This window comes from Staphylococcus americanisciuri (genome assembly GCF_024814435.1).
Lineage (GTDB): Bacteria > Bacillota > Bacilli > Staphylococcales > Staphylococcaceae > Staphylococcus > Staphylococcus americanisciuri.
Window position 1 is genome coordinate 1 of record NZ_JANUXY010000007.1, and the last position, 57,671, is coordinate 57,671.

48 protein-coding genes and 2 pseudogenes (1 of these 50 running past the window's edge) are annotated in these 57,671 nt (G+C 37.5%); 19 read left to right on the plus strand and 31 right to left on the minus strand.

Annotated elements, in window-relative coordinates:
* Nucleotides 1-68: 68 nt before the first annotated feature.
* The 3 genes and pseudogenes from NXS11_RS11095 to trpS all read left to right on the plus strand — a co-directional run.
* Nucleotides 69-197, plus strand: a pseudogene (locus tag NXS11_RS11095) (YSIRK-type signal peptide-containing protein); the annotation flags it as partial.
* 1,578 nt (nucleotides 198-1,775) lie between these two features.
* Nucleotides 1,776-1,904 (plus strand): annotated as a pseudogene (locus NXS11_RS11100) (LPXTG cell wall anchor domain-containing protein); the annotation flags it as partial.
* Nucleotides 1,905-2,391: 487 nt separating this feature from the next.
* Nucleotides 2,392-3,384 carry a tryptophan--tRNA ligase gene (trpS, locus tag NXS11_RS07665; protein WP_259200321.1) on the plus strand — a complete coding sequence of 331 codons (993 nt, stop codon included), beginning with the start codon at nucleotides 2,392-2,394 and terminating at the stop codon, nucleotides 3,382-3,384.
* A gap of 60 nt (nucleotides 3,385-3,444) precedes the next feature.
* On the opposite strand, the gene NXS11_RS07670 is transcribed toward trpS, so the two are convergent.
* From NXS11_RS07670 to opp3b, 6 genes are all read right to left on the minus strand, one after another.
* Nucleotides 3,445-3,993 carry a DUF4256 domain-containing protein gene (locus tag NXS11_RS07670; RefSeq protein WP_259200322.1) on the minus strand — a complete coding sequence of 183 codons (549 nt, stop codon included), beginning with the start codon at nucleotides 3,991-3,993 and terminating at the stop codon, nucleotides 3,445-3,447.
* Nucleotides 3,994-4,101: 108 nt separating this feature from the next.
* On the minus strand, nucleotides 4,102-5,766 hold the full coding sequence (locus NXS11_RS07675) for a peptide ABC transporter substrate-binding protein (RefSeq protein WP_259200323.1): 1,665 nt from the start codon (nucleotides 5,764-5,766) through the stop codon (nucleotides 4,102-4,104).
* 20 nt (nucleotides 5,767-5,786) lie between these two features.
* A complete protein-coding gene (locus tag NXS11_RS07680; RefSeq protein WP_259200324.1) occupies nucleotides 5,787-6,725 on the minus strand; it encodes an ABC transporter ATP-binding protein in 939 nt (312 codons plus the stop codon).
* Nucleotides 6,726-7,799, minus strand: a complete 1,074-nt coding sequence (locus NXS11_RS07685) for an ABC transporter ATP-binding protein (protein ID WP_259200325.1) — start codon at nucleotides 7,797-7,799, stop codon at nucleotides 6,726-6,728.
* 33 nt (nucleotides 7,800-7,832) lie between these two features.
* Nucleotides 7,833-8,894: an oligopeptide ABC transporter permease gene (gene opp3C / locus NXS11_RS07690; RefSeq protein WP_259200326.1), complete on the minus strand. Its 1,062-nt coding sequence runs from the start codon at nucleotides 8,892-8,894 to the stop codon at nucleotides 7,833-7,835.
* Nucleotides 8,894-9,820 carry an oligopeptide ABC transporter permease gene (gene opp3b, locus NXS11_RS07695; RefSeq protein ID WP_259200328.1) on the minus strand — a complete coding sequence of 309 codons (927 nt, stop codon included), beginning with the start codon at nucleotides 9,818-9,820 and terminating at the stop codon, nucleotides 8,894-8,896. Before opp3b ends, opp3C begins: the two co-directional genes overlap by 1 nt.
* Before the next feature lie 250 nt (nucleotides 9,821-10,070).
* Between opp3b and NXS11_RS07700 the strand changes: the two genes are divergently transcribed.
* Nucleotides 10,071-10,448: a DUF3899 domain-containing protein gene (locus tag NXS11_RS07700; protein ID WP_259200329.1), complete on the plus strand. Its 378-nt coding sequence runs from the start codon at nucleotides 10,071-10,073 to the stop codon at nucleotides 10,446-10,448.
* 43 nt (nucleotides 10,449-10,491) lie between these two features.
* On the opposite strand, the gene fabF is transcribed toward NXS11_RS07700, so the two are convergent.
* Both fabF and NXS11_RS07710 read right to left on the minus strand, forming a co-directional pair.
* On the minus strand, nucleotides 10,492-11,739 hold the full coding sequence (gene fabF / locus NXS11_RS07705; protein ID WP_259200330.1) for a beta-ketoacyl-ACP synthase II: 1,248 nt from the start codon (nucleotides 11,737-11,739) through the stop codon (nucleotides 10,492-10,494).
* Between the two features lie 17 nt (nucleotides 11,740-11,756).
* Nucleotides 11,757-12,698, minus strand: coding sequence for a beta-ketoacyl-ACP synthase III (locus tag NXS11_RS07710; RefSeq protein ID WP_259200331.1), 942 nt, complete (start codon nucleotides 12,696-12,698; stop codon nucleotides 11,757-11,759).
* A gap of 148 nt (nucleotides 12,699-12,846) precedes the next feature.
* On the opposite strand from NXS11_RS07710, the gene NXS11_RS07715 reads away from it, so the two are divergent.
* On the plus strand, nucleotides 12,847-13,041 hold the full coding sequence (locus tag NXS11_RS07715) for a DUF2929 family protein (RefSeq protein ID WP_259200332.1): 195 nt from the start codon (nucleotides 12,847-12,849) through the stop codon (nucleotides 13,039-13,041).
* Between the two features lie 49 nt (nucleotides 13,042-13,090).
* Here the strand turns inward: NXS11_RS07715 and NXS11_RS07720 are convergent, their stop codons facing one another.
* The 7 genes from NXS11_RS07720 to NXS11_RS07750 all read right to left on the minus strand — a co-directional run bounded on the left by NXS11_RS07720 (nucleotide 13,091) and on the right by NXS11_RS07750 (nucleotide 22,688).
* Nucleotides 13,091-13,987 (minus strand): 5'-nucleotidase, lipoprotein e(P4) family, encoded by an 897-nt coding sequence (locus tag NXS11_RS07720; RefSeq protein ID WP_259200333.1) that lies wholly within the window; start codon nucleotides 13,985-13,987, stop codon nucleotides 13,091-13,093.
* Nucleotides 13,988-14,174: 187 nt separating this feature from the next.
* Nucleotides 14,175-14,798, minus strand: coding sequence for an ABC transporter ATP-binding protein (locus NXS11_RS07725; RefSeq protein ID WP_259200334.1), 624 nt, complete (start codon nucleotides 14,796-14,798; stop codon nucleotides 14,175-14,177).
* Nucleotides 14,791-16,842 (minus strand): DUF1430 domain-containing protein, encoded by a 2,052-nt coding sequence (locus NXS11_RS10975; protein WP_259200335.1) that lies wholly within the window; start codon nucleotides 16,840-16,842, stop codon nucleotides 14,791-14,793. Before NXS11_RS10975 ends, NXS11_RS07725 begins: the two co-directional genes overlap by 8 nt.
* Nucleotides 16,843-17,035: 193 nt before the next feature.
* Nucleotides 17,036-17,167, minus strand: coding sequence for a hypothetical protein (locus NXS11_RS07735; protein ID WP_259200336.1), 132 nt, complete (start codon nucleotides 17,165-17,167; stop codon nucleotides 17,036-17,038).
* Nucleotides 17,168-17,404: 237 nt separating this feature from the next.
* Nucleotides 17,405-20,017 carry an ATP-dependent chaperone ClpB gene (clpB, locus tag NXS11_RS07740; protein WP_259200337.1) on the minus strand — a complete coding sequence of 871 codons (2,613 nt, stop codon included), beginning with the start codon at nucleotides 20,015-20,017 and terminating at the stop codon, nucleotides 17,405-17,407.
* A gap of 389 nt (nucleotides 20,018-20,406) precedes the next feature.
* Nucleotides 20,407-22,224: an acyltransferase family protein gene (locus tag NXS11_RS07745; RefSeq protein ID WP_259200338.1), complete on the minus strand. Its 1,818-nt coding sequence runs from the start codon at nucleotides 22,222-22,224 to the stop codon at nucleotides 20,407-20,409.
* Between the two features lie 155 nt (nucleotides 22,225-22,379).
* Complete coding sequence (locus tag NXS11_RS07750) at nucleotides 22,380-22,688, minus strand: metal-sulfur cluster assembly factor (protein WP_103357877.1); 309 nt, start codon at nucleotides 22,686-22,688, stop codon at nucleotides 22,380-22,382.
* A 111-nt stretch (nucleotides 22,689-22,799) separates the two neighbouring features.
* Here NXS11_RS07750 and NXS11_RS07755 point away from each other — a divergent pair, with 111 nt between their 5' ends.
* Nucleotides 22,800-23,618, plus strand: coding sequence for a Cof-type HAD-IIB family hydrolase (locus tag NXS11_RS07755; RefSeq protein ID WP_259200339.1), 819 nt, complete (start codon nucleotides 22,800-22,802; stop codon nucleotides 23,616-23,618).
* Between the two features lie 24 nt (nucleotides 23,619-23,642).
* Nucleotides 23,643-24,968 (plus strand): CoA-disulfide reductase, encoded by a 1,326-nt coding sequence (locus NXS11_RS07760; protein WP_259200340.1) that lies wholly within the window; start codon nucleotides 23,643-23,645, stop codon nucleotides 24,966-24,968.
* A gap of 56 nt (nucleotides 24,969-25,024) precedes the next feature.
* Here NXS11_RS07760 and NXS11_RS07765 read toward each other — a convergent pair whose 3' ends face one another.
* From NXS11_RS07765 to NXS11_RS07790, 6 genes are all read right to left on the minus strand, one after another.
* Entirely contained in the window at nucleotides 25,025-25,408 is a 384-nt protein-coding gene (locus NXS11_RS07765; RefSeq protein WP_259200448.1) for a YisL family protein, read from the minus strand.
* A 156-nt stretch (nucleotides 25,409-25,564) separates the two neighbouring features.
* Nucleotides 25,565-26,467: a fumarylacetoacetate hydrolase family protein gene (locus NXS11_RS07770; protein ID WP_259200342.1), complete on the minus strand. Its 903-nt coding sequence runs from the start codon at nucleotides 26,465-26,467 to the stop codon at nucleotides 25,565-25,567.
* A gap of 82 nt (nucleotides 26,468-26,549) precedes the next feature.
* On the minus strand, nucleotides 26,550-30,188 hold the full coding sequence (addA, locus tag NXS11_RS07775) for a helicase-exonuclease AddAB subunit AddA (RefSeq protein ID WP_259200343.1): 3,639 nt from the start codon (nucleotides 30,186-30,188) through the stop codon (nucleotides 26,550-26,552).
* Nucleotides 30,185-33,652, minus strand: coding sequence for a helicase-exonuclease AddAB subunit AddB (gene addB, locus NXS11_RS07780; protein ID WP_259200344.1), 3,468 nt, complete (start codon nucleotides 33,650-33,652; stop codon nucleotides 30,185-30,187). Before addB ends, addA begins: the two co-directional genes overlap by 4 nt.
* A 246-nt stretch (nucleotides 33,653-33,898) precedes the next feature.
* Nucleotides 33,899-34,477: a signal peptidase I gene (lepB, locus tag NXS11_RS07785; RefSeq protein WP_259200345.1), complete on the minus strand. Its 579-nt coding sequence runs from the start codon at nucleotides 34,475-34,477 to the stop codon at nucleotides 33,899-33,901.
* Nucleotides 34,478-34,939: 462 nt separating this feature from the next.
* On the minus strand, nucleotides 34,940-36,271 hold the full coding sequence (locus NXS11_RS07790) for a glucose-6-phosphate isomerase (protein ID WP_259200346.1): 1,332 nt from the start codon (nucleotides 36,269-36,271) through the stop codon (nucleotides 34,940-34,942).
* 192 nt (nucleotides 36,272-36,463) lie between these two features.
* Between NXS11_RS07790 and NXS11_RS07795 the strand changes: the two genes are divergently transcribed.
* Together NXS11_RS07795 and argH are read left to right on the plus strand one after the other, a co-directional pair.
* Entirely contained in the window at nucleotides 36,464-37,666 is a 1,203-nt protein-coding gene (locus NXS11_RS07795; RefSeq protein ID WP_259200347.1) for an argininosuccinate synthase, read from the plus strand.
* Entirely contained in the window at nucleotides 37,659-39,032 is a 1,374-nt protein-coding gene (argH, locus tag NXS11_RS07800; protein WP_259200349.1) for an argininosuccinate lyase, read from the plus strand. The genes NXS11_RS07795 and argH overlap by 8 nt, the downstream gene beginning before the upstream one ends.
* Nucleotides 39,033-39,116: 84 nt before the next feature.
* Here the strand turns inward: argH and NXS11_RS07805 are convergent, their stop codons facing one another.
* Nucleotides 39,117-39,278 (minus strand): DUF8582 domain-containing membrane protein, encoded by a 162-nt coding sequence (locus NXS11_RS07805; RefSeq protein WP_259200350.1) that lies wholly within the window; start codon nucleotides 39,276-39,278, stop codon nucleotides 39,117-39,119.
* Nucleotides 39,279-39,527: 249 nt separating this feature from the next.
* Here NXS11_RS07805 and NXS11_RS07810 point away from each other — a divergent pair, with 249 nt between their 5' ends.
* The gene (locus NXS11_RS07810; RefSeq protein ID WP_259200351.1) at nucleotides 39,528-40,466 is read left to right on the plus strand and encodes a glycerophosphodiester phosphodiesterase; all 939 of its coding nucleotides are present in this window, start codon (nucleotides 39,528-39,530) and stop codon (nucleotides 40,464-40,466) included.
* A gap of 52 nt (nucleotides 40,467-40,518) precedes the next feature.
* Here the strand turns inward: NXS11_RS07810 and NXS11_RS07815 are convergent, their stop codons facing one another.
* The 3 genes from NXS11_RS07815 to pruA all read right to left on the minus strand — a co-directional run bounded on the left by NXS11_RS07815 (nucleotide 40,519) and on the right by pruA (nucleotide 44,775).
* A complete protein-coding gene (locus NXS11_RS07815; RefSeq protein ID WP_259200352.1) occupies nucleotides 40,519-41,763 on the minus strand; it encodes a Glu/Leu/Phe/Val family dehydrogenase in 1,245 nt (414 codons plus the stop codon).
* A gap of 104 nt (nucleotides 41,764-41,867) precedes the next feature.
* Nucleotides 41,868-43,070 carry an ornithine--oxo-acid transaminase gene (locus NXS11_RS07820; protein ID WP_308445704.1) on the minus strand — a complete coding sequence of 401 codons (1,203 nt, stop codon included), beginning with the start codon at nucleotides 43,068-43,070 and terminating at the stop codon, nucleotides 41,868-41,870.
* A 160-nt stretch (nucleotides 43,071-43,230) separates the two neighbouring features.
* Complete coding sequence (gene pruA, locus NXS11_RS07825; RefSeq protein ID WP_259200353.1) at nucleotides 43,231-44,775, minus strand: L-glutamate gamma-semialdehyde dehydrogenase; 1,545 nt, start codon at nucleotides 44,773-44,775, stop codon at nucleotides 43,231-43,233.
* A gap of 472 nt (nucleotides 44,776-45,247) precedes the next feature.
* Between pruA and ygs the strand changes: the two genes are divergently transcribed.
* Nucleotides 45,248-45,637 (plus strand): S1 domain-containing post-transcriptional regulator Ygs, encoded by a 390-nt coding sequence (ygs, locus tag NXS11_RS07830; RefSeq protein WP_373319393.1) that lies wholly within the window; start codon nucleotides 45,248-45,250, stop codon nucleotides 45,635-45,637.
* Nucleotides 45,638-45,806: 169 nt separating this feature from the next.
* On the opposite strand, the gene NXS11_RS07835 is transcribed toward ygs, so the two are convergent.
* Together NXS11_RS07835 and NXS11_RS07840 are read right to left on the minus strand one after the other, a co-directional pair.
* Nucleotides 45,807-46,067, minus strand: a complete 261-nt coding sequence (locus tag NXS11_RS07835) for a DUF1871 family protein (protein ID WP_259200354.1) — start codon at nucleotides 46,065-46,067, stop codon at nucleotides 45,807-45,809.
* A gap of 22 nt (nucleotides 46,068-46,089) precedes the next feature.
* Nucleotides 46,090-46,686, minus strand: coding sequence for a peptidylprolyl isomerase (locus NXS11_RS07840; protein WP_259200355.1), 597 nt, complete (start codon nucleotides 46,684-46,686; stop codon nucleotides 46,090-46,092).
* A 72-nt stretch (nucleotides 46,687-46,758) separates the two neighbouring features.
* On the opposite strand from NXS11_RS07840, the gene kapB reads away from it, so the two are divergent.
* The 8 genes from kapB (at nucleotide 46,759) to NXS11_RS07880 (ending at nucleotide 53,039) form a co-directional block, all read left to right on the plus strand.
* Nucleotides 46,759-47,139, plus strand: a complete 381-nt coding sequence (kapB, locus tag NXS11_RS07845; RefSeq protein ID WP_259200357.1) for a sporulation phosphorelay system protein KapB — start codon at nucleotides 46,759-46,761, stop codon at nucleotides 47,137-47,139.
* A 130-nt stretch (nucleotides 47,140-47,269) separates the two neighbouring features.
* A complete protein-coding gene (locus NXS11_RS07850; protein ID WP_259200358.1) occupies nucleotides 47,270-49,687 on the plus strand; it encodes a Na+/H+ antiporter subunit A in 2,418 nt (805 codons plus the stop codon).
* Complete coding sequence (locus tag NXS11_RS07855) at nucleotides 49,650-50,096, plus strand: Na(+)/H(+) antiporter subunit B (protein WP_306345065.1); 447 nt, start codon at nucleotides 49,650-49,652, stop codon at nucleotides 50,094-50,096. Before NXS11_RS07850 ends, NXS11_RS07855 begins: the two co-directional genes overlap by 38 nt.
* Nucleotides 50,096-50,443, plus strand: coding sequence for a Na+/H+ antiporter Mnh1 subunit C (gene mnhC1, locus NXS11_RS07860; protein ID WP_259200361.1), 348 nt, complete (start codon nucleotides 50,096-50,098; stop codon nucleotides 50,441-50,443). Before NXS11_RS07855 ends, mnhC1 begins: the two co-directional genes overlap by 1 nt.
* Nucleotides 50,433-51,932, plus strand: coding sequence for a Na+/H+ antiporter subunit D (locus NXS11_RS07865; protein WP_259200363.1), 1,500 nt, complete (start codon nucleotides 50,433-50,435; stop codon nucleotides 51,930-51,932). The genes mnhC1 and NXS11_RS07865 overlap by 11 nt, the downstream gene beginning before the upstream one ends.
* A 1-nt stretch (nucleotide 51,933) precedes the next feature.
* Nucleotides 51,934-52,422 (plus strand): Na+/H+ antiporter subunit E, encoded by a 489-nt coding sequence (locus NXS11_RS07870; RefSeq protein WP_259200365.1) that lies wholly within the window; start codon nucleotides 51,934-51,936, stop codon nucleotides 52,420-52,422.
* Entirely contained in the window at nucleotides 52,412-52,705 is a 294-nt protein-coding gene (locus NXS11_RS07875; protein ID WP_259200366.1) for a Na(+)/H(+) antiporter subunit F1, read from the plus strand. The genes NXS11_RS07870 and NXS11_RS07875 overlap by 11 nt, the downstream gene beginning before the upstream one ends.
* Nucleotides 52,683-53,039 (plus strand): Na+/H+ antiporter subunit G1, encoded by a 357-nt coding sequence (locus NXS11_RS07880; protein ID WP_259200367.1) that lies wholly within the window; start codon nucleotides 52,683-52,685, stop codon nucleotides 53,037-53,039. Before NXS11_RS07875 ends, NXS11_RS07880 begins: the two co-directional genes overlap by 23 nt.
* Before the next feature lie 282 nt (nucleotides 53,040-53,321).
* Here the strand turns inward: NXS11_RS07880 and NXS11_RS07885 are convergent, their stop codons facing one another.
* The 4 genes from NXS11_RS07885 to NXS11_RS07900 form a co-directional block, all read right to left on the minus strand.
* Nucleotides 53,322-53,696 (minus strand): PaaI family thioesterase, encoded by a 375-nt coding sequence (locus NXS11_RS07885; protein WP_259200368.1) that lies wholly within the window; start codon nucleotides 53,694-53,696, stop codon nucleotides 53,322-53,324.
* 24 nt (nucleotides 53,697-53,720) lie between these two features.
* Nucleotides 53,721-55,034, minus strand: a complete 1,314-nt coding sequence (locus tag NXS11_RS07890) for a Na+/H+ antiporter family protein (RefSeq protein WP_259200369.1) — start codon at nucleotides 55,032-55,034, stop codon at nucleotides 53,721-53,723.
* Nucleotides 55,035-55,374: 340 nt separating this feature from the next.
* Complete coding sequence (locus tag NXS11_RS07895; RefSeq protein ID WP_259200370.1) at nucleotides 55,375-56,847, minus strand: M17 family metallopeptidase; 1,473 nt, start codon at nucleotides 56,845-56,847, stop codon at nucleotides 55,375-55,377.
* Between the two features lie 185 nt (nucleotides 56,848-57,032).
* Nucleotides 57,033-57,671 carry the 3' portion of an NAD(P)/FAD-dependent oxidoreductase gene (locus NXS11_RS07900; RefSeq protein WP_259200371.1) on the minus strand. Its footprint extends 564 nt past the window's final position, so the window shows 639 of its 1,203 coding nt (coding positions 565-1,203); its start codon lies beyond the right edge, outside the window; it ends in the stop codon at nucleotides 57,033-57,035.

The following is a 57,671-nucleotide window of genomic DNA, read 5'->3' on the forward strand; positions in this document are numbered from 1 at the left end:
ATATTTTATTTATAGTTAAATGAAATTAGCAAATCAATACTTAATAACTAAGGGAAAGGAAAGAAATTATGAAAAACTTCCAACAATACAAAAAGTATGACCACAGAAAACAAATTTTTGGTATTCGCAAATTTTCTTATGGCGCTGGATCGGCAGTGTTGACAACTTTGTTGTTTTTAGGCGCCGCACATAGTGCACAAGCTGCTGAAACTACTGAACCTGAAGCAACTTCTACATCTACAGAAGAAACATCAGCACAAGCACAAGAAACTTCAACACAAGAATCTTCAACTTCAGAACCAGATACACAAGCTGAAACTCCAAAAAGTGAAGAAGAAACAACTGAGGCAGATGCCCCTACAACAGCAAGTACAGAAAGCACGGAATCGGTACAAAACACTGAAGAAGCCTCTGAACCAGAAGAGAAAATAACATATGTACCAGCAGAACCAGGAGAAGATAGAGAAATATTGTCTAATAACGTACATCAAGTTGGTGGTGGTGGCGTCAACGTAACACCAGGATGTGCTAAAATTCAAAAAGATGGACGTGTGAAATATGACTATGAAGTATCATTAAACCCTATATTATCAAGTAATCATATTCAAACAGGTAGTACGTTTAACATTACGATTCCTAAATTTGCTGAAAATGTAAAATTTACATTAATTGGAACACGTGAAGAAAAAACAAGTAAACCACATGATGTTGAGATGGAATTAGGTCAAATGACATATGAACAATATGAAGATGGTTATGATGAAACAAAAGGTGAAAACCCAAATTTTCATAATATCCCAACATACGAAGAGTATTTAAAATTAAAAGAACAAGGCAAAACACCCCTTTCAGTTGTAAGACATAATATTTACAAAAATGAAGAGAGCAACTATATCGATTCAACAAGCGGACAAAATCTGGCTGATTTAGTTCGTTCATTTACGGTCAATACATTAGTTCTAGGACCTATTGGCTTGAAAGTAGAGTTTGATATTTCAAAAGAACAATATGAAAAAACACCTTATTTACCATTAGATGCGCGCTTAGGATGGAGATCATTTTCTGAAATAAATGGAATCAATAATTATGATACAGGCTCACAATCTCTTGATGATTACAGACCTGAGCCACGGGATGAAATTGTCTTTGATGATGAAGTGAAATATATCGATTCTGGTAGTACATACTACTATATTGAACATCCAGAAAAAATTAAATTAGGGACATTCGATGAACACGGTTTTTATGGTCAACCAGGGGTAGCAGTAACACGTAATATGGGACACTGGAGTATAATAGGGCCAGATATCTCTAGCGCACTCCTTAACTATCCAGAAAAGTTCCAGCTCCATGCCAGCCCGGCTGTTACTTTTTGGGCACCGGTAGACGAAGACTTAGCTGATATCGCTGTTGTAACACTTTGTGAATTAGAACCAGGTGATGAGGGTGACGGTGATGCTGATTCCGATGCAGATAGCGACTCGGATTCTGATAGTGACTCGGACTCTGATAGTGATTCGGACTCTGACAGCGACTCGGATTCTGATAGTGATTCGGATTCTGATAGCGATTCCGACTCTGATAGTGATTCCGACTCTGATAGCGACTCGGATTCTGATAGTGATTCCGACTCTGATAGTGACTCGGATAGCGATTCTGACTCGGATTCTGACAGCGATTCCGACTCTGATAGCGACTCGGATTCTGACGCAGATGATAATAAAAAAGGGCATACAGATAAAGATTCAGAAGGCAAAGATAATAAGGGTAATGGCAAAGAAAAATTACCTGACACAGGTAACGAACAAGATATAAATGGTACGTTGCTTGGCTCATTATTTGCTGGTATAGGTGCAATCTTCTTAGGAAGCAGACGTCGTCAAAAACATGACAATCGTCCATAATAGGTATTTATATATAGTAGAAAGCCGTGCATATTTCGCATGGCTTTCTAATTTTTAGGGGAAATACGTTAAATTGTTTGTTATAGATAAAGGGCAAAGAACGAGACAAACGCTCTTTCTCAAAAAATACGCTTTATTTACTTATTAGTAGAAGCTCATATTTGCGTTTCACTAAAAATAAGGAAAATGAGTGAAGTATTTTGTAAAGAATCGGTAAAGTCTGTCTTGAGTAATGAGATAGCAGTATACTGAGGCAAATGGATATGGGGATGTATGTCGTGACGTCATATTAATGTTTAAATCAGTACCTTGCTTTAGTTGTATATTATGTATATCTCACACATACAGAATTAAATACGTTCATTATTAAATGGTGATGACAAACCCTGTAATGATCAAGCATTGTGAATTAATGTAAAGCACAGTTATAATAATACTGTTATAATAGTAAAAGAATATTCATGAACAGAAAGTAGGCAATTTATTTATGAAAACATTATTTTCCGGTATCCAACCAAGCGGTATCCCAACAATAGGAAACTATATCGGTGCACTCAAACAATTTGCCGATATCCAAGATGACTATCATTGCTATTTCTGCATTGTTGACCAACATGCAATTACTGTGCCACAAGATCGCTTAAAATTACGCGAACAGACACGCAAATTAGCAGCTATTTACCTTGCTTCTGGTCTTAATCCTGATAAGATTACTCTTTTTATTCAATCTGAAGTGCCCGCACACGTTCAGGCTGGTTGGATGTTAACAACCATTTCATCAGTCGGTGAACTTGAACGCATGACACAATTCAAAGACAAAGCACAAAAGCAAAATGACGGTATTCCAGCTGGACTGTTGACATACCCACCATTAATGGCAGCTGACATCGTCTTATATAATACTGATATCGTACCAGTCGGCGATGATCAAAAACAACATATCGAGTTAACACGTAACCTAGTAGATCGTTTCAATAGTCGTTATAACGATGTACTTGTAAAGCCAGACATTCATATGCCTAAAGTCGGTGGTCGCGTGATGAGTTTACAAGATCCTACTAAGAAGATGAGTAAGAGCGATGATAACCAAAAAAACTTTATTTCGTTATTAGATGAGCCTCGTCTCGCTGCGAAAAAGATTAAAAGTGCAGTGACAGACTCAGACGGTATCATTAAATACGATAAAGAAAACAAACCAGGTATTTCTAACTTATTAACTATTTACTCCAGCTTAACAGATACATCGATTGAATCACTAGAATCACAATATGAAGGTCAAGGCTATGGCGCTTTCAAAGGTGATTTGGCAGAAGTCGTAGAAAACTTCCTCATCGACTTTCAAGAAAAATTCAATACATTCTATCAATCTGATCGTTTAGACGCCATTTTAGATGAAGGTCGTGACAAAGCACAGCGCGCATCATATAAAACATTGAAAAAAATGGAAAAAGCGATGGGCTTAGGACGCAAAACAAAATAATATCACGATAAAAGAGCAGACATCTGTCAATACAACAGGCGCCTGCTCTTTTGATTGATTTTAAATTTTTAACATACCACGAAAACCTCTAGAAGCGTAATAAGATTCTGCACCATTGTGATACGTAAATACCGTATTATAACGATAGTCACAGAATAATGCGCCCCCTAGGTCTCGAATTTTATCTGGTGTTGCAATCCAACTTGAACTTTTCTTATCAAATGTACCAAGTGTTTGTAAATGACGATACTGTGCTTCTGTCAACATCTCAATTCCCATTGCTACAGCCATTTCCATTGCACTCGTTTTAGGCTTATGCTTCTTACGTGCTTCCCATGCAGCTTGATCATAGCACACACTTCTACGCCCTTTTGGACTTTCCACTGAACAGTCTATAAATGCATACTGTCCATCTTCCATACCAATAACATCGGGTTCCCCGTCTGTGCGTTCCATTTCATAAAGTGACCACAACTTATCATCCGTTGTACGTAACTGCTGTTCAACCTCTTCCCATTCAATACCTTCATGACGTTCTGGATATTTCTCAAAACGTTCCTTTAATACGGTAAGCAATGTCTCTCTTTCTTCTGGCGTTAATGTGTTCATCAATGTACTCCTTTTATATTAATATCTCTATCATAACAAGAGATATCATCCTTTGCGAGAACAAAAAACAGAACACGCTTATCATATGAGTGTCCTGTTTCTTGTAACTTATTTTTCTTTCTTTTTACCTGTTTCACGATCAATACTTTTATCAATATACGCATATTTCAATGTTGTATCGCCACCAATATTATGGTATTGCAAATTTTTCACTTGTGGATTCGTCAAATGCGCTTCCCCTTTCTGGTAAATTGGGGCAATTGGGGCATCGCTCAACAAGCGCTCTTCAGCATCAACTAATGTCTGATTGCGTTCTTGCAATTTTTGAAGTAATGGACCGTTCGCATCTTTCAACATTTGATCGTATGTCTTATCACTCCAACCCGTGTTGTTCGCTGAATTACCCGTTGTCATAATTTCCAAGAATGTCAAAGCATCTGGATAGTCAGGTCCCCAACCAGAAAATGAGATATCATAGTTTTCACTATGTTCACGTGCGATACGTTGCTTAAATGGCAACTGCTTAATTTTAACCGTCACGCCAGGTAGATTTTGCTCAATTTGTGCTTTCACAAACTCTGCTGACACTTTATTCGCCGGTGTATCATCAGTATTCAACGTAAAAGTAAATGAATTTTTACCCAATGCTTTTTTCGCCTTTTCATAGTGTTCTTTCGCTTTTTTAGGATTATACACGAGTGGCGAATCAATTTGATTTGTGTAGTCAGATCCATCCGGTGCTTTCGCTGTACCTTTTCCAGTAAAATCATCACTTGGAGCAGAACCATTGTTCAAAACAGAGTTAACATATGCCTGTTTATCGACTGATTGTGCCAAAGCTAAACGCATATCTTTGTTTTTGAAAGCGCTCACTTTCCCTTGATTTAACTTTAAGAAAAATGTTGCAGCTAATAAACGTTTTTGCAAAGCAGGATTGTTTTTGTATTTTTCTACTTGCTCCGCTGAAATCAAGGTATCATCTACTGAATTTGTATCATAGAGTGATGCACCTGCTTGTTGATCTTTTAGAACTTTGTAATTAACCTTTTCTAACTTCACAACATCTTTATCCCAATACTTGTCGTTCTTTTCTAACATAATTTTATCTTCTACTGCCCATTCTTTCACAGTAAATGGACCGTTATAAACCGCTTTATCTGCCTTCGTACCATATTGTTCACCATATTTTTTAACAACTTTTTCATTTTGTGGCATAAATGTACCAAATGCTAACATTTCTTTATAGTACGGTACTGGCTTGGTTAATTCGAATTGTAACGTATAATCATCTAACGCTTTCACACCGAGTTCTGTTGGTTTCTTCTTACCTGCATTGATTTCTTCGGCATTTTTTAAGTCGTACATAATATACGCATATTCAGACGCTGTATCTGGGTTTAACACACGTTGCCATGAGAAGACAAAGTCATGTGCAGTTACTGGGTCGCCATTCGACCATTTAGCATCCTTTCGTAAATTGATCGTCCATGTCTTACCATCTGCTGATATTTTCGGTTCTCCTTTAGCAACGCCAGGCTGTGCTCGATCCTTGCCGTCCAATACATACAAGCCTTCATACACTTGATTGAACTTATCGAAACTGACCGAATCCGTTACTTTTGCCGTATCTAGTGATGACATATCTTGTGGAATCACTTTACGAAAGACTTGCCCTTTATCATCATAAACCCCTTCGCCACTGCCACACGCTGACAAAATAAGTGCAGCTGCCAAGATTGGCGTGAATAATTTCAATGTTTTCCGAGTCTTCACTTGACATTCCCCTTTCAAAGTTATACTTGAGTCTGATACGCTGCTTGAAATTGTGCCAGTTCTTCATCTGTCGCAAAAACAAAATGTTCCGGTGCGACTTCTTTTAGTGAACGTTGATCGTTTTTGCTGGCATCATGTACATATGTAATCCGCTTTCTCGTACGCTCAGTCTCAGGGTCTGGCTGCGGAACAGCTGAAATTAACGACCGTGTATATGGATGAACAGAGTGGTTGTAAATATGGTCAGCCGTACCAATCTCCACAATGCGTCCTAAATGCATTACCGCAATGCGATCGGATATGTACTTAACCATCGATAAATCATGCGCAATAAATAAAAATGTAATATCGCGCTCTCGCTTCAACTTCTGCATCAAGTTCACAACTTGTGCTTGAATAGAAACATCTAGCGCTGAAATAGGTTCATCCGCAATAATAAATTCTGGTTCGACTGCCAATGCACGCGCAATACCGATACGTTGTCGTTGTCCTCCTGAGAATTCATGGGGATAACGATTGGCATGGCTTTTACGTAATCCCACTGTCTCTAATAAATCATACACACGTTTTTTACGATCGCGTGAGTCTTTCGCAAGTCCATGAATGTCAATCCCTTCTGCAACGATATCCATCACCTTTAAACGAGGATTGAGCGACGCATATGGATCTTGAAAAATCATTTGAATCTTCTTATTAAACTTCAATAATTCTTTACGCTTCTTAATTTCTTGTATATTAACCCCTTCGTAAAGCACCTTGCCATCTGTCACATCATTTAACTTGATAATCGCTTTCCCAGTCGTTGATTTGCCTGAACCCGACTCACCAACCAGACCAAACGTTTCTCCTTTATAAATGTCAAATGAAATATCATCGATGGCACGAACTTCATTCGCCTTTCCAGCATTGAAGTATTGTTTTAAGTGTTGTACTTCTACTAGTTTCTCCCTATTTTCCATTTAAAACGACACCCTTTCTACACGTTCTGGTTTGTCGAAGTTATTTGGCATGTGGCGCTGTTTGCGTTTTACAATCTCTGGTGGTTCAACGCTCGGCGCACGTTCATCTAACAACCAAGAACGCACATAATGCGTCGGTGATACACCAAACCATGGTGGTGCTTCTTTAAAATCGATTGCCAATGCATAATGACTCCGCGGCGCAAAGGCATCTCCCTTTGGTGGGTGTACCAGATCAGGTGGTGTCCCTGGAATTGCCAATAACTCTGTGTCGTCTTGTGTTTCTAAGTCTGGCATTGACGATAACAAACCCCATGTATATGGATGACGTGGATCATAAAATATTTCATCTACATTCCCCGTCTCAATCATTTGTCCACCGTACATCACTGCCACACGATCTGCCACATTGGCAACGACGCCTAAATCATGTGTGATAAAAATAATCGCCGTATCAATCTTTTGTTGAAGCTCTTTCATCAAATCTAAAATCTGCGCTTGCATCGTCACATCTAATGCCGTCGTAGGTTCGTCCGCAATCAATATTTTCGGTTCGCATGCCAGTGCTAACGCAATCACTATACGCTGGCGTTGTCCTCCTGAAAATTGATGCGGATAAGCATTGAAACGTGATTCAACGTTTTTCAACCCCACAAGCTCTAGCAATTCGATGGCACGCTTTTTCGCATCGGCCTTGTTTAATCCAATATGTTTAATAATCGGTTCCATCACCTGCTTACCCACTTTCATTGTCGGGTTGAGCGATGTCATTGGATCCTGAAATATCATAGAGATCTCTTTACCACGCAACTTCATCAACTCTTTTTCTGTCTTTTGCGTTAAATCTTCTCCATCAAATATAATTTTACCTTGTTTGATTCGTCCAGTTGGTCCTTGAAACAGCTTCGTTATTGCTTTTGTCGTCACAGACTTTCCAGAACCAGATTCTCCCACAATCGCTAGTGTTTCCCCTTTGTTCAAATAAAAATCTACTCCGCGAACCGCTTGCACTTCCCCTGCTGTAATATCAAAGGACACATGCAAGTCTTTTACTTCTAATAAATGTTCAGACATGGTACCTTTCCTCCTTTTTCACAATCTCATTTTCTATTTACGCATTTTAGGGTCGAATGCATCTCGCAAGCCATCACTAAACAAATAGAAGAATAAGATTAATAAACTCAATACAACAGCCGGAATGAATAGCTCGTGCGGATGAATTAATAACATTGCACGTCCTTCATTCACCAATGAGCCAAGTGATGTTTGTGGTGCTGGTACACCAATCCCAATAAAGCTTAAAAATGCCTCGAAAAAGATGGCGTTTGGTACAGTGAACATTGATGTTACGATAATAGCACCTAGTGTGTTAGGTAAGATATGCTTGAAAATCAATTTCAAATCAGATGTCCCCAATGTGCGTGATGCAAGTACAAATTCCTGATTTTTTAACTTCAAGAATTCTCCACGTACTACACGGCTCATGCCAATCCATCCAGTAATCGTCATCGCCAAAATAATTGTCCAAATAGATGGCTCAAAAATCAAAACGAATAAGATTACAATAATCAGTGTTGGAATAGACGAAATAATCTCAATCAGACGTTGCATGAAGTCATCGACACGGCCACCAAAATAGCCTGAGATAGCACCATAGATAACACCGATAAAAATATCAAGTACGGCTGCGACAAAACCAATAAACAATGATACTTGTGCGCCTTGCCAAGTGCGTGTCCATAAATCACGTCCTAGTTGATCAGTTCCAAACCAGAAATTTTCTTTCACATTGGCTTTTTCATAAGCATTTCCCTCGGTACTAGAACCATCAAATGGTAGAAATGGAATTTTGTCTAATACTGCAACTTTGGGTGGAAGGTTTCGACGCTGAACATCTTGTTCTGCATAATCATGACTGTTCATTATCGGACCGATTAATGCTAAAAATAAAATCAGCAATAGACCAATCATGCCAACAACTGCAAGCTTGTTATGTGTCAGTTGCGTCCAAGCATCTTGCCAAAATGTACGTCCTTCACGCTGTAACGCTTGTTGACTAAGATCAGGCTCACCCGTTCGAACGAAATCTTCGTGTATGACACCTGTTGTTTGCGCCATTGTTGCACTTGATGAATCGTCTTGTGGTAAATCATGTAAGTCTTTCGTCATTATTTTTTACCCCCTTGCACACGAATACGTGGGTCAATAAAGCCATATAGCACATCGACAATAAAAATTGACACAATGAATAATGTACTAAATAACAATGTAATCGCCATAATCACGGAAAAATCATTCGTTGTAATTGAGCGTACGAACTGATCACCTAGACCAGGTACACCAAAAATATTTTCAATCGTCAAAGTTCCTGTCAATATACTTGCTAACATTGGTACAAGAATTGTTACAACTGGAATTAATGCATTTCGTAAAGCATGATTGAATAACACCGTATATGTTGAATTCCCCTTTGCTCGCGCCAATAAAATATAATCTGAACTCAACACTTCAATCATCTCAGCTCGAATATAGCGTGCAACTGTTGCCAAGACGACGGCTGATAAGGCCAACGATGGCAAGATAGCTGTCGAGACACCTTCCCAACCAGCAACTGGAAACCATTGTAACTTCACGGCAAATACATATTGTAATAATACTGCTAATACGAATGATGGTACTGATATCGCAATAACAGAAATTAGCGTGGCTAAATAATCAACCCATGTATTTTGCTTTGTTGCCGCAAGCACGCCCAAAATCACACCGAAGACAACACCTATTGCCATTGCGATAAGACCCATTTGCAATGATGGAATCAATCGCGGTTGAATTAATTCCCATACAGTCTGTCCATTGTATTGGAATGAATTACCGAAATCTCCAGTTACCACATTTTTCAAATAATTCACATATTGTTCCGGTAATGGATCATTAAGCCCATACTTCTCACTCAACATAATCCGTTGTTCTTCACTCAACTTCTCATCATTGAATGGTGAACCAGGCATTAACTTCATCAAGAAAAATGTGATTGTAATGATGATGAATAGCGAAATCACCATATACAATAAACGCTTAAGCGTATATTTAAGCATGTATTCTTCCCCCTTTGCATAATTAACATTCCTTTCTAAATTTTCAGAAATATTAATGCTATTATAGACTTTTGCTATTTTATAATCAATATGTTTTTAACTATAAATTTTTTGGGGAATAAAAAATGCTATAATAACACTATTCAATAGCATCAAAGATTGTTATAACATTTTCGAATTAATAACAATTACTAAAAAATAATATCTTATATTTTACAAAATAAATGACATTTTTCGGAGGGAACAGCGCATGAGAAGCATTAATATCAATACAATTATTTACATATTTATTACACCTATTATTACTTTATTACTTTGGTTGTTAGGCGATCACAGTTGGTTACATTTTCTTAACACATTCTTTTCGTTATCATTGATTATAAGCATCTTTTTATTTACTTTATTACTTGTACAAGAGGGTATTTTTGACGTAACTAGCTATGGATTTCGTAAGTTTCGCTATCAAATGATGCGCAAAAAAAGTCGACGCATGTATGAAGAAGATACGTTTCACAATCCTAAATCTCCTAAACGTGAACATTATGATGTACAGCCATGGATTAAGCCAGTATTAATCGTTAATACATGCTATTTTATCCTATCCATTCTTTTATCTTTTATGATTTGAGATATAAAAGATGCTTACCCTTCATCGAGTAAGCATCTTTTGATTAAGCTTGATCATATTTTTTAAATAACAGTACTGCGTTATGGCCACCAAAACCTAAACTATTGCTCATCGCATATGTGATATCATGAGCAACCGCTTCATTAGGTGTAATATCTAAATCAATTTCTGGATCTTGTGCATGCGCATGAATTGTTGGCGCAATTTTACCATCACGAATAGCTAACACTGAGAAGATTGCCTCAATACCACCTGTGGCACCTAACAAGTGACCCGTCATTGATTTTGTTGAACTAATTTTTAATGATTGTGCTGCATCACCAAATGTGCGCTTAATCGCTTGAATTTCAAATAGGTCTCCTACCGGTGTACTTGTACCATGTGCATTCAAGTATTGTACCTCATCTGGCGTGATACCTGCATCATCTAATGCTGCTTGCATCGCACGTGCACCACCTTCTCCTTCTGGTGCTGGTGCTGTGATATGGTGTGCATCACCAGTTGAAGCATAACCTACTACTTCTGCATAAATATGTGCACCACGTGCTTGTGCAGATTCTAAAGATTCCAACACAATGACACCTGCACCTTCACCCATTACAAAGCCATCACGACCTTCTTGGAATGGGCGACATGCTGTTTCAACGTCATTATTTGTTGATAATGCACGGCTCGCACTGAATCCAGCAATTGACATATGTGTAATTGGGGCTTCTGTCCCACCTGCAATCATTGCATCTGCATCACCACGTTGAATAAACTTGAATGCTTCACCAATTGAGTTCGTTGCTGTTGCACATGCAGTTACTGTTGAACCGTTCGGCCCTTTTGCACCTAAATCAATAGATACTTGCCCTGAGGCCATGTCTGGAATCAACATCGGTACGAAGAATGGACTAACACGTCGAGGTCCGCGTTTTTTCAATTGTTCAAACGCATCTTCAAATGTCTCCATACCACCGATACCTGAACCAATCCATACTCCGACACGATTCGCATTGGATTCATCAATCGTCAACTTAGCATCTTCAACAGCCTGACGTGCCGCAACAACCGCATATTGTGTAAAGCGTGCCATCTTACGTGCTTCTTTTTTAGGAATATAGTCTTCTATATCAAAATCTTTTAATTCTCCAGCAATATGAACCTGATAGGGTTCTGTATCAATGCGTGTGATTTTATCAATTCCATTGACACCATTTAATGCATTGCGCCACATTGTAGGAACGTCGTTACCAATCGGTGACAATGCACCTAACCCCGTTACTACAACACGTTGTTTCTTTGTCATTGGATTTCCTCCTCTTTCTATTTACCCCAGCGAATCACGACTGAGCCCCAAGTAAGCCCACCGCCAAATCCTACGAGTACTAAAATATCATCATCTTTAATACGACCATTTTCAAGTTCCTGTCCAATACTTAAAGGAATCGATGCAGCCGATGTATTACCATATTTATCTACGGACACACTCATTTTTTCTTGAGGTATCCCGAGACGTTGCCGTGCTGACTCCATAATACGAATGTTTGCTTGATGTGGTATAAACATATCGATGTCATCAGCTGTCAATCCAGCCTTCTCAACAACACGTGTCGATGAATCTCCCATTACACGAACAGCGAATTTGAATACTTCACGTCCGTTCATTCGGATTAAGTCTGTTTCTTGTTCTTGATATAAATACTTGCCACCAATACCATCAGAACCGACTTCATAACTTAGAATACCACGGTTACCTGACACTTCGCCAATAATAGCTGCACCTGCGCCATCACCAAATAAAATCGCTGTACCACGATCATTTAAATCTGTAATTTTTGAAAGTTTATCTGCACCTACGACTAGAATATTTTTGTAATCCCCTGATAGTATAAACGCTCTCGCAGTCACAATGCCATACATAAAACCTGTACATGCTGCTAACTGATCCATTGAAGCGACTTTCGTCAAACCTAAGCGTTCTTGTAACATATTTGCCACTGTTGGGAAACGATGGTCTCCTGTCGAAGTAGCGACAATAACCATATCAACATCTTCCGGTTGAATCCCTGCATCTTCAATTGCTCTCACACTTGCTTCATACGCAAGATGTGATGTGTCCTGTTCTTCATCTGCCCAGCGACGTTCTTTAATTCCAGTCATTTGTGAAATCCATTCGTCTGACGTATCAAGATATGCTTCAAAATAGCTATTATCAACGACACGCTCTGGGACATAAGCGCCAAATCCTTTAATTCCCACATTCATGGTTTGAACACCTTCTTTATTTTTTTAATACCAGGTATTAATTTAACACAAGGTACTAAAAAATGACAAGCTATACACTCATCAATACTATACAATTATATGAAAGAGCTTTATAATAGCAGTATCAGCAAAAATGGAGGCGTACATAATGAAATACATCATTACGTTTATCTGGGCTGTCATATTATTTGAGATGGTGAACTTTGTATTGAACAGTTTAAACGGTGGCGGACCACTTAACTTAGTGACGCCGATCGCATTAGCTGCTTTTCTTTTTGTCATTATCTTAATACTAGATGCAGTCGGATCATCATCAACGCGTCAATCAACTGAAACACATTAATTTCAAAAGCCATTGCCCCGTATTAAAGGATGCAATGGCTTTCTTTTTGCTAATTATTGTGCTGTTCTTGTTGCTTTAATTGTTTCGTTGCTGGGTCAAAGTATGTTACTGAAGATTGACGTAACTGTGATTTTTGTTCTGGACTGATGCTGTAATCATTGTTATATAATGTTCCTTCCCAGCTACCGTACATCGGATTTGGGAAGATAATGTATTTGCTACCAAAATCATCTTCATGTTGTTTGACAAACGTCTCACGTCCTTCAGGTGTTGCTGCTTTCGGTTCATCAAAATCTAATAAATTGTCACCAAATAATTGTACCAGACGGTAGTCCGTTCTGATTTGATTACGGCGTTCGGATTTGCTATGCTCCCCTTCTTTTTTCAATAACACATGTGCTATATCAGCCTGTGGTAAGCCTTCTTTTTTCAAGTTTTTCACTGTCGCATCAAGGTCTTTTTCATGCGAGCGATCTGATACATAGAAAATTTCCACATCGTGTGCGTCTGCATATTTCAAAAACGCTTTCGCACCATATACCGGTTTCGCTTGCGCTGCGTCTACCCATTCATGCCAGCCTTCAGGGAATGACGTACCATGCAATGTGCTATACGCTTGGTATGGCGAATTATCAAGAACTGTTTCATCAATGTCTAAAGCAATAGCTAACTTTTTGCCACCTTTATGCTTTTTAATTTGTTCATCTAACGCTTCTTTTGCTGAATTATAGCCTTGCGCATACAATGCTTTTGCCTCTGCAGAGTTTTGATACCATGCGACACTCATCATATTTTGTGACGCTAACTGCGCTTCTGCACTAGCCTCTGGCGTTTGTTGTGTGATTGAATGGTGCCCCGTCTCACAAGCTAACGCATCATTTGGCACAGATGTCGTCACAAGCCCTAATGTTAATAATACCGCTGAAGTTTTCGTCCATTGATTCATGTGCATCACCTTTTTATGTATTTGTTTTTTAGCAATTAAACACAATAATATTTAATGCTCACCCGCTATTATAACACAATTACTTTGAAAGCCATTACATTGACCATAAAAATACACGAATTGGGAACTAATTAATTTGACATTGGGAAATTGACAAATGATACCCCAGCCGCTTGCATTTTCTCACTTATATATCATCTAAATTAATTTCTTGATTACCTATATTAAAATAAGCTGGTTCGTGTGTTGCCAATACGATTGTCACACCTTCGTCATTAAGTTCTTTGAATACCGACATGACTGTGTCACTATTGGCGTCGTCCAAGTTCCCCGTCGGCTCGTCCGCAATAATCACACTTGGTGCTTTTAAAATCGCCCGTGCAATCGCAATACGTTGTTGTTCACCACCACTACACGTATATACTTTTGTTTTTAACGGCATATCTGCCAATCCAACACGCGCCATCACTTCTTGAATATGCGCACTATCGCTTTTACTCACATTCAGTGGCAACGTTAAATTCTTTAAAACCGACTCATTCTCTAACAAACCATAATGTTGATAAATGTAGGCAATGTCCTCTCGCTTAAACGCTAACTTCTCTTTTTCTTTGTGAATCGTTTGTCCTTTAAATGTAATCGTACCTGAATCTGGATTTTCTAACAGTCCGATGATATTAAGTAGCGTTGACTTCCCTTTACCGCTCGCACCATGAATCACCACAAAGTCACCTGGTTCAATTGTTAAACTAAAATCTTCCAAAATGCGCTTGTTACCGAATGATTTATTAATATTTTGTAAGTTAATCATCTTTCTTCCCCTTTAACACGAGATTGATATTTTCACTATTCAACTTCATAAATGTGAATACCACAGACAGTGCTTCTATTAATGTAATTGACGCAAAAACTGACATTGCAATCATGTTATGACTTGTTAATAGCAATGCTCCCATCAATACATGTAACATAACGAGGAACAGCAACATCCACTTATGAATTGACCAGTAACTGTAGCCCAATGAACGTTTGAGAAAAATTGGGAATTGGTAGGACTTGAAGTAAATTTGAATAAATGTCAAAGTCGTTAAGATAAACGTGATACTTGTGAGCAGTGCCAAACCAGTGTATTTGTAGATTTCCGTTTTTAATTCGTTCACCATATCTACTTTTGTATCATAAACCGCGTACACACTTCGAATCACACCATCAATTTTATGTTTATTCAACCCTGCATAAATTGTTTCATATGGATTGTCTAGATGACTTTTAAAATAATAGGATATTGAAAAATAATGACCATAATCTAATGGATCTATATTGCCTGTTTCAATAATCGCAATCGGCGCAACTACTGTATTTTTAGTGCCACCAATCATCGCATTATATGTAAAATAGTCTACGTCATTCTCCATCCAAATAATATGGACATTTAAAGATGAGTCGACCTTCTTACGCTTACTCTCATCCTCAATATTTTGTTTGAATGTAAAATATTCTTTGAAGTTTGCTATAATCGCTTGTTCGTACTGCTTTAATTTAATAGGAACGAGTATATTTAATGTCTTATTATCTCTCTTAATGTGATGAATGACATTATCACCTTGAGTGGTTTTCTTTGGATGTCTTTTCAAATAATTCTCATCAAGAACAATTGTTTTGCCATCAGCCTCAATATCAGCATTTTCTTTTTCATTCAATTGATAAAAAAAGAGACCATCTTCATAAGAAAAATTCTCCGCTTCAGCAATAAACCCTTGATTGTCTGGACTTAAATAATAATTCTTAACTTTAATACTAACCTCTTTATCAATCACTGGATTTTTGACTTGACCTATATCATAAAAATGGGTTCCATATATATTTTTTGTAAGATTCCAATGCTTTAAAGATGTTTTTTGCTGTTCATAATCTTTGAAATTCGTAATCAATTGCATTGTTGACATTGCAATTAACACAATTGCGATAGCTGAAATCAGCATATAAATTCCCATCAACACATGTTTACTATCACTTCGCTTATTTTTCGCATAACGCTTAACAAAGAAATGTACCACGATTGCTGTAAAGCTATAAAATAAAACAAGTAAGGCGACTTCTACTAATAACACAATGAACAAGGCGATATAAATGTATATATCTTGATAAATGGTGTGGTAGCTTAAAAGAGCTAAAATCACACTCAACACAATATACAGCCATATAAAATTAGCTAATCCCTGAATAATATACTTAACAATTTGATGTTGGCGATAACCTAAATCATATAGAATTTTTAACTGTTCTTTTTGATTTAACAAATGATGGAATAATACAACAAATAATAGAATTGTTAAAAATAATGTTAAAGACGTACTAAAGAAATCTAATGATAAACCAGTAAGAAAATCGCCGTCCATTTTATCTACTACACCAACTTCTTTGTTGATTAATCTTATTACTTCGCGTATATCTTTCTCTTTGCCTTTTAATTGATAAATCCCCTCTTCGGTTAGATTGATATTTTTCAAAGGGAATACTTTAATTGAAAGGCTACTATCAAAGATTTCTAACTTTTTATTTTGACCTACTTGTTGTTTCAATGCGTTATCTGTTGTATGAATCAAAACTTTATGTTCATTGACATATGTAACCTTTGTAATGTTAACATGGTATTTTTTTGAGAGATATGTAAAATACGGCCAAGCATCTTTCGCATGTTTTTTAGGGATATCAGCACTGTCAAAATAGAAATTAACTTTTTGACTATCTTTCTCAATATGATTATAAAAAGATAATGACTTTGCCGAAGCAACAATAATTAAACTTAGTGTTAGTGTAATTGCTACACATAAAAAGAGGATAATTTTTTTCACATCATCCACCTCACTTTATCCAATGTTTTAAAAATAAGTAGATACATGAATTTTACAAATAATGATTTATTTATGGTCATAATAGCCTTTATTACCTGATGTTATTTTTCTAATTTGTGCAATAAAAAACGCCTATCCTTTTCCAACCACCATCTTTTAAAACAGAATCAACCTTTCTAAACGCTACCCCATCTTATGTATTAGGCTGATCCAAAACTTCTGAGCGCACTAAACCATTATAGTTATCCACATTCTCTGAACCACCATTAATACTTGTCACATCTGCATTTGCGATACCACTAATCATCAAAACCTGAAAGTCCAATTGTTAATGCTGAAGCTAATATAAGATTCTTTTTCATAATAACTTCTATATAAATTTAATTTTGTAAAATCAAATTTTAAGAAAGCGCTTTCTTTAATTGAAGTTTATTTTATTGTTATTTAATTTGTCAACCTATTTTGAAGTTGTTTTATTTTAATATTGTCAATTGTTGATTTTCTGCCGATTTTCAGACTAAAAAAGACGTACACGTTAAACGCATACGCCTTTCCATGCCTACTATTCTGTTTCTGATGGTTTTTCTATATCAAAATGAATCGCACTGTCTTGAAGATAACCATGTACATGTGTGCCTTCTGGTAAATTATCTTTAATCATCAGACGCGCTAATGGTGTTTCAACATGACGTTGAACAAATCGTTTCAATGGACGTGCACCATATTCTGGCTCATAAGCTGTTTCACCCATCCATTTTTCTGCTTCGTCTGTTAAATCCAAAGTAATACGTTGATCCATTAAACGCATATTCAAATTCGTTAAAATTTTATCAACTATCATTTGCATATCATCAACTGAAAGTGGACGGAATAAGACAATGTCATCCATACGGTTCAATATTTCAGGTTTGAAGTATGCATTCAAGCTTTGCATGACCGCTTTTTCTGTCTCTTCAGTAATGACACCTTCATTTTTTACATTTTCTAACAAGATTTGAGAGCCAATATTACTTGTCATAATGATAATTGTATTTTTGAAATCTACACTACGTCCTTTAGAATCTGTTAAACGACCTTCGTCTAATATTTGTAATAAGACGTTAAAGACATCTGTATGTGCTTTTTCTACTTCGTCTAATAAGATAACTGAGTATGGATTACGTCTTACTGCTTCTGTTAATTGACCGCCTTCATCATGACCTACATAACCTGGAGGCGCACCAATTAATCTTGATACAGCATGTTTTTCCATGTATTCACTCATATCAATTCGAATCATATGTTTTTCAGAATCGAATAATGTAGATGCTAATGATTTAGCAAGTTCTGTTTTACCGACACCTGTTGGCCCTAAGAATAAGAATGAACCTATTGGACGGTTAGGGTCTTTAATACCCGCTCTTGCACGAACAACTGCATCTGACACTAAGTCAACAGCGCGGTCTTGTCCAACAACACGTTGATGTAAAATGTCTGCCAAGTTCAATAGTTTTTCTCGTTCTGTTTCGACAAGCTTAGACACTGGAATACCTGTCCATTGACTTACAATTTCGCCAATCTCTTCATCCGTAACGACTTCACGGATAATACGGTCACTGTCTTCACCTTGTGTTTCTTGAAAAGCTGCTTCTAATTCTTTCAATTCTTGTTCAAGTTGTGGAATTTTACCGTGTTGTAAGACTGCCGCTGTTTCAAGGTCATAGTTGTTCTCTGCATCTTCCAATGCTTTACGACTTTCATCTAACTCAGCACGTTTTTCTTGGACTTTTGCAATTTTTTCTTTTTCTTGTTCAACACGTGCTTGGAGTTGCGCTTGCTTTTCTTTTTCTTCTGCTAATTCTTCTTGTAACTCTTGCAAACGCACTCGACTTGCTTCGTCTGATTCTTTCTTCAACGCATTTTCTTCAATTTCTAACTGCATTACACGACGGTTCGCTTGATCCAATTCTGTTGGATTAGAGCCCATTTCTGTACGAATTGTTGCCGATGCTTGGTCAACAAGATCAATCGCTTTGTCTGGTAAAAAGCGGTCTGTAATATAGCGGTCTGATAGTTCTGCCGCTGCAACTAACGCTCGGTCTTGAATGCGTACACCATGATGTACTTCATAGCGTTCTTTCAAACCACGCAAAATAGAGATGGTATCCTCAATGCTCGGTTCTTTGACATTTACTTTTTGGAAGCGACGTTCTAACGCAGAATCTTTTTCAATATATTCTCGATACTCGTTCAATGTTGTCGCACCAATGCAGTGTAATTCACCACGTGCTAACATCGGTTTTAACATATTACCTGCGTCCATTGCGCCGTCTGTTTTTCCTGCACCGACGAGCATATGAATTTCATCAATAAATAGTAATATACGTCCATTAGAATCCTTCACTTCTTTTAATACAGCTTTCAAGCGCTCTTCAAATTCACCACGATATTTCGCACCGGCTACTAAGGCACTTAAATCGAGTTCAAACACTGTTTTATCGAGCAATGAATCTGGGACATCTTTTTTTACAATACGTTGTGCCAAGCCTTCTACAATTGCTGTTTTACCAACACCCGGTTCACCGATTAATACCGGATTGTTTTTTGTTTTACGGCTTAAAATACGAATCGTGTTACGAATCTCTTCATCACGTCCAATAACTGGATCCATATTTCCTTTACGTACTTCTTCCACTAAATCTCTACCATATTTAGATAATGCTTCATAGTTCACTTCAGGATTTTGTGTTGTCACATGATTTCCTCCTCTGACTTTTTTTATAATTTCTTCGATGACTTGTTCTTTATACTTTACGAATGATGCTGTTGTATCATCTACTTCCATTGCCGCTCGCAACATGTGTTCCATCGAGATAAACTGATCATCGTATTCTTTCATATAATGTTCTGCTTTGTTAAATAATGCATTCGTTTTAGGTGATAAATATTGTCCATACTGTACGTTTTCACCTGACACTTTAGGATACTGTGCCATTTTTTTATCGTAAGCTTTTGCCAATGCCTCTGTATCCACTTCTGCACGTTCTAATATTGTATTAAATAAACTATCTGGCGTTTCAAGTACCGCTTTCAATACGGCTTCTGCTTCTATATTGGTTAATTTATATGTCTGTGTTGTTTCTATTGCTTTTTGTAAAGCACTTTGAATAGAATGCGTCATCTGATTGATATCCATTATACGTCACTCCTTTGATTCTAATAGGTCTTTTTTTGACTTTGACTTTCTTTGACCTTAAATATATTATAACGCCATGATGTTCTAAAATCAATAAAAAAACTCTATGAATACTAAGTCACATTTTAAAGCATAACGGAAAAATAAATCGTTCTATTATTGAAGTGAGGTAACATGAATAACAAAGCTTTATGTAGATATTCAGGCTCATATAAAAAGCGCATAATCACAATGGACTATACGCTAAATGAAACAGCTATTTCCACTTAACTGGAACTACAATATAAACAACACTAGGCACTTATAATTATCTTTCCATCACCAAAGCTGAACAGCCAAATAAAAGGATAGTAACAAATTTTCATCTGTTTAACTATCCTGTTTTGTACTTATTTTTGATTTTGTTTCATCGTTTTAATGATTTCATCTATCAAAGCATTCACACCTTCTGCTTCCAAATGAATACCATCTGGCGCAAAGTATTCAGTATGTCCTTGTGCACGTGCATGCCAGTCGATAAGATGAACATTACTACGCTTATTTGCTGCTTGCTTGAACAGCTCATTCACATGTGCTTGATAATCGCGTGGTACACTCGTATTCACGAGATAGACTTGTGCTTTCCCAAAGAGATCAAGTAATGTATCCAATTGCTCTTCAGTGAAATCACCATTCGTACCCAGCTCCAATACAACTACATCATCTTTATCCTTATAATCTGGATAGCTTTCACGTACCAGTGGAATCGCCTGAACAAGTTGGCGTCCAATCAATCCGTTGATACTCGCATTCGGCACTTGTTCCTTAAATGTATCCCCAATATCCACCATCACTGAGTCACCAATTAACAATGGCTTCCAATGCGCATAAGGTGTTTTCTGACCTTTCACTTCAAAACCATCTACTTTCATAGAACCAAGGGGAGCAGGTACAGTAATATATTTATCAATATCATCTGTATTGATTGCCGTTGTATGTGTTTTTTCTTTGGACAAACCATTAAAGACACCAGACAAAATCAACAATGAAGGTATTAATAAAATGATTGTTAACCATGCGCGTTTTACATTTAATGCATGCCAATGTTTCAAATGTCGAAAATCAAATATTTTAAAGCCCGAACGGCGGAAAGGTGTTTCTATAAAGCGATATGAAAACTCTGCCATACCAAACATAAGCAGACCTTCAACAATATAGACATACATCGGTATCTGACCTTGTACAAAGTGATGATGAATTAAAACAATGATGGGATAATGCCACAGATACAGGCTGTATGAACGTGAACCAATGTACAGAAATAATGGATTTCCTAACAGTTTGGCAAATCCACCATTCGGCATCACTGCACTCGCAATAATGACAAGTGTTAATATGCTGATTAAACCAAAACCACCATAATATAACCAGTTTTGTGTTTCATTAACATATCGAAAACAGATTAACAAACCTACTAATGCGATACTACCAATACCATCAATAATAAAACGAGATTGCACAGCTGTTTGTATGCGGAGCTTGAATGCTGGCCACACAAATGCGAGCGCCACACCAAGTAGCATCGTTTGTAAACGTGTATCCGTTCCAAAATAAACACGTGCAACATTGCCATGTGGTTCGTACAACACACCCATTGTAATCATAGAAGCCACAATCAAAAATAGTATTGTATAAAGCATTGGTTTTACACGTTTGACGAAATAAAGCAAGCCAAACAATACAATTGGGAAAAACAAATAAAATTGTTCTTCAATTGCCAATGACCACAAATGTTTGAGTGGTGCGACTTCAAATTGTGCAAAATAATCCACACCTTGCAGAATATACCACCAGTTACTGACGTATAAGAAAGCTGCAAAAGCATCGCTACGAACAGCTTTAATCTCAGTTGGTGACGTAATCAGGGTCAAGACCAGCACTGATAAAATTAAAAAGATCACTGCTGGCAACAATCGCTTTAAACGCCTTATCCAGAAAGACACTAAGTCAATGCGCTGTGTATTATAATATTCAGTTAATAACAAACTTGTAATGAGATAACCCGAGATGACAAAAAAAGTATCAACGCCTAAAAATCCACCTGGCAACCACTGTGGATTAAAATGATATATAATCACTGCCAGCACTGCAATCGCACGCAAACCATCAAGACCTGGCATATAACGTGTCTTCAGTTGCTTATGTGGCTGTTTCGTAAAGTTCCACATGCTTATCATTCTCTCTTCATAGTATTATCACATAAATTTTAACCGTATTCGTCAAGTTTAGCAATATCACAAGGTCTACACTTATAAAAAGGACCGAACCCTTTATGCAAGTTCAGTCCTCTCTATCGCATATGATTATTTAATATCGTCAGCGATTAGCTTACACCCAATGCAATTTTTGCGTAACGTGACATCATATCTTTGTTCCATGGTGGATTCCATACAATATTCACTTCTGTTTCCTTAATTTCAGGTAGCTCACCTAATGCTGTTTTTACTTGATCCACGATTTGTGGTCCTAATGGGCAACCGATAGATGTTAATGTCATCTCAACAGTACATAGACCATCATCGTTCAAGTCAACTTTATAAACAAGGCCAAGATTAACGATATCAATACCTAACTCAGGGTCAATTACGTTCTCCAATGCACCTAGAATACTATCTTTTAATGCTTCTTCCATACCTTTTCACCTCTTTTGGTATAACTATTATCAATATATCAAAATCATTACATTTCTACAATAAAATGCTATGATATTAATACACTGAACATTAGAATTTAGGAGAATAACATGAAAAAACATTTAATTTGTTTGGATTTAGATGGCACATTATTAAACGACAACAAAGAAATTTCTGATTATACATTTCGTGTCCTGAAAACACTGCAAGCTCAGGGGCACGCCTTGATGATTGCAACAGGTCGTCCATATCGTGCCAGCAAGCTATATTATGATCAACTTGAAATGAACACACCTATCGTTAATTTCAATGGCGCATACATTCATCATCCAACAGATACTCATTTCCCAACCTACCACGAACGCTTAGACGAAGGGATTGCAACAAGTATCATTGAAACATTGAAAAAGATGGACATTCAAAACTTGATTGCGGAAGTCGGTGACCAAGTGTATATTGATCGTCCCGATAATCGCCTATTCGATGGTTTTAGTATGGGGAATCCAAATATAAAAGTGGGTGATTTAGAGACCCTCTTACATGAAGATCCGACAAGCCTTTTAGTAGAAGCAGAAGAAACAATGATTCCACGAGTTAAACAAGTGCTAACTCGTTTCTATGCTGAAAATATTGAGCATCGTCGTTGGGGCGCTCCATTTCCTGTTATCGAAATTGTTAAACGCGGTATTAGTAAAGCTGTCGGTATTGACATCGTTCGTAAACATCTCGGCATTGAACGCAATGAAATCATTGCTTTTGGTGACGAAGATAATGATCTAGAAATGATTAAATATGCGAAACATGGTGTTGCGATGGAAAATGCTATTTATGACTTAAAAATAGTTGCCAATCACACGACATTATCTAATAACGATGATGGCATCGGTGTCTACTTGAATGATTTCTTTCAATTAAACATACCAAAATAATTACCCCTCAAAGGAGGACGCTATATGTCAAAACGAAAAATTATTGTTGTCGGAGCAGTTGCAGGTGGCGCAACAAGTGCAAGCCAAATTCGCCGACTTGATCCAGAAAGTGATATTACTGTTTATGAAAAAGACCGTCATATGAGCTTTGCCAACTGTGGCTTACCATACTACTTGGGCAACATTGTGTCATCACGTGACCAATTATTGCCGATGACACCTGAAAAGTTCAAAGACAAGAAAAACATCACAGTGAAGTTACAACATGAAGTCATTGCTGTTGACACTGATAAACAAGTTGTCACAGTAAAAGACCATACAACAGGAACAAATATTGAAGATAACTATGATATTTTAGTCTTGAGTCCAGGCGCACGTGCACGACAACTTGAATTTGATGTACCGCATCTGTTCACATTACGCAATATGGAAGATACTGATGCGATTGAAAACTATATCACAACTCATAAAGTTCAACGTGTCTTACTTATTGGCGCAGGTTATGTCAGCTTAGAATTGCTTGAGAATCTATATGAACGTGGATTGTCTCCTACATTAATTCATCGCTCAGAGGCAATTAATAAACTGATGGATCAAGATATGAATGATGTCATTTTGTCTGAATTAGACGCACGCGATATTCCTTATCGTTTGAATGAAGAAGTAACATCAATTGATGGGCACACTGTCACTTTTAAATCCGGCACAGTAGAAGACTATGACATGATTATTGCAGGTGTCGGTGTACAACCTAATTCCGAATTCTTAAAATCCTCTGGTATTACAATAGAAGAAAGTGGTTACATTCCTGTCAATGCACATTTTCAAACGAATATTCCAAATGTGTATGCAGTGGGTGATATCACTTCAAATCGCTATCGACATGTCGACTTACCTGCACATGTTCCTCTCGCTTGGGGTGCACATCGAGGTGCAAGTATTATCGCAGAACATATTGCCGGAAACAAAAACATAACTTTTGAAGGCTTTATTGGCGCAAGTATTGTGAAATTTTTTGACTATACACTCGCAAGTACTGGCGTTACCCTTGCAGATCTCAATCAGTTTGATTATGCAATGGTTGAAGTTAAAAATGGCACACATGCCGGCTACTATCCTAATAACACCCCTGTTCATCTACGCGCATACTATGACAAGCAAACAAGACGACTTTTACGTGCGGCTGCCGTCGGTAAAAGTGGTGTCGATAAACGCATCGACGTCTTAACGATGGCGATGATGCATCAGGCTACCATTGATGATTTGACTGCCTTTGAAGTTGCATATGCACCTCCATACAGCCATCCCAAAGATTTGATCAATATGCTTGGCTACAAAGCACGTCCATAAAAATAGCGTCAATATTGGATACCCCGTAAGTGGTTTCTAATATTGACGCTTCTTTATTAATGAAATAATGCTGTGATAGGTCCCCAAGGTAAGATCGTTCCAATAACAGCTGTGATCACTACAATAATCCATGTCCAAATGAATAATTGTCGACTTGATGCTTGTTTCTTTTTGCGTGCAATCGTCACTTCCATCAAGCCAATAATACCAAGTCCAGCAACCATTTTTAGCGTTAATAACATATGGCTGGCACCCGCACTTGTAAAAGCTTTAGCGATAAGCCAAAAACCTGTAATCAACACAAAAACCATGAATAAGCGCAATGTCATATGTAATGGTTTGAATAGTGGCGTTGGACCTTGTTTATTAGAAAAGTTTTCATAAGTTGCAAAGAACAATATCAATAACATAATAAAACTAATAATGTGTAAGTTAATCAGTACCATAAAATATATCCTCCTATTATAAATTGCCCCACATATCATAACATATCCTTTTTGAACACGGCACCGTCTTGCTTGAAAAATTGCGCATTTGCTTATTAGATTAAAAAAGAGAAGCCATAGTTGTAACTACAGCCTCTCATCTCTATTTTATTATTTCTCAATAAATGTTGTTAAAGTACCGATATTATCAATTGTGACTTTCACTTCGTCACCCGGTTGTAAGAACTTCGGTGGATTCATACCTGCACCAACGCCTGCTGGTGTACCTGTTGCAATAATGTCTCCTGGGTGTAGTGCCACATATTTTGAAATTTCTTCAATGAGTTCATCAATTTTTAAAATCATTTGAGATGTATTACCATCTTGACGAATTTCATTGTTTACTTTTGTCACGATGTTTACATTTTCAGGTGTTGGCAGCTCATCTTTCGTTACGATATAAGGACCCATTGGGCAACCACCCGTTAAGCTTTTTGATAAAAATGCTTGGTCATGTGCTTGTTGTGCTGTACGGTCTGTAATATCGTTAATAATAGTGTAACCATAAACATAATCTAATGCTAAGCCTTTTGGTATTTTCTCACCTGATTTACCGATTACGACACCTAACTCACCTTCATAATCCAATGTATCAGTGATATCTTTATGATTCGGAATTGTCGCTTCATCACCAGTTAACGATGAGGCTGCTTTCGTGAAAACGTATAAACGCTCTACACTATGTTCTAACTCTTCTGCATGTGCTTTGTAGTTACGACCGAATGCAATGACATTATTCGGTGGTGTCACGGGTGGTAAAAATTCAATATCTGCATATTGTACTTTATACTCAGCTGCGCGACCACTTTCTTCTGCCGCAACGACAGCTTTTCTTACTTGCTCTTGAAACTCCAAAGTTTGGTTGTGTTGTAATCCTTCTAATAATGTTCTCGGTTGGAAAGCTGCGTCACCAAAGTCGGCGAATACTTTTCTCAAATCCCACGCCGCTTCTTCTCGTTTTACTTTAACGCCAAATGATGTTTCATTATTGTGTTTGAATGATAAGAATTTCATCCACTATCAGCTCCTAACGTATATCTTATTGCCATTATAACGAAAGTTTTAGATAAATCACAAATTTTTATCATTATCTTCACTAAATCGAAATCTCACCAAACTTAAAAAAGTAAAGTGAGCCATTCACCGGTTGTTTCAAGATGACTTCTAACGCCTTTTGATAATATTGCATTTGAATACGGTATTTTTCTTTCAGTTGCTGTCCTAACTCTTCATCTGTCATACCTCGACGTCGAACGAAAACATCCGTCTTATAGTCAACAAAATAATAGCGTCCATCTTCTTCAAATACCAAGTCAATCATCCCTTGTATAATTGAGGCATCTTTATTTGTTTGTTCCACATCTTGTTGATTAACAATAAACGGTAGCTCTCGATAAAAGGCATCACTCGTTGCGATGCGCATATATAAGTCACTTTGAATAAAGCGCTGCACTTCTTTCACGTTAATATCGCGAATAGCTTCAGCATCTATAATAGCGTGAGTTACTAGTTGATCAAAATATGCATAGAGTTCTGGTTCACTCAACCTATCTACTTTGAATGGTAAATGCTGCATAACTGTATGCATCAGTGTCCCTACTTCTGCAGCTGTACGTCGTTGCGCTTGCATAAAGAGTGGACGATTATATGCGACTGCACCTAAACGATATTGTCGTACACGTTCATAGTCTGTATCAGTTTGTTCTGTCTCCAATTGGCGTTTCAACTCAGATACCGATTGTTTGGATGGTTGTGCCATCGCTGTTTGATGTGGGTATTCAAACAATAATCTCTCTTTTATCTGTGTTGCCATAGATGAATCTACTGGTACTAATGCACGGTGTTCTTCTAATCTCTTCATGGCCGGTATTGATTGTACTTGTGTACCTCCTTCTAACGGAATAATATCTTGCGCTTCTACTTTTTGAATGGCAACAGTTGGCTTTAAATATTTCGGTAACCCATCAATACCTTGTGCGAATTGTTGCTGCGGTACTAAATGTGTTGCCATGTGTTTGCTTAACACACTGTATATCAAGTCAAAAGCATTCTTCGCTGTAAAACGCTCAATCGTTCCGAGTCGATTATCAGATACCGACCACGCTGTTAACTTATCCAACGCCTCCGCATTATCAACCGTTCCAATCAAGTACAATTGCTCTTTCGCACGTGTTAATGCAACATAGATTAAACGCATTTCTTCTGAGATCAACTCTTTCTCATTAATCAAGTCAATACTCATCGAAATCAATGACGGATAGAACAAGCCATGTTCTGCATCATAATATTGTAACCCCAACCCTTCATACTGATTCAAAACAACCGGTTGATTTAAATCACCTTTGTTGAACTTGCGACTCAATCCCGAATAAATAACAAATGGAAATTCGAGTCCTTTACTACTGTGCACAGTCATCATTCTTACAACATCATCATTAGGTCCTATTACATTCTCTTCTCCAAAGTCTTTGCCTCGATCAATCATTTCATCAATAAAACGAATAAACTGAAACAATCCACGATAACTCGAATTGTCAAACTCAATCGCTTTATTAAAAAGGCCATGTAAGTTGGCACGACGTCCTTTACCACCAGCCAAACCACTAAAGTATTGCGTAATATAATGGTCATTGTAGAGTTTATCAAGCAACTGATAGACCGGATGCGATTGGCTATAACGACGGTAATGATCTAGATCCGCTAAAAACTGTGTCAATTTATCTCTTAACTCCGCTTTAGCACTCGCATCTTCTAAATAATATTGAATTGATTGATAGAAATATGTTTCATTAGGTGCACTTACTCGTATTTGTGCTAACTCAGCTTCTGTAAATTGATAAATTACCGAACGCATTAACCCTACAAGATAAATATCTTGCAGTGGATTATCGATAGTTCTTAAAAACGATAACATCAAACGCACTTCTGTTTGTTCAAAGTATCCGTGCTTACTCTCTGCAAATAATGGGATATTATAATTTTTAAATACTTGTTGAATATTTCTAGCATTAGACCTTGACGACTCAAGTATCACGATATCTTTATAGGTAGCTGGACGGTACGCTTGTGTTTTAATATCATACACTCGTTGTGTCTCGAGTATCGCTTGAACTTGTTGTGCAATCAGATATGCTTCTTGTTCTCCTTTACTCATATCACATGTCGGATCTTTTAAGAGTGCTGTCAAATGAACAGGGTACATTGTATCATCGAACGGTGCACCTTCATATAAACTTGCCGCTGCATCATAATCAATCTCCCCAACTTGTGTATCCATCATGTGTTTGAATATATAATTCGTTGTCGCTAAAACTTCTTTACGCGAGCGAAAATTTTGTGACAAGTCGATACGTTTACCGCTTGTTTGGTCTGGTTGATTAAATGCTTCATACTTGCTGATAAATAAGCTAGGATCTGCTTGACGGAACTTGTATATCGACTGCTTTACATCTCCTACCATAAACAGGTTACCATTAGATGTATCGCCTTTTTTTATACTGCCAATAATTGCCTCTTGCACACGATTGGTATCCTGATATTCATCGACCAATATTTCATCAAATTGTTCACGATAAGTATCTGCAACAGGTGACGGTGTACCATCTTCATTCAACAAAATTTTTAATGCCAAATGTTCATAATCTGCAAAGTCAATCATATTACGTGTACGTTTTTCCTTTTCAAATTGTTGCATAACATCTTTCGTTAATTTTGCCAAATATGCCACACGTGGTGCTAAATCTACCAATTCTCGTTCTAATGTAGCTTCATCTCGACTAACAAATTCTTTTTGAACCGTTTCGATATAGCTCTTGTAGCGGTCATAGTTCGCTTTAAAACTTTCATACGCATCGTTCAGTATCACATCTTCTTTGACTTCTTTTGGCTTATTCGGCATACGCCCTAACTTAAATGACCGTATGCTTGTTTTATCAATCGTCGCTTCTGACATTAAGTCATGCATAAAATTACGATGCTCATTGATAAAATTAAGATGTTTATCAAAATGACCCACCAGCTCAAATTGCGCATAAGCTTGTTCTAAAGCATCTTGAGCCGCTTCTAGATATAAACGAATGTACTGGTCTAATATCGCCATATAATGCGCTTGCGACACCACATCACGATATGGTTGATCCAATGCATCTAACCACTTCAACGGTTGAGGGTTCGCTACACTAAAATGATACAACTTTTTGACAATATCTCGAATCGCATCATCATTTCTATCCGATGCTAACTGTTCTATCAGTGCAATAAAATGAGCATCCGGTGTTTCATAATGGCGTTCAAATACCTCGTCTATTACTTGCTCTAGTAACAGCACATTCTCGACTTCACTCGCCGTTCGAAAGTTCGGATCGATATCAAGCTGATCATAATGCTGTTGAATCAACCTCAAACAGAAACTGTGCAATGTCGAAATTTGTGCTTGATGGATTTTTATGCGCTGATTTTTCAAATGTTGATTAGATGGCTCTTCTAAAGCAGCTTGTTGGATACGTGCTTCAATACGATTTTTCATCTCACGCGCACTCGCATTTGTAAAAGTCACAACAAGCAAACGATCAACATCCATACCATCACGTAAAATGCGCTGAATAATGCGCTCAACTAAGACAGCCGTCTTACCTGATCCTGCCGCTGCTGCAACGAGAATATCTTGACCTTTCGCATAGATACTTTCCCATTGTGCATCTGTCCACTGTACATCCGTTGGTTTAGTTGGAATCATCGTGTCTCCTCCTCTTCTTCCATTGCGGCAAGCATATCTAAAGGCTTAACCTTTTCGTCCACTTGGCGGTATTTCACACTATCAATCAAACTATCTACATGACAAACTGATTGATACTGACAAAAACGACATGGCAATGTGTTGTCATATTTCAGTGGTGCAACTTCCGTATGACCGTCCATTATTTGAGAGGCTGTATGCACAAAGTTTTCCTTATTGCGCTGTATTAACTTGTGGATAGTTGGTTCATCTACTACCTTGCTATATGAATTAAAATCTCCATTTTTCTTCAGTGTGACAGGCACAATATCTGAACCAAAACCACTTTCCAAGCGCCGATCATATGCTTCCACAACATCTGGATCACTATTCAATAAACCATCCAAACGATAAGATTTTAGAAACGCTGCTTCGTAATCATCCGGATTGACCATATGCCATGTTCTTTTTTTATCTTTAAACTTATGCACATGCATATACAAGAATCCCCCTGGCTTCACCTCATCAACAAGACCCAGACGTCCTTTATTTTGCAATGCAATATCCATATAGGTCATCATCTGCATTTGCAAACCATAATAGACTTTGACCAAATCTAACGAGGCACTTTTCGCTGATGATTTATAATCGATAATGTTGATAAAACTTTTACCATTCTTATTGAACACATCTATGCGATCTATTTGACCTCGAATATTAATAGGAATTCCTTGTTTTGTATACAATGGCTCAGCAACCAACTCGTCAGGTGTGTGCGGCTTTTTACGAAACGATCTTTCAAAAGCTATCGGGCGAAACTGGGAATGTTCCGACTGATAACGTAATGCTTCCAATGTTGCTTGCACAATTGCACCAATACGTTGTGATAAGTAGCGATAGTATGATGTCGCATTAAGAAGATTAAACTGCACTTTTGGTAAATAAATATCCAATGCTTCTTGTGTTAACGACTGAATGCGTTGAGGCGTTAACTGATTGAAGTGTCCTTCTACTTGTTCTGCAATAAAGCGCAAAACATCATGAAAAATCGTCCCAAGATCAAAGTTCTGCAATTCATACTTTGTGCGTTCATTTAACTTCAAACCATGTGAAGCATAATGTTTAAATGGGCAACTATTATATCCTTCAAAACGAGAAACACTCGCATTAATTGTCTTGCCATACAAGTCATAAGTTAGCTGCTCATCTAACTGCACCGTCTCATTTCGATAATCTAACGATGTCGTCAAATGATTCATTCCTTGGCGTAAGCGAGGCTCTGACAACATTGTCTCATATGCAATAAACCAACTATCCGCAATCGGTAGACCATCTAACCATGCACGCAATGATTCAAACAAATGCAGTTTCGTTTGATGCGGATGCACCATATATCGTATCGCATCTTGGTCATTCAACCGAGCAATGTTCCATGTATCCACCCTTGGCAATATAGTTTTTACATCATTCAAATAAGGGCTTCCTTCTTTTTCCGTTCCCCCATTGTCCATCAAACTATAAGACATCGTCAGGCGCTCACAAGCACGCGTCATTGCAAAATAAGCGACAAACGCCTCATCCATTTGTAAAATATCCGAGGTAGGACTCAACGCCATGCCCGTATACGCTTCAAATGCTTTTTTTTCATCATCTGACAACAAGCTCGTACCATTAATCGCTTGTGGTAAAACACCATCGTTCATACCAATCATGTAGACATGCTGCTTATTATCTACTTTCGCTAAGTCCATCGTCCCAATCGTCACCTGATCTATTGTTTGTGGAATCATTGAAAACTCCAAGCCATTCAAACCAACATCTAGCAATTCTAAAAAGCGTGTATACGTCATTTCTTGATGTTCGAACACCTCAACAAGTTCATCAAGAATACGAATGAAACCTTGCCATATTTGATCTATTTCCTCTGCTTGTTCATGACGTCCTTGTGTTTCTAACGTATCACGGTGCGTCATAAGCTGTGAAGGTAGCTCAAAGTCCTCTAATACTTCATAAAATGCCGTTGCATAGTCTACCACATGCACACCTTCTCTTAATTTTTGGTTCAAACGTAAGAGTTTGTTGACTACGCTATCTTTCATCGCTATCACGCGTTGGTAAGTCTCTTCTTCTGTGTCAGTAAATGTACGATGACGCTTGATGCCCATCTGTAAGAAACTCTCTAGCTGAAAATATTGTTCATTAAACCAACGATTGCCATAAATACCTCGTTCTATCGCATAGTTTTCAAGTATATCCACTAAATAACGGCTATTGGATACATTGTGTGTGAGCACATTACTTTTGAACAAGCGCATCATAGGCTCAAATTGCCAGTTTGTTTTTAGCGCTTCAATGATACTTACAAGCATTTCCATAACGGGATGATGCACCATCGCCTTTTTGATATCTATATTATATGGAATATCATATTGTGCTAAAATCGACTCCAATAGATACACATAGTTCGGATCACGATATAAAATCGCAATATCACGATAACGATAATGGTGATCACGGACATCTGCGATAATCTGACGTGCAATTTCATTTACTTCTTCTCGCATTGATGTAGCTTCAAAGATTCTTACTGCCCCATCATCTGTCTGTGTTACTTGTGGCTGTAAGGCATCAAACTCTGCGGATAATGCCGACATACTTTCATACTTAAAGCGATATACTTCATTAAAATGCTGAATATCTAACGTTTTGCCTGTTTGTGTTGCTATTTCACGCAGATGTGTCAGTGATTCAGACGGCTTACGAAACATACTTAATGGATCTGTATCACCGTTCGTTGTCAACAATACTGTCACAGACTTAGCATGTTGTACTAAAGCCTCAATCACTTGATATTCCTGAGTCGAGAAGTTATGAAAACCATCGATATAAACTTCTGCACGACGCAACCAATCTGATTGCGGGATTAATGAAATAAACCTTTGCATCAGACCTTCTCCTGTCAAATAGTCTGAACCCATGCGTGCATATAATTGTTCATATATCAGACTCATATCATAAAGTTTATCTTGTGTCCGCTTAGGCAGTTCAGTTTGCGTCGCACTGCTTGCGACAATATTCGGTGTAATCGCATATTTCTCAAAATCTTGAAGTTGTTCCCTCACCTTCGTACTAAACCCCAAATATTTTACTTGTGACTGATAGAGCTTCAATTGCTTTTGCACATTTTGTAAAATATGATAGATCATCATCTCTATAGCAGTAGAGGATAAGCGTGTTTCATGCACACCCCCCACCTCTTGAAAAACACGATGGCTGAGTCTCTCAAAATGAAGCACTTCTGCACGCAGGCTGCCTCTCAAAGTTGCATCATTCACGAATGTTTGCTCATATAAATATGTCCCCTGCATGGGTGTCACAATAACAATAGGATCTCCTAATGGTTGTTCGAGAATCTTTTCTTTAATTTCATTCATCATTTTAGTGCTTTTACCAGAGCCTGCTCTTCCTATAAATGCACGAAACATATGATTCCCCCTAATATTTAATGTATTGCTTCTATTATATATTGTTCATGACTCTAACGAAAAGAGTACAATATAGTATCTTTTATATCATTGATGAAACTACCGAAAACAAGAACGTTTGTTCTTATTTTATACACATCGATTGTAGCATAACAGCATCAATATGTCGTCCAAAAATGACATAAGTCATGCCAATATAAAAAGCCTAGCAGGTAGCTGACACTACTTACTAGACTGATTCACGACCTATGATTGGTCTTCTGTATGATCCGGATTGAAGTTCACCTTAAAGCTGCTCACTGGCCAATATCTCAGCGTTACTTTACCTACGATTTGATCTTTATCTATCAAGCCAATCGTACGACTATCTTTACTAACTTCTCGATTATCCCCTAACACTAAATATTTATCTTGAGGAATTTTGTACTGACCATTACTTCCTTGTAAATTTTGAGAGTTTAAAGGACCTGTAATCTCGTCATATGTTTTATGTTTTAAGTTATATTCAAGATAAGGTTCAGCTACTTTCTTACCATTTACGTAAAGTTGATCATTTTTATATTCAACATGGTCACCTGGCTTACCAATAATACGTTTCACATAATCAGATGATGCATCAGCATGAAACACAATCACATTGCCATTATCCAAATGCCCTAGCGTTTTACCAATTTTATTAACAATTAGGCGATCCCCATCTTTTAGCGTTGGATACATTGAGTCACCTTGAACATTATATGGTCTGATAATAAATATATAAAGTATTCCAACGATGAGAAGGGCTAAACCGATTGATATAATCCATTCCATTGTTTCTTTTTTCACTTTTGACACCTCTTTAATGATAAAAATGGGGATGCATCTGTCGCACTATTAATGACACACATGATAAGTACATCATTCGGACATATGTATTGGCGCTTATAAACTACAATCCCTTTGTATTTCGACTAAAACTATACTCTTCATCTTATCATAAAAACATATTAAAACGTTAATGTTTTCTATTGATGTCATATTTCAATATTGTAACAAAAATATATGTTTTAGCTTGCCAAGAAAGTTATCCTATAATAATTCTTCGTCGTTAGTTTTTTAGTTAATTGCATGCGTCAAATATTGGCAGTAAAAATAAACACTGTGATTTCCACTTTTTATTCTCACATCAATCTAATTTTAGAAGCTATTATCCAAATAGATTCCGCATAAATATTCACCAATTTTAACTTATCATATGCATAGCAAAACACACGCTACCTAGATGGATAACGTGTGTCGTATATAGAACTATAGACGTGCTTCTAAGTCTTTTTTCTTATCTTCAAAACCTGGTTTACCAAGCAATGCGAACATGTTTTGTTTGTATGCTTCTACACCCGGTTGGTTGAATGGGTTAACACCTAATTGGTAACCACTCATTGCTACGGCTAACTCAAAGAAGTAGACAAGGTAACCATATGTTTCAGCATCTAATTTAGGTAGTGTGATGACTAAGTTAGGTACGCCACCATCAGTGTGTGCTAATAATGTACCTTCAAATGCTTTCGTATTCACTTCATCCACTGTTTTACCAGCTAAGTAGTTTAAACCATCCAAATCATCAGCATCTTCTTCAATTGTAATGTTATGTTTTGGTGTCTCTACTTTTAATACAGTCTCAAATAAGAAGCGACGCCCTTCTTGAACATATTGTCCTAATGAGTGTAAATCTGTTGTAAAGTTCGCACTTGATGGGTAGATGCCTTTCAAGTCTTTACCTTCAGATTCACCAAATAATTGTTTCCACCATTCATTAAAATATTGTAATGATGGTTCATAGTTGATTAACATTTCTGTTGTATAACCTTTGTTGTATAAAACATTACGAATTGACGCATATTGGTACGCAATATTTTGTTCTAAGTCGTCTGATGACAATTCTTCACGTGCTTTCGCTGCACCTGCCATCATTGCTTGAATATCAATGCCTGCAACAGCAATAGGTAATAAACCAACTGCTGTTAAAACAGAGAAACGTCCGCCAACATCATCAGGTACGACAAATGATGCATACCCTTCATTTGTCGCAAGTTGCTTCAATGCCCCTTTTGCTTTGTCAGTTGTTGCGAAGATACGTTTAACTGCTTCTTCTTTACCGTACTTTTCTTCTAATAATTGTTTGAATAAACGGAATGCAACAGCTGGTTCTGTCGTTGTACCAGATTTGGAAATCACATTCACTGAAAAATCTTTACCATCTAAGTAGTCGATTAACTCTTGCGTATAAGATGAAGAAAGATGATGACCTGCGAAAATAATTTCTGGTAAATCACTATTCTTTTTGAATGCAGGTGTCAACATTTCAATTGCTGAACGTGCACCTAAATATGAACCGCCGATACCGATTACAACTAACACATCTGAATGTGCTTTAATTTCTTCAGCTGCTGCTAAAATGCGTTCAAATTCTGCTTTATCGTAATCAACTGGTAAATCAACCCATCCTAAAAAGTCACTGCCAGCTCCTGTGCCTTCATGGATTGTGCGATGAATCAGTTTCACTTGATCTTGTTGCTGTGATAATTCATGTTCCCCGAAAAATTGTAACGCTTTTTTGTAATCAAACTGGATATGTGTCATGCACTTTGCCTCCTAATTTAACTGAACTCACCTTTATTTTACTAACATATATTTGCAAATTCAATCAAGGTGAATAGTCCGAAAAATTGCACTAATTATTTATGTATATTTATTTAAATACTTGCATATTAAATCATAAGATGCTAATATATGATTTAAGCAAAAACAATTAAACACAGAGGTGACAGTTTTATGAAACAGAAGGTAGTATTAGCATATTCAGGTGGTTTAGACACAAGTGTAGCTGTGCAATGGCTCATCGAACAGGGGTATGATGTTGTTGCATGTTGCTTAGATGTTGGCGAAGGAAAAGATTTAGATATTGTATATCAAAAAGCATTAGATATGGGTGCCATTGAATCACATATCATCGATGCAACAAAAGAATTTGCTGAAGCATACGTTGGCTATGCTATCAAAGGGAATTTAATGTATGAACAAACATATCCACTCGTCTCTGCGCTATCACGACCTTTGATTTCAAAAAAACTTGTCGAAATCGCACATAAAACAGAGGCAGTAGCGATTGCACACGGTTGTACTGGTAAGGGCAATGACCAAGTACGTTTTGAGGTCGCAATTAAAGCGCTAGACCCTAATTTAAAAGTCATTGCGCCAGTAAGAGAATGGGGCTGGAGCCGTGAGGAAGAATTGGATTATGCAAAAAAACATAACATTCCAGTACCAATTGGTAAAGATTCTCCCTATTCAATCGACCAAAACTTATGGGGACGTGCTAATGAATGTGGGGTTCTAGAAGATCCATACGTTGCACCACCTGCAGACGCATTTGATTTAACAAGAGAGCTGGAAGATACGCCGGATGAAGCGGATGAAATTATTTTAACGTTCACTGAAGGACTTCCAACACACATAGATGGTAAAGCATATGAATTAGATGACTTAATTTTATATTTAAATGACTTAGCTGGAAAACACGGCATTGGACGTATCGATCATATTGAAAATAGACTCGTTGGAATCAAATCAAGAGAAGTTTATGAAGTTCCAGGCGCTGAAGTTATCTTAAAAGCACATAAAGGTTTAGAAACAATTACGCTTTCAAAAGACGTAGCACACTTTAAACCAGTGGCAGAAAAACAATTGGCAGAGCTTGTATATAATGGATTATGGTTCTCTCCATTAACTGATGCATTGAAAGTGTTTATTGACCATACACAAAAGTTCGTAACAGGTGACGTACGTGTAAAATTATTTAAAGGTCATGCAATTGTAAATGGTAGAAAATCTGAATATACACTATACAATGAAAAATTGGCGACATATACGAAAGAAGATGCATTCAATCAACAATCAGCTGTTGGCTTTATCGATATTTTTGGCTTACCAACACAAGTAAATGCGATGTTACATGGAGGTTATGCAGATGAGTAAAAAAGCATGGGGCGGTAGATTTGAAGAAAAACCTGAAGATTGGGTAGATGCATTCAATGCGTCTATCCACTTCGATAAAAACTTAGTAGATGAAGATATTCAAGGCAGTATCGCCCATGCTACAATGCTTGCGAACCAAGGTATTTTGACGCAGGACGAGGCTTCAACGATTATTGCCGAACTCAAAGTAATTCAACAAGATATTCACGACAACAAAGTCCCTTTGCAAGAATCATTAGAAGACATTCATCTTAATATCGAACATGAACTCATTCAACGTATCGGCGCTGTCGGTGGCAAATTGCATACAGGACGTAGCCGTAATGATCAAGTTGCAACGGATATGCACTTATATACAAAAAAAGAAGTTCACAACATCATCGAAAGTATCGCCGCTTTTCAGCAGACGATTATCAACTTAGCAGAACAACATGTGGATACGATTATGCCGGGCTACACACATTTACAACGTGCACAGCCTATCTCATTTGCCCACCATGTGATGACATATTTTTGGATGTTAGAGCGTGATAAGTCAAGATTTACAGATGCATTGAAACGTATCGACTTATCTCCGTTAGGCGCTGCCGCATTAAGTGGAACAACTTATCCAATTGACCGTCATGAAACGCAAAAACTACTTGGCTTTGGCGGCATTTATGAGAACAGCTTAGATGCGGTTAGCGATCGCGATTATATTGTTGAAACACTACACAACATTAGCTTGACGATGGTGCACCTATCACGTTTTGCTGAAGAGATTATCTTCTGGTCATCAGAAGAAGCGAAATTCGTAACATTATCTGACGCCTTTTCAACAGGTTCTTCTATTATGCCACAGAAGAAAAATCCGGATATGACTGAACTGATTCGTGGTAAGGTTGGACGTACAACAGGCCATTTAATGAGCATGTTGATGACGCTCAAAGGTTTGCCACTTGCGTACAATAAAGATATGCAGGAAGACAAAGAAGGTTTGTTTGATGCAGTGCATACGTTAAAAGGCTCATTGAAAATCTTTGAAGGTATGTTAGCGAGTATGACGGTCAATACAGACAGATTGGCAACGACTGTCCGCCAAGACTTTTCAAATGCAACTGAACTTGCGGATTATCTTGTAATGAAGGGCATTCCGTTTAGAGATGCTCACGAAATCGTCGGAAAGCTGGTACTATGGTCTATTCAACACAATATGTACCTGCTGGACGTACCGTTAGATGTATATCAAGCACAAGCACCCGAAATTGATGCAGATATATACACATACCTACAACCTGACGAAGCAGTCAAACGTCGTAAAAGCTATGGCGCTACAGGTCAAGAGGCAGTGAAACACCAAATTGATGTTGCCAAACAATATTTATAAATAGATTTAAAGGGCGTGGACAGGAATCGCATTTTCTAAAGATTCCGTTGTTCCACGTCCTTTCTAACATCCTATACAAGTTATTTAGCTACCATTAGATTTATCTTTATTCATCGCCTTCACAAGATAAATACCCCCTATTGCAATGAATAATACCGCAAAAAGCCATTCTTGTTTAACGACAAAAACAACACCCGCCACTAGAAAAATTAAACTAATGATGAATGCAAATATATTGTGATTCATAGCATTCCCTCCATTTTTTTGATTGGCAAAGACCTCAAACTTAAATTAAATGTTTTCTATGAATGTACCAGCCCCAATCCTATTCATTTCATCATTTTCTATATTTATATGCTTACATACACCTACCACAGCATTTCTTGTATTCGTTAAATTTTAGTAAAGTTCTTAAACTTTCTATGAAAACGCTTGCTTTCTTTAAATATTTTCATATATTTTTAAAGAGAATCATTATTCTAAGGAGGCGTTTCAATGAAAAACTCGTCAAAACTCTTACTTTCTACTGGACTGGTCGCTTCACTACTCGTATCCCCTATTGGTGCAATTGATTCAGTCCATGCATGTTCTCAACATCACGCACATGGTCATCAGCAAGCTTCTCCCCTTTCTCCAAGCAAGAATAACGTACTTAACAAAGAACATGTTAATATCGGTCATCGCGGTGCGAGCGGCTATGCACCTGAACATACTTTTGCGTCATATGACAAAAGTATAAATGAAATGGGGGCTGATTATTTAGAAATCGACCTTCAAATGACAAAAGATGGTCACCTTGTTGCAATGCATGATGAGACTGTTGACCGTACAACTGATGGTACTGGTCGTGTAAGCGATTATACACTCGAAGAACTGAAACAACTCGATGCAGGCTCATGGTTTAACGATGCACATCCCGAACTTCAAAATTCAGCTTATCAAGGTCAAGAAGTGCCAACATTAGATGAAATATTTGCAAGATACGGTACAAAGGCGAATTATTATATCGAAACAAAATCGCCTAACGACTATCCAGGTATGGAAGAAAAGTTGTTAGCATCACTTAAAAAACATGGCTTAGACAAGAATAATCATCTAAGCAAAGGAAAAGTAGTCATTCAGTCATTCTCTAAAGAAAGCTTATTAAAAATGCACAAATTAAATGCGAATGTCCCACTTGTGCAATTGATGGATAAAGGGCAACTCCAGCAATATAATGACAAAGACTTATCATATATTAGTAGCTATGCGATTGGCATCGGTCCAGATTATACAGACTTAACGGCAGAAAATACACAACACTTACGTGAACTTGGCTTTCATATTCATCCGTATACTGTTAACGACCGTGATGCAATGGCACGCTTAAATGACTATGGTGTGACAGGTGTCTTCACAAATTATCCTGACATTTACCGCGATATGATCCAATAACGAAAAAGCAGAGGCGCACACAATCGGCGTCTCTGCTTTTAAATGTATTGTTTTATGCCCAACCACGATATCTAGCCGCTTCAGCTGTACGCTTAATACCCACGATATACGCTGCAAGACGCATATCAATTTTGCGGTTTTCTGATAAGCTATAAATCGTATCAAAAGCTGTGACAAGTTTTTCACGTAACTTTTCATTGACTTCTTCTTCTGTCCAATAATAACCAGTATTGTTTTGAACCCATTCAAAGTAAGATACTGTTACTCCACCAGCACTTGCAAGTACGTCAGGTACTAATAAAATACCACGTTCTGTCAAAATTTTCGTTGCTTCTGGTGTTGTTGGTCCATTTGCTGCTTCTACAACAATATCCGCTTTAATATCGCCAGCATTGTCAGCAGTAATTTGGTTCGCAATCGCTGCTGGTACTAAAATATCACAATCAAGTTCGAATAATTCTTTGTTAGAAATCGTATCTTCAAACAAGTTCGTAACCGTACCAAAGCTATCACGACGATCTAATAAATAATCAATATCTAAGCCTTCTGGATCGTGTAATGCACCATATGCATCAGAGATACCTACAATCTTAGCACCTGCATCATACAAGAACTTCGCTAAGAAACTACCTGCATTACCGAAACCTTGAATGACAATACGAGAGTCTTTGATTGTTTTGCCACGACGTTTCGCAGCTTCCTCAATCGCAATAACAACACCTAATGCAGTCGAACGGTCACGACCTTGTGAACCACCGAGTACAATCGGTTTACCCGTAATGAATCCTGGAGAGTTAAATGCATCCATTTGGCTGTATTCATCCATCATCCAAGCCATGATTTGAGAGTTTGTAAAAACATCTGGTGCTGGGATATCTTTCGTTGGTCCTACAATTTGTGAAATCGCACGCACGTAACCACGTGATAAGCGTTCTACTTCATGAATACTCATTTGACGTGGGTCACATACGATGCCCCCTTTACCTCCACCATATGGGAGGTCAACGATACCACATTTTAACGTCATCCACATAGACAATGCTTTAACTTCTTCTTCATCTACATCTGGGTGGAAACGTACCCCACCTTTAGTTGGTCCAACAGCATCATTGTGTTGTGCACGGTAACCTGTAAAAGTTTTAACTGTACCGTCATCCATTCTTACTGGAATACGTACTGTCAAAAATCTTAATGGTTCTTTGATTAATTCGTACATACCATCATCAAAGCCTAATTTATGCATTGCTTCTTTAATAATGCCTTGCGTTGACGTCACTAGATTATTTTTTTCAGACATGATCCATCTCGCCTCTTTTTCCTACTTTTGTTTTCGCTTACATTGTGTATTGTAACATATGGCATACTTTTTTAAAGCCTTTTATCTCTAAGGGTTTAGATTATTTACTTAGATTCTGAAAACACTTTCTTTACTTTCTCAATTGCATAATCTAGCTCTTCTTTTGTAATGATTAATGGTGGTGCAAATCGAATCACTGTATCATGCGTTTCTTTACATAAAATACCTTCTTCTTTCAAGCGTTCACAGTATGGACGTGCACTTTCATGCAATTCAACACCGATAAACAAACCACGACCACGCACTTCTTTAATTGCTGGGTGTTCTATTTCAAGCAATGCATTTTTGAAATATTCTCCAAGCTCTTGAGAACGTCCCGGTAAATCTTCGTCCACGATAACATCTAATGCTGCAATAGAAGCAGCACATGCAAGTGGATTTCCACCGAATGTTGAACCGTGAGAACCTGGTGTAAAGACATCTAGCACTTCTTTGTCTGCTAATACAACTGAAATTGGGAATACACCGCCACCAAGTGCTTTACCTAAAATATAAACATCTGGTTTTACATTATCCCAGTCTGTCGCAAATAACTTACCTGTACGACCTAAACCTGCTTGAATCTCGTCAGCAATAAATAATACGTTGTGCTCATCGCATAGCTCACGTACGGCTTTTAAGTAGCCTTCAGGTGGGATATTAATACCTGCTTCTCCTTGAATTGGCTCAATTAAAACAGCTGCCGTATTTTCATTAATCGTCTCTTTCAAGCTTTCAATATCACCGAATGGTACATTTTGGAATCCTTCTAATAACGGGCCATAGCCACGTTGATACTCTTTCTCTGATGAGATGGACACAGGCGCCATCGTACGACCGTGGAAGTTCCCAACCATCGCAATGATTTCTGCCTCATTCGGTTTGATACCTTTCACTTCATATGCCCAACGACGTGCTGCTTTTAACGCTGTTTCTACCGCTTCAGCACCTGTATTCATTGGTAGAGCTTTTTCTTTACCTGACAGTTTACAAATTTTTTCGTACCATTCACCTAAGTTGTCGCTATGAAACGCACGAGAGACAAGCGTTACCTTATCCGCTTGATCTTTAAGTGCTTGCACAATTTTAGGATGACGATGCCCTTGGTTTACTGCAGAATAAGCAGCTAGCATATCCATATACTTTTTACCTTCTGGGTCTTTCACCCATACACCTTCTGCTTCAGAAATAACGATTGGCAGTGGTAAATAGTTATGCGCACCATAATGGTTTGTCAATTCAATAATAGATTCTGATTTGTTTGTCACACGTATTCTCCTCCTTACATTTCAGTTATATAAACAAAGGGTATATCATTCACAGCTCAAAAACGTCTACATTGTCGATTCGTTTCAATCATTCTGTAAAGACATACCCCTCTTTCATTCAGCTTAGCCACGTTAAATTATCAATGGCTGATTATCCTTTTTATAAATGCTCAGAAACTGTGCGACCTTGCATATGCAATACTAAGTAGTCTGGGCCACCTGCTTTTGAATCTGTTCCTGACATTTTGAATCCACCGAATGGTTGGTAACCAACAACAGCACCTGTACAGCCACGGTTGAAGTATAAGTTACCGACCATAAAGTCACGGCGTGCTTGTTCTAGCTTCATTCGGTTGTTTGAAATAACGCCACCTGTTAAACCGTACTCCGTATCATTTGCCACTTGGATTGCTTCATCAAAATCTTTAACTTTTGTGAAACCAACCACTGGACCAAAGATTTCTTCTTGCATAATGCGAGAGTTTGGATCTAAGTCAGCAAAGATTGTTGGGTGAACAAAGTTACCTGTTGATTCGTCAACGTTACCACCTGTTACTAAGCGACCTTCTTCTTTACCAATTTCAATGTATTTTTTGATTTTGTCTAAAGATTTTTGGTCGATAACTGGACCTACATACGTATCTGGGTCTGACGCATTGCCGACTTTAATTTTTTCAGTTTCTGCTTTTACTCGTTCTAATAACTCATCGTAAATGTCTTGGTGTGCAATGACGCGTGAGCATGCAGAACATTTTTGACCAGAGAAACCAAATGCTGAATAAACGATTGCATCTGTTGCCACTTTAAGATCTGCTTCACTATCAACAACAAGCGCATCTTTACCGCCCATTTCAGCGATGACACGTTTAATATGATTTTGACCTTCTTGAATAACTGCCGCTTTTTGAATAATTTCTTTACCTACATTTTTAGAACCTGTAAATGAAATTAAGCCAACATCTTTATTTTCGATTAAGAAGTCACCAATTTCACTTGATGAACCTGGAATCCAGTTTACAACACCTTTTGGTAAACCTGCCTCTTCCAGAACTTCCATAAATTTGTAAGAAATAATTGGTGTGTTAGATGATGGTTTTAACAACACTGTGTTACCAGTTACAACTGGTGCAACTGTTGTACCTGCCATAATGGCATACGCAAAGTTCCAAGGTGAAATAACAACACTAACACCGACTGGTAAGTAATCAAACTGGTTGTATTCGCCCGGACGACTGTTTACTGCTTTACCGTCTTTCAACTCAAGCATTTGTCGACCGTAGTATTCCATGAAGTCGATTGCTTCAGCTGTATCAGCATCCGCTTCTTTCCATGGTTTGCCGCCTTCTTTAGATAACAACGCTGAGAATTCATGCTTGCGTTTTCTTGTAATCGCTGCTGCACGGAATAACACATTCGCACGTACTTTTGGATCAACATTACGCCAAGTTTTAAATGCTTCTTTCGCTGCTTCCAAGGCTTTTTCTGCATGTTCTTGTGACGCTTTAGAAACATAACCAATTGTTTCTTCTCTGTTTGATGGATTATACACACGCGTTGTGTCGTCTGTATATATACGTTCTCCTCCAATAATAAGTGGATATGTTTGACCTAATTCACTTTCTACTTTTTCAAGTGCACGGAAATAAGCCTTACGATTCTCCTCTTTCGTAAAATCTGTAAATGGTTCATGTTTGTATGGAATCATTTATAAATCCTCCTTTGTTTTTTGAGAAAGCTTTATACTTATCATGACATAAATGAGTAGTATTTGTAAAAGATTTTTCAGTTTTTACAGAATAATCTAACACAAAAGTTTTTTTACATTAAAAAGTTACTCGAATGACAGAACATCACGATAATATCCATCATATAAAAGCGCTTTCATTACATGCATTATAGCCATAATTTAGACAAAATTCAACTATAACAGACTGTGTTTTTCAAAAAGTTGATAGTACTATTGAAACATCATAACTTACATTGATTTTTCTTTGAATAAAGATGCATTAATAGGCATGTTTCTATACACTTTTTAATAAAACATCGCACATTCACTATTCACATTTTGAGATAACGTCCTACCAATTTTATGAAATTTATATGCTGTATAATTAGGATAAATTTCATAAATATGCTATTATGAAGTTGTTAAAATTCAATGATATAAGGGGTTATGCATGTTGAAGAAACAGTATCGTGTCGGTCAACATATCAAGGTGCGTGTGACTGGTATTCAACCCTACGGCGCTTTTGTTGAAACCCCTGACAATACTGAAGGTCTGATTCATATATCTGAAGTCATGGATGATTATGTCCATAATTTAAAAAAACTTTTAACGCCAGGGCAAATTGTCAAAGCAAAAATTATTTCTATTGATGATACCGGTAAGTTAAATTTATCATTGAGAGACAATGATTATTTTAAAAATTATGAACGTAAAAAAGTGAAGCGTTCAGTATTGGATGAGATTAAAGAAACTGAGAAATATGGGTTTCAATCTTTAGCAGAACGGTTGCCAACTTGGGTGAAACAATCTAAGAAAAGAATTGAAGACACATCTAAGTAACACGTACATAAAGAGAGCCTAGGTGCCATTGTGAGGTGCACCTAGGCTTATTTGTATGCTAAACTGACTTCCTATTAATTGACTTAGCCTCACTCCTGATATCTATCAAACTTGACGTAAAACAAACCCTAGGCACAGCTTTTTACGCTATGTCTAGGGTTTAGTACGATTAATTCAATTGACAGGTTTGTTGCAATTGAATTGCTTCTGTTGCTTTTTGTAAACATGCATCTTTAGGCAATGTAACTTCAAATGAAAACTGAAAAATCTGTTGAAATGCGTCTGCAATAGCAATGGGTTCACCATAATGATGGATGGCATCCATCATCTCATACACTTCTGCATCTCCTAACGTAGGATCGTCAAAGTGCATCGGATTCCATGCTGCCAGCAGTTGATATAACTGGATATTCAATTCATTATTTGACATGATGCACGCTCCTTACTATTTCTTATTCTCCATCAATATCAATTGATTCGATAACAACATCGTACATTGGCTTATCTTGTGCACCGACACGAACGTTTGCGATATCTTCCAATGTATCTTCGCCTTCAATTAATTGACCAAATACTGTATGTTTTTGGTCTAACCAAGGTGTCCCGCCTTTTTCACGATATACTTCCGCAATTTCTTTTGGCCATCCACCGTCTTCTAATTGATCTACCATTTGTTCTGGAATATCTTTCATTTGAACGATAAAAAATTGTGATCCGTTTGTACCAGGACCTGCATTTGCCATAGAAAGTGCGCCATAAATATTGAAAGCTTGCATTGAGAACTCATCTTCAAATGGACCTCCATAAATGCTTTCGCCACCCATGCCTGTCGCAGTTGGGTCACCACCTTGAATCATAAAATCATTGATAACACGGTGGAAGGTCACGCCATCGTAGTAGCCTTTTTTAGAAAGTTCTACAAAGTTTTTCACTGTTTTTGGTGCAATCTCTGGGAATAATTTTAATGTCATATCCCCTTTATTTGTGTGCATAACCACTTTAATTTCATTATCTTGTATTTCTTTTGTCAATTGAGGGTAGTTGGTCATTTTAATGCTCCATTCATGATAAAATTAAATATACTCATTATTTTAACACATTTAAGAAAGGATGGAATTAACATGCTTTATCGTTTCGCACATAAAACGGGGGTTTATGTTGTTGAAGTTGTTGATAGTGCAAATGAACAGATATTGGTCAAAGTCACTCAAGTCATCAAACATCCGAAACAGGGTGACTTACATCATCCCAATGAAGTAGAAGGCGTATTCTTTCATGAACGAAAAGCATTGAGCTTATATGAAAAGCGCTATACGACCCGAAGTAAGTTGAAACCTTTCGAAGGGGAACAACAAGCGTATACTGACTCATTGCAACAAGCATTGACGAAACTAGAAAGTGAACTTCGTCAAACAGACACACCCTATTCACATGCTGCTTTACAATGTCTCAACAACCTTAAAGAAGATTATACACGACAATATAAAGTTACTTTTAAATAATATTTAGAAATATTTCTTCTTATGTAAAGGGCTTAAAATTGCGGTTTTATCCAATATGAGATGATTTTCACAACTTTCATAATCATGTATAATAGATATATCGCAGTATTTTTTTAAAGGAGGACAATTTATGAGTTGGTTACATATTGCGGTTATCTTACCGCTGATATTCGCACTGCTCATTCCTATTTTGTATCGTTTCTATAAACGCATACATTTAGGATGGTTTGTGTTACCGATTCCCATCGTGTTGTTTGTATACTTTACAACGTATATCAAACCTACTATGTCCGGACATTACACAGAACAGTCCGCTGCATGGATGCCACAAATCGGTATGAACTTTGACATTTATGTAGATGGGCTCAGCCTTTTATTCAGTTTATTAATAACAGGTATTGGTAGCCTAGTCGTACTCTATTCTATTAGTTACTTAAGCCAGTCTGAACAGCTCGGTAACTTCTATTGTTACTTATTAATCTTTATGAGTGCGATGCTTGGTGTTGTTCTTTCAGATAACCTTCTAGTTCTATATTTCTTCTGGGAATTGACATCATTTTCTAGTTTCTTACTCATCTCGTTTTGGCGCCATAAACAAAAGTCGCTTTATGGTGCGATGAAATCGATGATGATTACGGTCTTTGGCGGTCTCTCATTGTTAGGTGGCTTCATCTTATTACATCAAGCCGCTGGAACTTGGCGTATTCGTGAAATTATTGAACATGTATCAAACATTCAATCATCGCCATTTTTCTTATTAGCGATGATATTTATTATTTTAGGCGCCATGACAAAATCCGCACAGTTCCCATTCTATATTTGGTTACCTGATGCGATGGAAGCACCAACACCAGTCAGTGCTTACCTTCACTCAGCTACAATGGTAAAAGCGGGTATTTATTTAATTGCACGCCTAACACCTATTTTTGCTGTATCGCAAGGATGGATTTGGACTGTCACAGCGTTTGGTTTAGTAACCCTCTTCTGGGGCTCATTGAACGCAACGAAACAACAAGACTTAAAAGGTATTCTTGCATTTTCTACCGTTTCACAGCTCGGTATGATTATGTCTATGCTTGGTATCGGTGCCGTCAGCTATCACTTTGAAGGCGCAGAGAGTCAACTTTATCTTGCTGCATTCAGTGCGGCGATTTTCCACTTAATCAACCATGCAACATTTAAAGGTGCATTGTTTATGATTACTGGTGCTGTTGACCATGCGACTGGTACACGTGATATTCAAAAATTGGGCGGTCTGATGACGATTATGCCAATTTCTTTCACACTGTCAATCATTACAGCATTGAGCATGGCAGGTGTTCCGCCATTTAATGGTTTCTTATCTAAAGAACAATTTTTAGAATCGATGCTAAATGTAACTGAAGCAGGTATTTTCAGCTTAAACTCGGTTGGTTTATTATTACCAATTGTCGCAATTATTGGTAGTATGTTTACGTTTGTTTATTCATTTAAGTTTATCTCTGAAATATTCTTAGGTGACTACAAACCAGATGCATTGCCACATAAAGCACATGAATCAAGTGTTCTTATGAATATTTCACCGACAATTTTAGCGATTCTTGTTATTGCAATCGGTTTATTCCCTAGCCTGGTCTCTGCACCATTTGTAGAACCTGCAGCAAAAGCCATTGCAAATGTTGATACCGTTCACGCAGAATTTCATATGTGGCATGGTTTGACACCTGCATTTTTTGCAACACTGTTAATTTACATTGTCGGTGCTGGATTATTACTTACATTCAAATATTGGGTACCGATTTTACGCAAGTTGCCAAAAACGCTTATGTTGAACCACTGGTATGATCAAACGGGTCGTTATACACCTTACTATGCGACACAAATCACACGCACGTATATGACAGGCTTTATTCGCAACAACTTAGTCATTATATTCTCGATGATGATTACCTTAACAGTTGTGACATTGGTGTTTATGCCTTTTACATTTGATTTTGTGAAAGTATCACCTATTCGTCTCTATGAAATGATTTCAGTTATTACAATAATCATCGCTGCAACAATGATTATGTTTGCACGTTCTCGTTTGTTCAGCATCATCATGTTGAGTGCAGTTGGTTATTCGATGGCAATCTTTTTCATCTTCTTCAATGCACCTGACTTGGCATTGACACAATTCGTCGTTGAAACAATTTCAACTGCTTTATTCTTATTGTGTTTCTATCATTTGCCAAATATGAGTCGTTATAATGAAACAACTTCTTACAAAATAGGTAATATCATTATTTCGATTGGTGTCGGTGCTGTCGTAACTGTTTTAGGTCTCATTGCGTACGGCAACCGTCATTTCGACTCAATCAGTAGTTTCTATAAAGAACATGTTTATGACTTAGCACAAGGTAAAAACATGGTTAACGTGATCTTAGTAGACTTCCGTGGTCTCGATACATTATTCGAGTCGTCTGTATTAGGTATTGCAGGCATGGGGATCTACACGTTAATCAAATTGCGTGCAAAACACAAAAATGGTTATGAAAGGGTGGAGAAGATTGAACAGGCAAAAAAATGATTTGATATCTCAATATTCAGCGCTCATTATCTTTTTCCTTATCATGATGTTCGGCTTTTCACTCTTTTTAGCTGGACACTATACACCCGGTGGTGGCTTTATTGGCGGACTACTCGTATCAAGTTCACTCGTGATTATCGCTGTAGCCTTTGATGTGAAGACACTGCGTAAAGTGTTCCCATGGGACTTCAAGAAGTTGATTGCTTTAGGTCTCACATTCTGTGTAAGTGCCCCTATGCTGAGTTGGACATATGGTAAAAACTTCTTTACACATACATCGTTTGATATTCCGCTTCCCTTGTTAGCACCTATGCACTTACACACTGCTGTTATTTTTGATACAGGGGTTTTACTAGTGGTAGTCGGCACTGTATTAACAATAATTCTAACGATTGGAGAGAATGAGTAATGGAAATAGTATTAATTATTGTTTGCGGCTTTTTAACTTCTATTAGCGTTTATCTCATTCTGTCTAAAAGTCTAATCCGAATTATTATTGGGACAGCATTATTATCACACGCCGCAAACTTATTTATTTTAACAATGGGTGGTTTAAAAACGGGTCGTGTACCGATTTATGAAAAAGGTGTTACGAACTATGTCGACCCTATTCCACAAGCATTGATTTTAACAGCGATTGTTATTTCTTTCGCCGTAACAGCTTTCTTTTTAGTTTTAGCTTTTAGAAGTTATAAAGAACTTGGTACAGATAACGTAGAACGGATGAAAGGGGTGCCACAAGAAGATGATGAATGAGAACTTACTGGTCATGGTACTCGTTGTGCCAGTGATTACAGCAATCTTATTAATATTTATTGGTCTGCGCCCTTTTATTAAACGTTATGTCGCATTAACAGGTGCGCTTGTCACACTTGGCTTTGCGTTGCTCAATCTTCATAACGTTTGGCAACTCGGTCATCCAATTGTCCTTGAACTTGGATCATGGAAAGCACCTTACAGTATCGTCTTCGTACTCGACTTATTTAGTGCGTTGCTCGTAACAACAAGTGTGATCATCACAATCTTAATTATTTTATTTTCGTATCAATCGATTGGATTACACCGTGAAACGTATTACTACTATTTCACCGTGATGTTCATGCTAACTGGTATTAACGGTGCATTTATTACAGGCGATATCTTCAACCTATTCGTCTTTTTCGAAGTATTTTTAATGGCATCGTATGGCTTGATGGTAATTGGTGGTACAAAAATTCAGCTACAAGAAAGTGTTAAATACTTACTTGTGAACGTTGTATCATCTGCCTTTTTCGTTATCGCAGTAGGTATTCTATACTCAGTTGTCGGTACTTTAAACATGGCGGATATCAGCGTGAAACTTAACTCAGTCTATCAATCACATCCGGGTCTTGTCAGTATCGTCTTTATTTTATTCATTTTTGTATTTGCAACAAAAGCCGGTGCATTCCCAATGTATGTTTGGTTACCGGGCGCATATTACGCACCACCATTTGCAATTATCGCTTTCTTCGGTGCATTACTGACAAAAGTCGGTGTCTATGCAATTGCACGTACAATGAGCTTGTTCTTCCATGATACGTTGACATTCTCACACTATACGATACTTGCACTTGCTTTATTAACGATTATCTTTGGCTGTGTAGGGGCCGTTGGTTTTAGAGATACAAAACGTATTATTTTATACAACATTATGATTGCAGTCGGTGTTATCTTAGTAGGTGTTGCCATGATGAATGAATCAGGTATCGTAGGCGCTATTTACTACACACTGCATGACATGCTTGTAAAAGCAGCACTCTTTTTCCTCATCGGCATTATGTTTAAAATTACAAAAACAACTGATTTACGTGACTTTGGTGGTCTCATTCACCATTATCCCGTGCTCGGTTGGACATACTTTATTGCGGCATTAAGCTTAGCGGGTATTCCACCTTTCAGTGGTTTTTATGGAAAGTTATATATTGTTCAAGCTACTTTTGAACAAGGTTTCTATGTCAGTGGTATCATCGTATTGCTCTCCAGCCTTGTCGTACTTTATTCTGTCATGAATATATTCCTAAAAGGCTTTTTCGGCAAAAGTTATGGCTATATCTACAATCCTCATTTACATCATAGAGGACTACTTGCTGTTTCAATTCTAGCCGTTGTGATTACCGTAGCATTCGGTCTATTTGCCGGCGAGTTATACCCAATTATTGCTGAAGCTGCGAAATCATTCTATCAACCAGACAGCTATATTAATAGTGTATTGGAGGTGAAGTAATATGGCAGTACAAATCGTAATCAACATGGCACTTGCTATCTTTTGGTTATTTCTAACTGGAAGCTACACAATGAATTCGTTCGTGCTTGGCTATCTGTTTGCCATGGGACTTGTCTATCTCATGCGCAATCTCTTACCTGGCCGCTTTTATGTTGTGACACTATATAATGTGGTTAAATTGATTTTTGTATTTATTTCAGAATTAATTAAAGCGAATATCGGGGTATTGCGTATTATTCTTCAACCTCAAATTAAAAACGAGTCAGCCTTTTTCGTGTATGAGACTGATTTGAAATACAAATGGGAAGTTGCATTACTCTGTAACTTAATTACACTCACACCAGGGACAGTCGTTATCGGTGTGAATGATGATATGAAACGTCTATATATTCATTGTTTAGATTTTTCTACAAAAGAAGAAGAAGTTGCAGGCATTAAAGAATCGCTGGAAAAAGCGGTTAGAGAGGTCGGTGAATACGATGAACTATGATATTTTTATAATTATTGCGCTCGTGATAGTCGTACTCTCTATCTTGGCAATCTTAGTACGTGTCATCTTGGGGCCAACCTTGCCAGACCGTGTTGTCGCATTAGATGCGATTGGTATACAATTGATGGCAGTTATCGGGTTATTCTCAATTATTTTAGGCACACGCTATATGATTGTAACCATTCTCTTAATCGGTATCTTAGCTTTTTTAGGAACTGCCGTATTCGCGAAATTTATGGATAAAGGACAGGTGATTGAACATGACAGAAACAATCGTGATTAGCATTGGTCTTATCCTTGTCATATCAGGTGCTTTATTTAGCGCACTTGCAGCAATCGGTATGTTGCGCTTAGATGATGTCTATTCCCGTGCACATGCTGCCGGGAAAGCAGCAACACTTGGTGCTATGTTACTATTAACCGGCACATTCATCTACTTTATTGGTAAAGAAGGCTATGTTAACTTCCACCTTCTTATCGGTATCGTATTCGTCTTTATCACTGGTCCAATCGCTAGTCACATGGTTTTGAAAGCAGCATACAACCTTAAAACACCAGCTTCAAAACGTCTAAAACTAGATGAAGTGAAAGACGATTTGAAAGGAACCAAATTATAGAACCATTAAAAAAAAGCGCTTGACATTCACGTGTCAGACGCTTTTTTATGTAATAAAAGTAAATATGATATGCCCTTTATAGTCATCCGAAGCTTCATCATACACAAAGCCCAATGCTTCTGTCGTTTTGATTGATAGCAGTTTATTATGTTGAGTCATGCACACAATTCTATATTGCTTGTTCGTCAACACCCATACATAATCTTACAATGTATGTTTCAATCGATATATTGTTCGCTTTGTCTACTAAAATATAATGTGTATGGTAGCTTCTCAACATCATTATGTTATTTGTTTAATCAGCAGTGTTCCACGCATGATACTGATTAAGTTCTCTTGTTCATCTATGATACGAATCTCCCAAATATGTGTCGTTCTTCCCTGATGTATAATAGATGCCTCTGCAAATACATTGCCATCTTTTGCTGACTTAATATGATTCACATTCATCTCTAAACCAACAGGAATCTCTTTTGTTGTATCAACCAGATGGGCTGACCCCATTGAACAAGCGGTTTCTCCTAATGCCATAGTCGCACCACCATGCAAATAGCCAAATGGTTGCTTGACCTTATCTGTCACCGGCATAGTCATTTTGATATAGCCATCATGTTGTTCGACTACTTTCATCTCTAATAGCTCTATTAAGTTTGTCATCTCTATCCCTACCTTTACATGACATTATAATACAAGTGCAGCGATAGTCCCCATCACAATCAATGGAATATTGTAAAACACAAAGTTTGGAATACATGTATCGTGAATATGATCGTGTTGTCCATCAACATTTAAACCTGCTGTTGGTCCCAATGTAGAGTCACTGGCCGGTGAACCTGAATCACCGAGCGCACTCGCAGTCCCAATCAAAGCAATTAGCGCCATGGTACTCAAACCAATAGATTCGCCAAATGGAATGAACAGCGCTGAAATAATTGGGATCGTCGCAAATGATGATCCGATACCGAGTGTCACAATTAAGCCGATGACATACATTAAGATAATGCTGATAAACTTATTATCTCCAGCGATTGTTGTCAATCCTTCAACCAACTTCTGAACATCACCTGTTTCATTCATCACACCAGCAAAACCATTTGCTGTCAAAATGACGACGCCAATATATGCCATAATCTTAATGCCATCTACAAACTGATCATCTAAGTTACGCCAAACATAAGCACCTGATAAGAAGAAGACAAGCACCCCTGCCAATGCACCAAATATCATTGAATCAATTAATGTTTGGACGATAAATGTTGAGAGAATAGCAACAACTGTCACAACAAGCACATATGGCTTTAATTCAGTTGTTGTGGTCTCATCGTTCGTTTGAATCACTCTATATTCACGTGGTTTGCGGTAATAGAACATTGCCAAAATCAGTCCGATAATATAACCACTAGATGGTATTAACATCGCCTTCCAAATCATAGAAAATTCAATGGGATGTTGTGCTTTTTCAAATCCTTTTTGAATAATCTCATGGAAAATATGTCCAAAACCAAATGGCAATAAAACATATGGAAAACATAAACCGAAACCTATAATAATCGCAATTAAACGGCGATCGATCTTCAGTTCATTAAACAAACTAATTAATGGTGGTATTACGATTGGAATAAATGCAATATGTACAGGAATTACGTTCTGACTCATAATACTAAGCACTAACAAACTGATAATAATAATGCTCTTCACCTTAATGCGTGACACTTTCGTATCCTCTGCACGAATGGCACGAATTACTTTCTGCACAAGATAATCTGTAATGCCACTATATGAAATCAGCGCTGCGAAACCTCCTAATAATGCATAACTCAGCGCAACTTCTGCACCGTCCACAATATTTGATGTAAATATTGAAATTGTCTTTTCCACTGACAATCCAGCAATAATGCCTCCTGCCAGCGCACTAATAAATAAACTAATGACTACATTCAGGCGACATAAGCATAAAATAATCATTAGTAATACTGCTATTAACACAGCATTCATTCCACCCACTCCTTTAGTTCGTTATCAAGTTAAAGTATCGTGTGTTCAATATAACAACTGTCGGACATTAAGTCAATATATCTTCTAAAAATAATATTTTCTTTACACCATATCTCACTTAATCATGAACAAGTGAAATAACGATTAATAGCTGTGAATTTAGTAAAAATAGCCAAAGCGATAACAATAACTGATTGGAGCGAAAACAAATGCTTCTTTATGCAATATGCCTAACCCTTAAATTAACAATATCTCATTTCTGATATTCACTTAAATCATAGAATCTCTCTTAATCATAAAACATCTATGCAAAACTTAACTTTGCACTTGATGACTTTTTCTATGCACGACGACTATATTGTGACATCATCCACTGAACAATTGTCGGAATCATATAACCGGTTGCTCCTTTTGGTCCTTTATATGATGCCTTAGTTGTTGTAGCTGGTCCTGCAATATCAACATGTAAATGTGGCGTATCCCCACTAAAATGTGTTACAAATGCAGCTGCAAATAATGCTTTCCCATTGGCATTGACATGGTTAGTTAAATCTGCTATTTCTGAATCTTTAATATTACGACGTTCGGTATCTGTGATTGGTAATTCATATACAGATTCATCGGCGCGTCTTGATGTTTCCAAAAGGTTGTCGAGCACTTGACGCTCAACATTTTTGTTAAAGATAGCTGCTTTGTCATCACCCAGTGCAACAATTGCAGCACCTGTAAGTGTTGCAAAATCAATGATTAACTTCGGCGCAAACTGGTTAGCATAAAATGCGGCATCCCCCAAGACTAATCGACCCTCAGCATCGGTGTTAGGTACTTCCACTGTTTCACCACTCAATGCTGTAAATACATCATCTGGCTTCATCGCATTGGCAGCAATCATATTTTCAGCTGCAGCAATAACAGCAACAATATTTACTTGCAGTTCTAATTGTGAAATAGCATCCAACATACCTATCACATTGGCAGCGCCACACATATCGAACTTCATTGTCGGCATACCAGTTTTTGTTTTGATAGAATAACCACCTGAATCATATGTAATGCCCTTACCAATTAATGCAATAACATCATCAGGTTGTTCTGGATTACCTTGATATTCCAATGTAATGAGACGTGGCGGATTGATTGATCCTTTTCCAACAGCATGAATAAGTCCGAACCCTTCACGTTGAAGCATTTGTTCATCTTTCACCGAAACGTCAACTGGCGTATCAGCAAAATGCCTTTGTACTATAGTGGCTAAATGATCTGGCGTTAATATATTCGGTGGCATATTGCCAAGTGTACGTGCATAATTAATAGCCGTACCTAATTTTTGCCCGTCCTTAACATGCGTTAAAAATGAAATGCTATCTTGGGACGTCCATTCAATATTTAATTCATAAGGTGCTTGTTTGTCAGAACGATAGTTATCAAATTCATACGTTGCTTGTTCTCGTTGCAAGCCCATCACTTCAAAAATTGCTTTAGGTGCGATTGCTTTTGACAAGAATGTCTTCTCGTATAACTGAATATCTGTAATACGTTCTCGTTGTAAATATTGAAATAACGTACCCCAAATTTTTAAATAGTCACGTTGTTCCCGCTGATTATGATTACCCAGACCAACAGTTATAACCTTTTGTGGCTCGTTATTTATCAAAACTGGCACCGTAGATATCGTACCAAGATGACCTTTGATAAACTTCTGTGCCTTCAACGACTTCAATGCTTCAAATAGCGTTTCGTCTTTAATCGCACCTTCGACATATTGATTGAATTGATCTGGCACACCAATTACATGTATTTTGCTTTGTGTCATATTATGATACCCCTTTCTTCTCTATTACACTTATTGTATCAAATCTCCTACAAATCCATCTATTGACATGTGTTTGAATGAACAGCCAAAAAAAGGCACATGCGCCATGCACGTGCCCAAATTCTTATAACATCTCTAGCCATTATATACCACGCTAGGTATGTTAATAAATGATATGTGAAGTTTTAGAATTTACCTTTTTTGTATGCTAAACCTAAGCCGCCGATTTTGAAGATTGCACGTGTATCAATGACACGTTTCATAAATGCTGCTTTCTTACCAGTGATTTCACGACCATAAACAACGCCTACACCATCATGACGACCTAAAGAACATACTGTTCCACGATCAACATAAGTGAAATTCTCAGTAGGCTCACCTTTTAAGATGTGTGCGATATTTGTTGCTGTTTTTTCACCTTGTTGCATTGCGATTTGTGCAGTAGTTGGTAATGGACGATCTCCACCTTCTGGAATAAATGCAGATACATCACCAATTACGAAGATGTCATCATAACCATCAATCGTTAAGTCTTGTTTCGTTACGATGCGACCACGTTTAACGCCTTCAAATGATTTTTCCATCAAGTTACTACCACGAACACCCGCAGCCCATACAACTGTATTTGCTTCTAATTGTTGCTCTTTGTCATCAACTTTAACAACAAATCCTTTTTCATTTGCAGCAACAATAGGTGTTCCTACTTTGAATTCAACGCCGCGTTCTTCTAAATAGCTTACTGCATGGTTAACTAAGTCTTCAGAGAACATAGGTAACATCTTAGGTGCTGCCTCAACACAAGTGATTTTTACTTTGCTTTGATC

Bases quoted from the DNA above. Each gene is read 5' to 3' on its own strand.
- NXS11_RS07810 (WP_259200351.1), top strand. From the start codon at position 39,528: ATGAAAAACTCGTCAAAACTCTTACTTTCTACTGGACTGGTCGCTTCA.
- NXS11_RS07710 (WP_259200331.1), bottom strand. From the start codon at position 12,698: ATGAATGTGGGAATTAAAGGATTTGGCGCTTATGTCCCAGAGCGTGTC.
- fabF (WP_259200330.1), bottom strand. From the start codon at position 11,739: ATGACAAAGAAACAACGTGTTGTAGTAACGGGGTTAGGTGCATTGTCA.
- NXS11_RS07790 (WP_259200346.1), bottom strand. From the start codon at position 36,271: ATGACACATATCCAGTTTGATTACAAAAAAGCGTTACAATTTTTCGGG.
- NXS11_RS07680 (WP_259200324.1), bottom strand. From the start codon at position 6,725: ATGGAAAATAGGGAGAAACTAGTAGAAGTACAACACTTAAAACAATAC.
- NXS11_RS07770 (WP_259200342.1), bottom strand. From the start codon at position 26,467: ATGAAATTCTTATCATTCAAACACAATAATGAAACATCATTTGGCGTT.
- NXS11_RS07895 (WP_259200370.1), bottom strand. From the start codon at position 56,847: ATGACACAAAGCAAAATACATGTAATTGGTGTGCCAGATCAATTCAAT.
- ygs (WP_373319393.1), top strand. From the start codon at position 45,248: ATGTTGAAGAAACAGTATCGTGTCGGTCAACATATCAAGGTGCGTGTG.
- trpS (WP_259200321.1), top strand. From the start codon at position 2,392: ATGAAAACATTATTTTCCGGTATCCAACCAAGCGGTATCCCAACAATA.
- NXS11_RS07870 (WP_259200365.1), top strand. From the start codon at position 51,934: ATGGCAGTACAAATCGTAATCAACATGGCACTTGCTATCTTTTGGTTA.
- opp3C (WP_259200326.1), bottom strand. From the start codon at position 8,894: ATGACGAAAGACTTACATGATTTACCACAAGACGATTCATCAAGTGCA.
- opp3b (WP_259200328.1), bottom strand. From the start codon at position 9,820: ATGCTTAAATATACGCTTAAGCGTTTATTGTATATGGTGATTTCGCTA.
- NXS11_RS07700 (WP_259200329.1), top strand. From the start codon at position 10,071: ATGAGAAGCATTAATATCAATACAATTATTTACATATTTATTACACCT.
- addB (WP_259200344.1), bottom strand. From the start codon at position 33,652: ATGTTTCGTGCATTTATAGGAAGAGCAGGCTCTGGTAAAAGCACTAAA.
- NXS11_RS07880 (WP_259200367.1), top strand. From the start codon at position 52,683: ATGACAGAAACAATCGTGATTAGCATTGGTCTTATCCTTGTCATATCA.
- addA (WP_259200343.1), bottom strand. From the start codon at position 30,188: ATGATTCCAACTAAACCAACGGATGTACAGTGGACAGATGCACAATGG.
- mnhC1 (WP_259200361.1), top strand. From the start codon at position 50,096: ATGGAAATAGTATTAATTATTGTTTGCGGCTTTTTAACTTCTATTAGC.
- NXS11_RS07855 (WP_306345065.1), top strand. From the start codon at position 49,650: ATGAAAGGGTGGAGAAGATTGAACAGGCAAAAAAATGATTTGATATCT.
- NXS11_RS07875 (WP_259200366.1), top strand. From the start codon at position 52,412: ATGAACTATGATATTTTTATAATTATTGCGCTCGTGATAGTCGTACTC.
- NXS11_RS07720 (WP_259200333.1), bottom strand. From the start codon at position 13,987: ATGAATCAATGGACGAAAACTTCAGCGGTATTATTAACATTAGGGCTT.
- NXS11_RS07885 (WP_259200368.1), bottom strand. From the start codon at position 53,696: ATGACAAACTTAATAGAGCTATTAGAGATGAAAGTAGTCGAACAACAT.
- NXS11_RS07795 (WP_259200347.1), top strand. From the start codon at position 36,464: ATGAAACAGAAGGTAGTATTAGCATATTCAGGTGGTTTAGACACAAGT.
- clpB (WP_259200337.1), bottom strand. From the start codon at position 20,017: ATGGATATCAATCAGATGACGCATTCTATTCAAAGTGCTTTACAAAAA.
- NXS11_RS07755 (WP_259200339.1), top strand. From the start codon at position 22,800: ATGAAAAAACATTTAATTTGTTTGGATTTAGATGGCACATTATTAAAC.
- NXS11_RS07760 (WP_259200340.1), top strand. From the start codon at position 23,643: ATGTCAAAACGAAAAATTATTGTTGTCGGAGCAGTTGCAGGTGGCGCA.
- NXS11_RS07750 (WP_103357877.1), bottom strand. From the start codon at position 22,688: ATGGAAGAAGCATTAAAAGATAGTATTCTAGGTGCATTGGAGAACGTA.
- NXS11_RS07715 (WP_259200332.1), top strand. From the start codon at position 12,847: ATGAAATACATCATTACGTTTATCTGGGCTGTCATATTATTTGAGATG.
- kapB (WP_259200357.1), top strand. From the start codon at position 46,759: ATGCTTTATCGTTTCGCACATAAAACGGGGGTTTATGTTGTTGAAGTT.
- NXS11_RS07745 (WP_259200338.1), bottom strand. From the start codon at position 22,224: ATGTGGAACTTTACGAAACAGCCACATAAGCAACTGAAGACACGTTAT.
- NXS11_RS07685 (WP_259200325.1), bottom strand. From the start codon at position 7,799: ATGTCTGAACATTTATTAGAAGTAAAAGACTTGCATGTGTCCTTTGAT.
- NXS11_RS07725 (WP_259200334.1), bottom strand. From the start codon at position 14,798: ATGATTAACTTACAAAATATTAATAAATCATTCGGTAACAAGCGCATT.
- pruA (WP_259200353.1), bottom strand. From the start codon at position 44,775: ATGATTCCATACAAACATGAACCATTTACAGATTTTACGAAAGAGGAG.
- NXS11_RS07815 (WP_259200352.1), bottom strand. From the start codon at position 41,763: ATGTCTGAAAAAAATAATCTAGTGACGTCAACGCAAGGCATTATTAAA.
- NXS11_RS07840 (WP_259200355.1), bottom strand. From the start codon at position 46,686: ATGACCAACTACCCTCAATTGACAAAAGAAATACAAGATAATGAAATT.
- NXS11_RS07670 (WP_259200322.1), bottom strand. From the start codon at position 3,993: ATGAACACATTAACGCCAGAAGAAAGAGAGACATTGCTTACCGTATTA.
- NXS11_RS07805 (WP_259200350.1), bottom strand. From the start codon at position 39,278: ATGAATCACAATATATTTGCATTCATCATTAGTTTAATTTTTCTAGTG.
- NXS11_RS07850 (WP_259200358.1), top strand. From the start codon at position 47,270: ATGAGTTGGTTACATATTGCGGTTATCTTACCGCTGATATTCGCACTG.
- NXS11_RS07835 (WP_259200354.1), bottom strand. From the start codon at position 46,067: ATGTCAAATAATGAATTGAATATCCAGTTATATCAACTGCTGGCAGCA.
- argH (WP_259200349.1), top strand. From the start codon at position 37,659: ATGAGTAAAAAAGCATGGGGCGGTAGATTTGAAGAAAAACCTGAAGAT.
- NXS11_RS07890 (WP_259200369.1), bottom strand. From the start codon at position 55,034: ATGAATGCTGTGTTAATAGCAGTATTACTAATGATTATTTTATGCTTA.
- NXS11_RS07865 (WP_259200363.1), top strand. From the start codon at position 50,433: ATGATGAATGAGAACTTACTGGTCATGGTACTCGTTGTGCCAGTGATT.